The organism is Rhizobium leguminosarum, assembly GCF_002953715.1.
Lineage (GTDB): Bacteria > Pseudomonadota > Alphaproteobacteria > Rhizobiales > Rhizobiaceae > Rhizobium > Rhizobium leguminosarum_V.
On sequence record NZ_CP025014.1, the window covers coordinates 455770 to 512600 of the forward strand.

Genomic DNA, 56831 nt, shown 5'->3' on the forward strand with positions numbered 1-56831 from the left:
GGGATCAGCCCGAGGATCGAGCTCAGGTTGATGATCCGGCCGCTACGCTGCCTCCGCATCACCGGCAGCACTGCATTGGTCATGCGCATCGTGCCGAAGACGTTGACGTCGAACACGGCTTTGGCCTGCGCCGTCGTCGATTCCTCGGCGCCGCCGAGCAGGCCGATCCCGGCATTGTTGACCAGAAGATCGATCCGTCCCGTGCGTTTCAGAATCTCGTCGACGACGCTCTGCACGGATTGATCGTCGATGACGTCGCAGACCAGCATGGTGATGCCGTCGGCGGTGTCGGCCATCGGCTTTCGGCTGGTGCCGAACACCCGGTAACCGTCGCGCCGCAGCGCCTTCGCCGTCACCAGCCCGATGCCGGAGGAAGCCCCGGTGACCAGGGCAATGCCGCGTTCTTTCTTGCTCATTGACGTCTGCCTTCGTTTTTGTCGTGGAACATCCATGCGCATTCTGTTACTATCAAATCGATAGCAAGTCACTACTAAAAAGATATCGACATGAAGAATCTTTCCAAACAGCCTTGTCTGATCGCCCGCAGCCTGGCACTCGTCGGCGATGCGTGGAGCATGCTGATCATGCGCGACGCCCATGCGGGGCTGACCCGCTTCGATGAATTTCGCAAAAGCCTCGGCATCGTCCCGACAATGCTGACGGGGCGGCTGTCATCGCTGACCGAGGAAGGATTGCTGGAAAAGCGTCGCTATTCCGAGCGTCCGCCGCGCGACGAATATGTGCTGACGGAAGCCGGCCGCGACTTTCTGCCGGTGCTGTTTGCAATCGGCGCCTGGGGCCGCAAGCACCGCGCCGGCGGTGCAGTCACCCGCTTCTTCGACGCTGAGACCGGTACGGAGATCGATCCCGTCACCATCGACCGCGCGACCGGCGCGCCGATTGGAACACGTCCTATTCGTATCGCAGCACCCGAATGTCAGCTGCCCGCGGCAGATGAAGCGGCACCTGACAACGCCCTTTGAAAGCAATGTCAGTATCCCCCGCCATCACCGCCTCCGGTGATGGCAAGGGTGATCCTCAAAGCAAAACCCGTGACCCGATCTGAGCACTACGACTGCTGCAGCCCGTAGAGCAGCGGCATCAGTCCTGCGAGCGCCCTGAAACGCTCCCACGACTTTGACGAAGGCTTCGTCCAGCCCGTTTCGGCAAGTGCGGAAAGGCGGGGGAAGACGAGGCGGTCGAAAACGGCGCGATCCGTCATCGGCTCGGACCAGATGCAGGCCTGGATGCCGAGGAGTTTCTGTTTCTGGCTCGCCGTCCAGCCGCCGATGGGGTCGAAATTGTAGAGCTTCTCGGCATCCGAGGTGCCTGCCCAGCTGGCGCCGGGCTCGTCCCAGTCCGGCCTGAGCGCCATGTCGAGGTAGTAGACCTGTCCCGGGCAGACGACGATTTCGTAGCCGCGCTCGGCAAGTTCGGCCGAGACCTCGACATTGCGCCAGCTGCAGAGATAGCTCTTCGATTTGTCGATGACATCGCCGTGGGCCGCCTCTTCCCAGCCGCCGGTGATGCAGCCCTTGCTCGCAAGGAAGCGCTGGACGCGGCTCAGGAACTCCGCCTGCAGGATGGCGGCACCCGAGCCGTGGATGTCATCGGCGCCATGGGTATTGGTCACAACGTTCAGCCGCTTGGCATGCGCATCGGCAACCTCGTCGCCTGCTACCGTGCGCAGGCGCTCCAGCGCTTCTGGCGAGCCGGACCACGCGCCAAGCGGAACTTCGTCGGCGCCGAGATGGATGACCTTGAACGGAAAGAGCTCGATGAGTTCTAAGAGGATCGTCTCGATGATCTCATAGGTCTTCTCGCGGGCCGGATTGATGCAATTATCGGGAAAGCCCTGAACCGAATAATAGCTGCCGACCTCGGCCGGATCGCGCAGTTCCGGTATCGCCTGCAGCATGGCGTAGCAATGGCCGGGGACATCGATCTCCGGCACGATCTCCACGCCGAAGCTCTTGGCATGGGCGACGATCTCGCGGATGGCCGCCTTGGTGTAATAGCCGCCGGTGCGGGCCGGGCTAGAACCGAGCAGCGGCGGAACGGCCAGACCGTGGCCGCGCCAGGCACCGACCGCGGTCAAATCAGGATAGGCGTCGATCTCGACGCGCCATGCTTCGTCGTCGGATAGGTGCCAGTGGAAGCGGTTGAGCTTGTTCCAGGCAAGCACCGCCACCAGCTTCTTGACCTCGGCGGCACCGTAGAACTGACGGGCGACGTCGAGATGCAGGCCGCGCCAGCCCATCGACGGCTCGTCGACGATCTCGCCGGAAGCCGGAAACTGGAAGGCCTCGGGATACAGCCTTGCACCGCGCCAGATCTGGCCGAGCGTGACGAGGCCGTAGAGGAAGCCGGTCTGGCTGCTTGCCTCGATCGTGATCGCCTCATCCTCGAAGCTCAGCCGATAGGCCTCTGGCCCGAACCCGGCGGCATCCTTCAGGGCAACCGGAACCGCGCCTTCCGCCTCGCTCCGCACGATGCCTTCGACGGCGAAGAGATGCTCGACCAGCGCTGCGAAACTGCGTGCTGCCGCCTCCCCTTCAGCACTCTGCGCCTGCGGCGCAAAACCGGCCGGAAGCGGCCGGCGCGAGGCGACCGCCACATGGTTCGGCCAGGGGATGATCGACACCTGAACGGGCGCATTGACCGGAACCGGATAGATCTCGGCGCCACGCTTCAAGGGCGCGTTGCTGACCGAAGATCGCGTCGGCTCGATGGTGAGCACGATCGTGCTGCCATCGGCCAAGGCGAGATAACCGCTCGTCGCACCGTCCGTCCAGTGGCGGAACTGCCAGCTCAGCGCGTAGACCGATATCGTCCACGTCTCGCCGGCGCCGAGAACGAAATTGGCCGGCGGCTGGAATTCGGTGAAATTCGAGAGCCGCTGCGAAACCGTGGCGCCTTCGACACGACCGGCCGGATCGACACGACCCGGGCCGCTGACGCAGAGGGAGAAATTCGAAAGCGGCTCGGTGCCGAGGTTTTTGAGGCGCAGGACGTAGGAAAACTCCTTGCCGTCTGCAGGCGGGTTCCAAAGGGTTTCAAGCCGCAGGGTTCTCGGTCGTGATGTGGACATGGTCACTCTTTCCTTTTGAAGATCTGGCCTTTTTGACGATCTGGCCTTTTGAAAATCAGCTCTTGAGCATCCCGGCGTAAATGCCGGGAGCGGAATTGGGGATCGGCACGGCCCCGACGGCCTTTTCGTAAAAGGCAGAAGGGCCGACGTCGCCGATGATCGCATAGGCATAGCCCATCGCTTTCAGGTCGTTCAGGCTGGCAAAAAGCAATGCCCGGCCGATGCCGAGCCCGCGAAGGCCTTCGTCGACGCCGGTCGGTCCGAAGAAACCGCGCGCCGTGGCTTCGTGGCAGGAAAAGCCGACGAGCTTCTGCTCGCGCGTGGCGATGAAGCAGGTCGGCGGCTGGCGGGTCATCGCGACGGATGCCTCGCTCGCCCATCCCTCACCGAATTGTTCTGCGATCCAACCAGTGATCAGCCGGAATTCCGGCGGCAGAGCCCGGCGGATCGTCACACCCTTGCGCGCCATTCGTCCGGGCGACTGCGTGTCTGGCGACAGGGTGGAGAGGTTGACGAGATAGTCCACTTTGCCATCCTTCAGCTGGAAACGCCGAGCGCGCGTATGAAATGGTTGGAGCCGACCTGCTCGATAACAGTCGATTCAGGACGGCTGAGCGAGCGTACCTTTTCCGCCTGTTCGAGGAAACGCGCGCTTCCGCCCGTCACGAACGGCCGGCTGCCATCCGGAACGGCTGACAGCAGCAATTTTGTATAGGGATGGCGCGGATCGGACAGAACCGTATCGGTGTCGCCCCATTCGACCATCTGGCCGGCGAACATGACGACGATCTCCTCGGCCACATGTGCGGCCGTTGCGATGTCGTGGGTGATATAGAGCATGGCCAGGTCATTTTCCCGTTTCACCGTCGCGAGCAGATCGAGAATGTCCTTGCGGATGGAGACATCGAGCATCGAGGTCGGCTCATCGGCGACCAGCACGCTCGGCGCGACGGCTAGCGCCCGGGCGATATTCACCCGCTGCCGCTGGCCGCCCGAGAGTTCATGCGGGAATTTCTGCCTGGTCAAATCGGGTTCCAGCCCGACGCTTGTCAGCAGGCGGCCAATCTCTTCGGCAAGATCCGCCCTGGAGCCGCTCTGCCGATGCAATTGCAGCGGCCGCGCCAGATGATGGCTGACCGTAAAGGCCGGATTGAGCGATGAGAACGGATCCTGAAAGACCATCTGCACCTCCCTGCGGTACTGATGCTCGTCCTTCGCCTCGCCGCGGGCGGTCAGATCCTGCCCGCGGAAAAACAGCCTGCCGCCCGTCGGCTTGTCCAAGCGCGCGATGATGCGGGCGCAAGTCGTCTTGCCGCAGCCGGATTCTCCGACCAGCGCCAGGGCCCGACCGGGAAAGAGCGAGAAGGACACACCTTTCAATGCCTGTACCGGGCCGAAATTACGCTTGAGATCTTCGAGCCGGATCACGGCTTCAGCGACCACAGGATTTGCCTCCGCCTTCATGCCAAGACTCCCGATAGGTGCGGATTGCCTGGAAGCTGCGGAATGGCATTCCAAAGCTTGCGGGTATAATCGTGCAGTGGCGCCTGGGCGACCTGGCGCACGTCGCCCACTTCGACGAGTTCGCCCTTCAGCATGACGCCGATGCGCTGGCAGAGCTGCGCCATCAGATGCAGGTCATGGGTGATGAAGAGCACAGAGAAACCATAGGTCCGCTGAAGATCGACGACCTGCTCGAGGATCTCCCGCTGCACGACCACATCGAGGGCCGTCGTCGGCTCGTCCATGATGATAAGCTCGGGTCTGAGCGCCAGGCAGATGGCGATGACGATGCGCTGACGCATGCCGCCGGAGAACTGGTGCGGGTAATCGCCGATGCGATGCGTGGGAATGCCGACGAGACGGAACATCTCCTCAGCCCGAGCCCTTGATTCCTCATGCGAGCAACCGGTGTGCCGGCGCAGAACGTCATGGAACTGCGCCTCGACCCGCATCAGCGGATTGAGCGAATTCATCGCGCTCTGAAAGACCATGCCGATGCGCTTCCAGCGGATTCTCTGCAACTCGCGTTCCGGCAGCCTCAAAAGATCCTGTCCATCGAGCTTTATGCTGCCGCCGCTGATCCAGGCAGGCGCCTTGGAAAGACGGGTGATGGCATAGGCGATCGTGCTCTTGCCGCAACCGGATTCACCGGCGAGCCCGAAGATCTCGCCGCGGCCGATATTGAAGGAGACCTCCTTCACGGCACGGAATTCTCCCTTGTCGACGAGATAGTCGACATTGAGCTTTTCGATTTCCAGAAGATTGTCGCTCATCGGCCAAGCTCCAGTTCCCTGTTGCGAGCACGGTTGAGGCGGAACCAGCGCGTCAGCGCCGGGCCGGAGCGCAACTGCGGATTGGCGATCTCGTCGAAGGTGAAATTCAAAAGAGCAAGGCCTAGCCCAGTCAGCGCGATGCCGAGCGCCGGCACCCCGATGTCCCACCATGCACCGACCATGATCGCCGAGGAATTCTGGGCATTGTAGAGCATCGTGCCCCAGGAGACCTTCAGCGGATCGCCGAAACCCAGATATTCGAGCGTCGTCTGGGCAACGATGGCGTAGATGATGCTGCCGACGAGGTTGATGCCGATCAGCGTCGTCAGGTTCGGCAGGATTTCCACGAAGATGATGCGCCAGGCCGGCTCTCCGATCATCTTGGAGGCCGTGACGAAGTCGCGATTGCGAAGCGCCATCGTCTGCGAGCGTGTCATGCGAGCACCCCAGGGCCAGGAGGTCAGCGCGATAATCGCCATGATCGTCATCGGCCCGACCGTGCCGGCGAAGGAGGCGAGCAGGATCAGAAGCGGCATATTCGGCACGACAAGCACGGCATTGGTCGCAAGATCGAGCACCGCATCGGTCCTGCCGCCGGCATAACCGGCGATGAGGCCGATGGCCGTGCCGAGAACGGTGATGGCAATGCCCGTGGCAAAGCCGACGGAGAGAGAGCTGCGGGCACCCCAGACGAACTGGCGATAGACATCCCGTCCCATCTTCGTGGTGCCCATGACGTGTTCGATCGACGGCGGCTGATGCGAGCGCCCGACACGTGCTCCGGGCTCGCCGGGCGCAACGATCGGCGCAAACAGCGCCATCAGCCACAGAGACACGATGATGACGAGGCCGGCCAGCGCTTTCTTCTGCCTGAGGATAGGCCGCAGCGTAAAGCCCATCATACGGCCTCCCGCAATCTGGGATCGACGAGCCCGTAGATGATGTCGACGAGGAAGTTGGCGCCCAGCGTCGCGAGCGTCATCAGCAGCAACTGCCCCTGGATGACAGGGTAATCGCGGGCGATGCTCGCAGTATAGAGCGTCAGTCCCAACCCCGGATAGTTGAAGACGATCTCGGTGACGATCGAGCCGCCGAAGACGGCGCCGAGCATCAGCGCCAGGTTGGTCAGAACAGGAAGCATGGCATTGCGTGCGCCGTAGCCGAACATGACGGTGAGGTGGTTGAGCCCTTTGGCACGCGCCATGGTTACATAGTCCTCGCCAAGTACCGAGATCATCGACGAGCGCATCGTCGTCTGGAACTCGCCGATCAGAAACGGCGAAAGCGTCAGGACCGGCAGGATGGCATGCATGAATACACTGCCAATGAAGGTGAAATCGAAGGCGGGATCGAGGTTCGGATCATAGGCGTATCCCACCGGAAACCAGCGCAGCGAGACCGCGAAGACGAAAAGCGTCGTCAGCGCCACGATGACCGGCGGCACCGAAATCATGATCACGGAGAGCGGCGAGACGATCGTGTCGAAGCGTCCGCCACGGCGCCAAGCCGAGATCGCGCCGAGCACGACACCAACGCAGAGCGAAAAGATGATCGCGGTGGTGACGAGGAAGACCGTCCAGAGCGTCGAACGGCCAAGAACCTGGACGACGGTCTGGGGGTAATATTTGACCGAGACGCCGAGATCGAGGGTCGCCAACCCCTTCACGTAATCGACGAACTGCCAGAGCATCGGCTGGTCGACCGCGCCGAAGCGTGCCTTGATCGCCTCGACGGCGGCAGGTGTTGCCCGCGCGCCGAGCTGGGCGACCATGGCATCGACCGGGCTCCCCGGCATCAGCCGGGGAAGAATGAAGTTCATGACGATGGCGAACGCCAGGGCGACCGCATAGACGCCGAGGCGCCGGCTCGAAACGCGCATTTCCGCTCCCTCGCGAGGCTTATTGGACCGGCTTGAGGCGCAGCAGATGCATCAGGCGCATGCGGTTGTTGTCATGATCTTCCGGGTTCATGACGGGATCCTTGTCGGTGACCCAGCCGGTGAAACGCTTGCTGGAGAACTGGTACCAGGTCGGCCCGTTGAATACCGGCACGACAGGGAAGTCGTCGGCGATCAGCAGCTGGATGTCGTTGAAGATCTTTTTGTGATCGTCCTCCGACGTCGCCTTCAGATACTGATCGAAAAGGGCGTCCAGCTTCGGGTTCGAATAGCGCGAGGGCGCGCCGGTGATGCGGCCGCCATAAGCGGTCGACAGGCTCTGGTAATAGCCGCGGAACGGTGTTGCGCCATCGGCGCGGGAGTTCATGACGACCTCGAAGCTGCCATCGATGATCTGCTTGCGCCATTGTTCATATTCCGGCGTGGCAACGGATGCGTTGATGCCGGCAGCACGCAGTCCTTCGACCGCGATCTGGACGGCGTCGATCCAGTCCGTCCAGCCGTTCGGAACGATGATCGGGAAGACGATGGGCTTGCCGCTCGGCGTGGTGCGGAAGCCGTCAGCACCCTTCTTGTAGCCGGCATCGTCGAGAATCGTGTTGGCCTTCTCGGTATCGAAGCCCATGAAGGCGTCCTCGTCGCCTTCGGCGTCCTTGTTGCGCCAGGTCTCGAAGCGCGGCGGCAGGCCGGTCGCATGCTCGTTGACGACGGGATAGCCGAAGCCGGCAATATCGACCATCGACGCGCGGTCCATGGCGAGGCTGAAGGCGTGGCGGAAGTCCAGGTCCTTGTAGGCCTCGAGATTGCCTTCATTGCCGCTCTTGAAGTTCATCTGGAAGGCGACGGTCTCGGCCGGCGGCTGCCAGTAGCCGTTATGGTCGGGATCGAGCGCCACGAAGGTCTTGTCGATCTGCGGAATGAAGGAGCCGATCCAGTCCATATTGCCTTCCGGCAGGATGGCAAGCATCTGGTCGTTGCCCGAGATCTGCGGCAGCCTGAGGCAATCGACATGCAGCGAGGCGGCATCCCAGTAGTTCGGGTTGCGGCATTGCTCGTAGACCTGCGGCGTGAAACGGCGCAGCTCCGTCATCGGTCCGGACCCGACCGGCTTCTCGTTCTTGAAGGCGACCGGATCGGAAACGTCCTTCCAGATATGCTCGGGAACGACGGCGAGGTCTGCAAGCGTTTCCGGGAAATCGGAGTTGACGGCCTTGAGATTGATCCTGACCTCGGTCGCCGACGGCGCCTCGACGGAGGCAACGGTCTCGCCGACGCCGACGGTATCGAGCGCGGCGTTCTTCAGCATGAGATCGATCGTGTATTTCACGTCGGCCGAGGTCAGCGGCTGCCCGTCGGACCATTTCGCGCCGGGCCGCAGCGTATAGGTGACCGATTTCATGTCCTCGGAGAATTTATAGTCGGTCGCCAGGCGAAACACCGGCTTGCCGCCATCCTCGGCATTGAAGATGGCCAGGGGCTCGTAGATGAAATCCATCGTGCTCTGCCGACGGCCGGCAAGGTCGAACGGATTGAAGTTCTGAACCCAGCTGCTCTGCTCCTCGATATGCATCGTCAGCACCGACTCTGCGGCTGCACCACCCGTCCCAAAAACGACGAGCGCCGTCAGAGCGGTTGCCGCCGCAAAGCCGGCGCGCATGGAATTGTTGCGGATTGCACTCTTTCTCAAGCTCATTCCATCGTTCCCCTTGTTGCTTATTTTTGAAGTCAATCAAATTGATTTAATATTGATAGTCAGTTTCCTGCCGACACGTCAATTGCCGATCTCAAACTTTTTGCAACGAACTCCGAGGCGGTTCACTGCGTTGTTTTATAAGGGTAATTCCGGCGTTAATAATTAATGTACCTTTAAGTACCATAATTGTTTCAACGATGGCGAATCGACCTGCTCGAACATTGGTCGATAAGCATGAGGCTGCTCGCCACGGCCGGGATGTTCCCCGGGATGCAACACATTCAACTTCTAAGAGCGGGTCGAATTTCCCATGACGAGCATCAATACGAACAATTCAGCGATGTCTGCCCTTCAGACGCTGCGCAACATCAACTCCAGCCTCGAAACGACACAGAACAGTGTTTCCACCGGCTATCGGGTCGACACCGCATCCGACAATGCCGCCTACTGGTCGATCGCAACCACGATGCGGTCCGACAACAAGGCGCTCTCCGCCGTTTCCGACGCGCTTGGCCTCGGCGCAGCAAAGGTCGATACCGCCTATACGGCCATGGACAATGCGATCGACGTCGTCGACGAGATCAAATCCAAGCTTGTCGCGGCAACCGAGGACGGTGTCGACAAGTCCAAGGTCCAGGAAGAAATCAGTCAGCTTCAGGAACAGCTGCTGAGCATTGCCCAGTCGGCGTCGTTCTCCGGTGAGAACTGGGTCGCGGGCGCGGATGGCACAAAAAGTGTCGTATCGTCCTTCGTTCGCGACGGCTCCGGCGCCGTTTCCGTTAAAATGACGGAATACGCTCTGGATACCAGCTCCACGGGCAATGTGTTGTTCGGCATGAGCAGCGGGACGATCGATACCGCGTCCGGCATCCTCGGAACCGTGGACGCAAACGGCGATTCCGTCTATTCGCTTGATATCACCGACTTCACCACTGGTCAGATCCAGTCGGCGCTGTCGACCATCGAATCCGCACTGTCGGCAATGACCTCTGCCGGTGCGCAGTTGGGTTCGATCTCGACGCGCATCGATCTGCAGGAAGACTTCGTCAGTGCGCTTTCCGATTCGATCGACTCGGGCGTGGGCCGGCTGGTCGACGCCGACATGGAGGAGGAGTCGAGCAAACTGTCTGCCTTGCAAACACAACAGCAGCTTGCGATCCAGTCGCTATCGATCGCGAATTCGTCGTCGCAGAATATCCTGTCGCTCTTCCGCAGCTAAGCGCCGGATATATAGGACGCTCGGAGCAAATCCGTTGATGATACTATCGAGCCTGGCCCACCCGGTCAGGCTCGATCGCGTTCAACTCACTCGTGCAAATTTGTGCCGGCGGGTCCCTATCCCTCCTGTCCTCATCCGAACTATGGTGTCGCGATCGGCGAAATCGCGGTTCACTTCCGAGCCATGCTGTCCGTCGTCTCGATCGCAACCACGATCGGCCTTAGTCTTCGCACCCCAGGGCGGAGAACGCAGCGCACGGGATCATCGCATGTCGGAACGACTTGAATCTGCCCGTTCTGATGAAACGCCCGCCATCGTCTGGCTCGGCTTCCTGGCGATGTGCGTCGGCATGTTCATGGCGATCCTCGACGTCCAGGTGGTGGCAACATCGTTGCCGACCATCCAGTCGGCGCTCGGTATCGATCCGGATCAGATGAGCTGGATACAGACGGCCTATCTCATCGCCGAAGTGGTGGCGATCCCGCTCACCGGCTTCTTGACCCGGCTTCTGACGATGCGGTGGCTGTTCGTTACCGCCATCAGCCTGTTCGTCGCCGCCTCCGCCGGCTGCGCGGCCAGCGGCAGCTTCGGTGAGCTGGTCGCCTGGCGGGTGCTTCAAGGTTTTTCCGGCGGAACTCTGATCCCCTCGGTGTTTTCAGCCGTGTTCATCCTCTTTCCGAACGAGCGGCAGGCGCTGGCGACGACGATCGCCGGCGTGCTTGCGGTGCTGGCGCCGACCGTCGGGCCGATCGTCGGCGGATGGCTGACGCAGACCTATTCCTGGCACTGGCTGTTCCTGATCAACATCATCCCCGGTATCGTCTCGGCAATCCTGGCGGCACGGTCCTTGCCGCGGAAGGCGACTGATCCGTCCGAACTCAGACATCTCGACGGTCTGTCGCTCCTGCTGATGGCAACCGCGCTGACGAGCCTGGAACTCAGCCTGAAGGAGGCGCCGACGAGCGGCTGGATCTCGGCCTATGTGCTCAGCCTGCTGACGGTCTGCCTCGCATCGGGAGGCGTCTTCGTCTGGCGCACGCTGCGCCAAGACAGGCCGATCGTCGATCTCGGCAATTTCGGTGACCGGAACTTTCTCGTCGGCTCCGTCTTGAGCTTCGTGCTCGGCATCGGCCTCTTCGGTTCGGTCTATCTCATGCCGGTCTTTCTCGCTTTCATCAGGGGGCATGACGCGCTCGAAATCGGCATGACGATGCTGGTCACCGGCATCGCGCAACTGGTGACCGCGCCGATCGCGGTCGCGCTGGAGAAGCGCATGGATGCGCGGCTGCTGTCGGCGGCCGGTTTCGCGCTCTTTGCGATCGGCGTCGGGATGAGCGCCTTTCAGGATCCTCGCACGGATTACGACGCGATGTTCTGGCCGCAGGTCGTGCGTGGCGTCGCCATCATGTTCTGCCTGCTGCCGCCGACGCGGCTGGCGCTCGGCACACTTCCGCCAGATCGCATTCCCGATGCCAGTGGACTTTTCAACCTGATGCGCAATCTCGGCGGGGCCATCGGTATCGCGCTGATCGACACCATCATCTACACGCGCTCGGAACCGCTGGGACAAGGCCTGTGGACCCGCCTTCAAGCCGGCGACATCGAGGCTGCGACATTCGTCGGCGCGCCTCTCCAGACCATATCGGGACATAGCGGCAGTTTCGATGCCGACACCACGGCGCTGCTCGATCCGCTGGTCCAGACGGCGGCAAGCGTCCAGGCGATCAACGAAGCCTGGATGGTCATCGCCGCCCTGACCAGCTGCGCCCTGCTCTCAGTGCCCTTCGCCAGGCGGCCGGCGTCAACGTGAAAACCATGGTGATAGGTTGCCGATCTTCCGGTCGCCGGTAAGATTTCTCTCAATCATTTTGCGTCATCCTCCAGTTCCCCTCTGAAGCCAATCGACGAGATCTCAATGGCCCCGGTCCTCACACGCAGTTTTCAAATGCCCCGACGCGAGGAGCTTGGCCTCTTCACGATCAGCAACGGGTCCGGCCTGTCGATAGAGGCCCTGCCGAACGGCACGCTGTTTGCCATCGAATTTGCCGACGACAAGGGATCGGTGCAGATCAACCAGATCCAGGGCTCGCCGCTCACCGGCGGCATCGGCCGACTTTATCTGCGCATCGGCGGTGCGGCACCTGATGTCGTCGAGATTGTCGGGCCTCGCGCTGATGGCAGGTTCGGGCACGATGCAACGAGCTTCTCCTGGAGCGGCAAGAGAGGCGATATCAGCTACACCGTCCGCCTCGAGCTCCATCCCTCCGAAACGGCCTGGTTCTGGCGTGCCTCCATCCGCCATCTGAAGGATGGAACGCTGCCGGTCGATCTGGTGCTGGTCCAGGACGTCGGTCTCGGCGATCGCGGCTTCCTGATGAACAGCGAAGCCTATGCCTCGCAATATGTCGATCACCACATCGCCGATCACGAGACATTCGGCCCTGTGGTGATGAACCGGCAAAATCTCAAGCAGTCCGGTGCCCGCAACCCCTGGCTCGTGCAAGGCTGCCGCGATGGGGCGGCTGCCTATGCCACGGATGCGATCCAGTTGGTGCAGGCGAATGACCGGCTCGACGACCTGCTGGTCGGTCCCTTCGGCACCAGCCTGCCGCGCAAACGGCGCCAGCAGGAGACGGCATGTCCCGCCATCCAGTCAAAATCGCTCCCCGTGCCGGCAAGCGGTGTGACCGCGACCTTCTTTGCTATGTTTGCCGCCGACCATCCCGAGGCGTCGAGCGATGCCGACCTTTCACGGCTTGACGAGCTCGCGGCGACCGACAGTGCGGCTGTCGATATTGCGGAGGCAGCGCCGGTCCGCAGCCTGGTGCAGGATGCTGCCCTGCTGAAGGCCGAGGCGCTGGATAAAATGGCGATCAGCAGGCTCTATCCGGAGCGGAGCCTGGAAGAGCGCGTCGACGGAAAGCTTCTTTCGTTTTTCGTATCGGACGGCGTTTTAAACCGCCATGTGGTCCTGCGCGACAAGGAGCTCATGGTGGCGCGCCGTCACGGCGCGATCGTCAGAAGCGGTGAGAATATGCTGCTCGACGATGCGACGCTTGCCGCGACCTGCTGGATGCAGGGCATTTTCGCGGCCCAGCTGACGATCGGCAATACGTCCTTTCACAAGCTCTTTTCCGTCTCCCGCGACCCCTACAATCTGACGCGCGCCAGCGGGCTGCGCATCATGGCGGATGTCGGCGCCGGCTGGCAGCTTCTGGCGGTGCCGTCCGCTTTCGAAATGGGGCTCAGTGATTGCCGCTGGATCTATCGCCTCTCCGAATGCACGATCATCGTGTCGGCGGTCGCCTCCGGCGAGGATGCGGCGATGCAGTGGACCGTCTCCGTCGAAGGCGAGCCGTGCCGCTTCCTGGTGTTTGGTCATGTCGTGCTCGGCGAGCGCGAATATGACGCGGGCGGGCAGATCGAATTCGATACGGCAGGCAAACGCATTCTTTTCCGGCCGGACCCGGGCTGGCTCTGGGGCGAGCGTTATCCCGATGCCGGCTATTGGCTGGTGAGTTCGACGCCCGGTGCGATCGAGGAGATCGGTGGCGACGAACTGCTCTACAGTGATGGGATAACACGCAACGGCGCTTTCGTGGCGCTCCGATCCCGGCCGACACAGGGGCTCTCTTTCGCCGTCGTCGGTTCGATGACCGATGCCGCGCAAGCCGAGCGCCTGGCGCAGCGTTATGAGGCCGGCGTCACCGATGAAGCCATGCTTGCACCAGCATCAAAATTCTGGCGGAACGCGGTGCGCGGCATAACGATCGGCAGCACCTCGCCCGACCTTGCCGCACAGACGACGCTGCTGCCCTGGCTTGCGCATGATGCCATTGTGCATTTGAGCGTACCGCACGGCCTCGAGCAATATACCGGCGCTGCCTGGGGCACACGCGACGCCTGCCAGGGCCCGATCGAATTCCTGCTTGCCTATGAGCATGACCGCGAAGCCAAAGAGGTGCTGAAGACCGTCTTCAGTGAACAATACCTTGACAAAGGCGACTGGCCGCAATGGTTCATGCTGGAGCCCTATGCCAACATCCGGGCGGGCGATAGTCACGGCGACATCGTCGTCTGGCCGCTGAAGGCGCTCTGCGACTATATCGAAGCGACCGGCGATCTCGCCATCCTCGACGAGAAAGTCTCCTGGCGCGACGAAAAGACGATGGCCAGGGCGCCGGAGCCCGACACCATTGCGATCCATGTCGAGAAGCTGCTCGAGACCGTCCGCGAAGCTTTCATCCCGGGAACGCATCTGATCCGCTATGGCGAGGGAGACTGGAACGATTCCCTGCAGCCGGCCGATCCGCATCTGCGCGACTGGATGGTCAGCAGTTGGACCGTTGCTTTGCTCTATGAGCAGATCGTCCGTTATTCCGCAATCCTGCGCCGCCTCGGTCATGGCGACAAGGCCAGGGGCTTGCGGAAGATCGCAACGGCGATGCGCCGGGATTTCAACCGCCATCTCGTGCGCGACGGCATCGTTGCCGGCTATGGGATCTTCGATCCCAGCCATGATGGCGTCGAATTGCTGCTGCACCCGAGCGACCGGCGCACCGGCCTGCATTACTCGCTGATCTCGATGACGCAGGCGATGCTCGGCGGCCTCTTCACGCCGGTTCAAAGACGCGCCCATATGAAGCTGATCGAAGAGCATCTGCTCTTCCCCGACGGCGTGCGGCTGATGGAAAAGCCCGCGACCTATGCCGGCGGGCCTGAGACGCTGTTTCGCCGCGCCGAATCCGCCTCCTTCTTCGGCCGCGAGATCGGGCTGATGTATGTGCATGCGCATCTGCGCTACTGCGAGACGCTGGCGCTCGAGGCCGAGGCGGACGAACTCTGGAAGGCGATCGCCGTCGTCAATCCGATTTCAGTTACATCAGCGCTGCCGCATGCGTCGCTCCGCCAGCGCAATACCTATTTCAGCAGCAGCGATGCGGCTTTCCATGATCGCTATCAGGCGACGGCCGAATGGGAGCGCGTCAAGGCGGGAGAGATCGCCGTCGACGGCGGATGGCGCATCTATTCAAGCGGCCCCGGGCTCTACACCAGAAGCTTCGTCGAAAATATCCTCGGCTTCAAACGCCGCTTCGGCCGGCGCAAACGCAAACCGCTTCTGCCGGCGATCCACGCCTCTGCCGATCTGCACACCGACCACGCCGCCTGGCGGCGGCTGATGAAGCCGAAGCCTGAGGTGTGAAGCGGCGGACGCCATTCACTGCGGCATCATGCGGTAGCGTCGCGCAGCTCTTCGAAGCGCGCGGCACTCTTCGACAGGTGGCTTCGGATGGCGCGGCGCGCGGCGGGCTCGTCGCGGTCGCGGATCGCCGCGAATATGGCATGGTGTTCCCTGCGCATGCGCGCCGCATGGCGCTTGCGCTCGGCTGTTGTCATTTTGTCCAAGCGCGCCCATTGCCGCGGTACCATGATGTTGCCGAACGTATCGAAGAGGCGGCCGTAATAGGAATTCTGCGTCGCGACCAGAATGGATCTGTGGAAGGCGTAATCCTCTTGCGCACCATATCCGCCCTCCTCGAGCGCCTTGTCGAGGGCATCGAGACGATCCTGCATGCGGTCGATGTCCTCCTGGGTGCGCCGTAGCGCGGCAAGACCGGCGGCTTCGTATTCGATCCCCATGCGCAGCTCCAGCACGCGCAGAACCTCGTCGATCGACTGCAGGTCGTTCGGAATAATCGAGAAGGATCTCGGCGTCGGATCGTTCGAGACGAAAGCCCCAAGGCCTTGCCGCGTGGTGATCAACCCCTTTGCACGCAGAGCGGCGAGCGCTTCGCGAACGATCGTCCGGCTGACGCCGGTCGCCGTCATGATCGCCTGTTCGGTCGGCAGGCGCTGGCCGGGCTTCAGGTCGCCGGACTCGATTTGCGCCGTCAACATATCGGCAAGATTGCTGCGCAGGTTCGGCGCCTGCTGAATGGTATTGAAGACCGCGTTGTCCTTATCTGCCATCCTGTTTCGAAATCCTGGTGTCGAGGCGGCTGCGCCGACCCCGTTTCCTGTTCTACATTATATAGTTAGAGCATGATGTCGTCCGAAAACCGCTCACACTTTTCGGCATCATGCTCTAGCGCATAACCCCGAAAACCGGAATCGATTTTCGGGGTTATGCTGAAAATCAAAGCGATAGAGCGTCCTTAGCGCGTCTGAAAAGGCGCTCTAGGCCTGATCGGTTGGTGAGACCGATCAGCGCGCCAGCCAACCGCCATCGACGGGCAGCACCGTTCCATGCACGTAGTCGGACGCCGACGATGCCAGGAATACGGCCGCACCGCCGAGTTCGGACGGCGTTCCCCAGCGCCCGGCCGGGATGCGGGCAAGGATGGCGGCATTGCGGTCGGCATCCTCGCGCAGCGCCGTGGTGTTGTTGGTCACGAAGTAACCGGGGGCGATGGCGTTGACGTTGACGCCCTTGCCGGCCCATTCGCAGGCCAGCAGCTTGGTCAGTCCGGCGAGGCCACTTTTCGAGGCGGTATAAGACGGAATCCGGATGCCGCCCTGGAAGGAGAGCAGCGAGGCGATGTTGATGATCTTGCCCCTGCCCTTGTCGACCATGTGGCGGCCGGCTGCCTGCGACAGGAAGAAGGCGGTCTTCAGGTTGACGTCGATCACCGCGTCCCAGTCTTCTTCCGTGAAATCGAGCGCATCGGCGCGGCGGATGATGCCGGCATTGTTGACGAGGATGTCGAGGCCGCCGAAGGCCTGGATGGTCTCAGTGACGATCCCCTTTACCGGTTCGATGCTGGCAAGATCGGCCTTGACGACATGAAAGCGGCTTCCCGCTTCCTTCACCAGCGCCTCGGTTTCGTCCATTGAGGAGCGTCCGACGGCGACGATCGACGCACCGGCCTCTGCCAGTGCGGCCGCGATGGCCTGGCCGAGCCCTGTATTGGCGCCGGTGACGACGGCAACCCGGCCGGAAAGGTCGAAGGGATTTGCCACGACGCTCACCTCAGATCCGCGATGGCGATATGGTCCATGTCGGTGAAGCTCTTATTGTCGCCGGCCATCGCCCAGATGAAGCTGTAGTTCTTGGTGCCGGCGCCCGAATGGATCGACCAGGGCGGCGAGATGACCGCCTGTTCGTTGGCGACAAGCATATGCCGGGTCTGCTGCGGCTCGCCCATGAAGTGGAACACACGCTGCTCCGCTTCGAGATCGAAATAGAGATAGGCTTCCATGCGGCGGTCATGCGTATGGGCTGGCATTGTGTTCCAGACGCTGCCCGGCTCGATCATGGTGAAGCCCAGGGTGAGTTGGCAGGACTGGCAGACTTCCGGGTGGATGAACTGATAGATCGACCGCTTGTTGGCTGTTGCGGCTTCGCCCGGCGTCAGGTGACGGGCCTTTTCGCGGGTGAGCAACACGGTCGGGTGCGCTTGATGCGCTGGCGTCGAGACCAGATAGAACTTTGCCGGATTGGCAGCATCCGCGCTCTCGAACCTGATGTCCTTGGCACCCTTGCCGACATAGAGGCAATCGTATTTGGCAAGATCGTAATTCGTGCCGTCGACGATGATACGGCCGGCACCACCGATATTCAGGGCGCCGAGTTCACGCTCGGCAAGGAAGGTTTCCTGTCCGATCGCCGTCGGCGCCGTCAGCGTCAGCCCGGGGCCGAGCGGCGTCGCGCCGCCGATGACCATCCGGTCGTAATGCGAATATGTCAGCCGGATCTCGCCGCTCGCGAAGACGGTTTCCACCAGAAAGTGACGCCGCAGCGTCTCCGTGTCGAAATCGCGCACGGCCTCGGGATGGGAGGCGTGCCTCACGTCGATCTGCATGTCAATTTTCCTTCCGCTTCATTATCGCCAGGGGTCGTCGCTATTGCGGAAGCCGGTCTTGTCCGGCCTGTTCCGCTGCGGCGGTATCCATCCGGTTACATAGTTGTACGACAAGTTTGGTGTCAACAGGTTTGTCGGTGCGCGCATGAGGAGACGCAGGGCCCGCAAGAGCACGACAGAAAATTTGGGAATAGAGAGGGGAATTTGCGAAGATGATGAGGCCATCTTCAAGCGATGATCGCAATCGGCCGCTTCGGCGCCGTCCGGTATTTCCTTGGGCCAAAACAAAAAAGCCTGCCGCGGGAGGAGGTGCGGCAGGCTTTCGAAAAAAACCGAACGACAGCTGGGAGGAGGAGTGCTGTCATTCCACAGACGACCCTGGGAGGAGGATGGGGCGCCTGTATATCGAAGGGACGCGGGAGGAGGTGCATCGCTTCGATAGAAATAATCATACTTATTTCTTGCTCAGTTGATAGGCATTTCTTTGCAATGCAGCTATGCGTTATGCGAAAAGCGGGCGGCTTGATCACCCTGCTCCATCCGCCGGACGCACAAAAGCAAAGCGCCCGCTCGGGAGGAAGCAGGCGCTGGCATAGTCTCGAAGATGCTTGGTGCAAGTTGCCGTTAGCGGGCGATGGCCGCGCGGGCGACGTTGCGGATTTCGCTGCGTCCGATGCCGAGGTCGTCCAGTTCGCGTGCGGACATGCGACCCAGTTCAGCGACCGTCTGACGATACTTGCGCCAGTTATTGAAAGAGCGTGCTACGTTCATGATGATCCCCTTTCGTGGGCTTTCGAAGCTCAGCTGCCAGTCCTTGGCGCTTCGTTCGCTTCGATGAGTTGTATATAGTATGAGACCCTTGATTATTGCAGCGCCAATGCATCACTGCACCTATGCAGCAATTGCATGGATCGTCATATCGGGTAGCGACTTCCCGATCAGGATCCGAACCGCTTCGCGGTCAGAGTTTGAAACGATCGAAGGCCGTCAGCCGCACGATCGGCGGCTCCGCTTCTTTCCACCGGTAAATTTCCGAACGCAAATAGGAAAGCTCGTCGCCGAGATCCTCTTCGCCCACTTCTATCCACCAGGACTTCAGGCGACCGTCGCTGCCGTCCGACCAGCGATAACCCCTCGCCTTCAGATGATCCTTCATCTCGAACGGGCTGTGTTCGGCAAAGATGCGGATGCGCGAGCGCTGGCTGGCCCGGTAAAGCTCGGTGAACGGGCTTTCACCGTCGCGCTGCTCTCGATCGAGGATTTCCAGGAGCGCGTGGCAGTCGTCCACGGCGCGATGGCCTTCGTGAAAATACCCGGCCTGGCCGACGAGATAACCGAGCTTCGTACCCTCGAAGCCGCGGGCGCTCCAATCGATCTCCGAAACCGAGCATGCCCAGGCCTTGCCGGTGAAAATCTTCGAGAAGGCCTCGCAGAACGGCCGGTCGAACCCGGCATTGTGGGCAATGATCAGATCCGCAGGTTCGATCAGCACTCTCAGAGATTGGATATCGATGAGCTGTCCTTCGACCATCGCATCGGTGATACCCGTCAGCCGGGTGATCTCGGGCGGGACCGGTCGGGACGGCTGTTGCAGGCCGCCATAAATGCCGACGATATCGCCGATCGTCCCATCATCGTTGAACGTGAAGGCGACGGCGCCGATTTCGATGATCTCGTCGCTGCGGTGGTTGAGACCGGTGGTCTCCGTATCGAGAATGACGCCCAGCCGCGAAAACTCCGGCCGTCTGACTGACGCAACCGGCCGGGCGGCCAGCTTTCTCAAGATACGATAGTTGCCGCTTTCTTCGAGCGTCCGCGCCATGTCTTCATCAGAGTAGGCGGTCGGTTGGGAAGGTAGCCGGCGCGCTGGACCGCGCACCTTGGCAATCGCGGGCGATGCCTTGGCAAACATGTCGAGTTGCGAATCTCTGTGCACGCTCATCGAATCTATATGTCACGGAGACGCGATTTAATCCATCGCACGACAACGCCGCGCGTCTTTTCGAGAGCCGCAAAGGACGCTCTAAAGCATGTCGCGCAAAAGTGTGCAGCGGTTTTGCGATGACGACATGCGCAAAACCAAAGACCTAAAGCATGGCAAGCGAATCTGAAAGTTCGCGACGCGCTTTAGAACTTTGAATTATGCAGTCGCCAGGCGCGGCGGCGTGTGAAGGCCTGCCGTTTTGTCCGGTGGGAAGCTCAGCCGGCAGACCGCGCCGGGATTGCGGTTGTCGATCGTCACCTCGCCGCCGTGCATGCGCAGGATGTCGCGGACGAGATTGAGGCCGAGACCGGCGCCGCGTCCGTCGTGATGGCGCTTGAAGAACGGCTCGAATATCCGATCCCGCATATCGGCGGGAATACCCGGTCCCTCGTCGCTGACCTCGATCCAGTTGCAGCCGGCGGTCAGTGCGATGATGCCTTTCCTGCCGCCGTGGTTGATCGCGTTCTGCAGGATGTTCATCAGGGCGCGTTGCAGCGCCAGAGGATCGCCCTCAATCTCGCCGGCGCCATCGACATCGAACTGCACCGTATAACCGGCGGCAAAGGCCAGCGGCGCCATCTCGATGATGACCTTCCTCGCCAGTTGGCCGAGATCGACCTTGCTGAACTGGACCTTGCCCTGTTTCAGCCGCTGAAGATCGAGCATCTGCTCGGTGAGAACGGCAAGCCTTGCGGCATCTTCCAAGAGGTCGGTCTTGATCGAACTGTGCGGCAGGGATCCAATTCTCGTATTCAGAATGGCGATCGGCGTGCGCAGCTCATGGGCGGCGTCGGTCAGAAACCGTTCCTGCCGCTCGTAACCCTCGTCGAGACGGCCGAGCGCACGGTTGACGGCGCGTACCAGTGGCGCGATCTCTTCGGGAATATCCTTTGCCGAGAGCCGACCGCCGCGCTGGTCGATATCGATCGTATCGGCCTGGAGCGCGGCCTGGTCGATCCCGACCAGCGACCTTCGCACGACGAGCGGCGTTGCGATCAGCGCGCCCAACGCCATTACTGCGACGATGGGGATAACAACTTTCACAAGGATCAATGAAACGCGGAACAGGATGAAGGCGAGCGAGTTCGGGCCGTCGGTGCCCGTCAGAAACTGCGCCTGTCCCCAATCCATCGCTATCCACATCATCCGGGCAGCCGGACGGTCGTGGTCGCCGAGATCCGAGCCGAACCTTGCCTGGCCGACATGATCGAGCGTATTGCCGATGGTGGCATATTCTTCCGGAATCCGGCCCTCTGTCAAAACATGTCCCTGCATGTCGCGAATGGTGTACCAGAGATCGGGCGCATCTTTCCGCAGCTGTCGCAGGTCCTGCGTTTCCCTCAGGCTCAACTCTCCGGTGGGCTGGCGGAAGACGGCCTGGCGCAGGATCTCGATCGTGCCCTCCGTCGATCTGTAATCGGTTATCTTGCCCACCGAAATCAGCACGATCATCACCAGGATGAGCACGACCGACTGTACGGCAAGAAGCCGCCAGAGCAGGCGCTTGCGCAGCGAATAGGAGCATCGTTTGCTCATGATGCTTCACGCAGGAGATAACCCACGCCCCGGATAACGTTGATGACTACGCCCGCATGCGACGCTGCCAGCTTGCGCCGCAGCCGCGATATATGGGAATCGAGCGCATTCGACTGGATCTCGTCGTCGAAGCCGAAAACCGCTTCCATCAAAGCCGGCCGCGGCACCATGCGACCAGCCCGGCGCATGAGGCATTCGAGCACCAGCGCCTCCCGGCGCGGCATTTCCAGACGCAAGCCGGAAACGATGATGTCGCAATAGGTCGGATCGAACGAAAGACGGCCGATCGAGATCAGCGCCGGGCGCAAGGTTTCGGAGCGGCGCATCACGGCGCGCAGCCGCGCCAGAAGTTCGTCGAAGACGAACGGCTTGGCGAGGTAATCGTCGGCACCGGTCTCAAGGCCAGTGATCCTGTCTGGAACCTCTCCCTTGGCGGTGATGACGATGATTGGCAGCGTCAGCCCTTTTTTGCGGATCTTCGGAATGAGTTCAAGGCCGTCGCCGTCGGGCAGTTGCCGATCCAGGAGGACGGCGTCGTAGGCGCCGTCGCCGATCACCAGCTCGGCGTCGCATAGGGTCGAAACATGGTCCATCACCATGTCGTGCCGGGTCAGGGCGCCCCGGAGCGCCACGGCCATTTGAGGTTCGTCCTCGATCAGTAATATGCGCATCTCACATTCCTATCGGGGGCCGGAGCGGTCGGTCCATAGGTGGAACCATATCACCCTCAAGCAAGTCTGCGGTGCCTGCAGCGCATCGAATGCAAGATCGTCGCCTCGTAGCAAAGGATCCTATCCATCATCATGCGCGGCGCTGCTCGATCAGGGCCATCGGCTGGTACCTGCGGCTGATGCGGTAGACGGCGGCCGGCGGGATATTGCGCAAGGTCCAGCCGATCCTCTTTGAGACGAGACCGAGGGAGTCGAGGATTTCGATGGGCACCGGGCATTTTGGGCCGTAGGTGAATTGATAGAAGGCACCATGCGGTCTGAGGTTGGAAAAGCAGCCCTCGAGCAGCGCCTGCACATCGTCCGGCCGCATGACGAGAAGCGGAAGCCCGCTCACGACGCCGCCGAAGAAGCTTCCGGAAAGCGCCGTCTTCCACATCTCCCGCACGTCCAGCTGCAGAACCCTGGAATCCGGAAAGCGGCCCTGCAGCAGCATGGCGAAATCCCGTTCGTATTCGATCAGCGTCAGATCCCGCTCGGCAATGCCGCGTTCCAAAAGGGCGGTAGTGAAAACGCCGGTGCCCGGGCCGAGTTCGAGAACCGGCCCGGTTAGCGCAGAAATTTCCTTGGTCATCAGGCCCGCAAGGCGGGGGCCTGATGGCGTGATCGAAGCGATGCGCAGCGGCGCGCGAAGCCAGGCAAGAAGAAAGCGTCGTCGATCGAAACGTGGCATTGGACCTTCACAGTGGCTGATTGATCCCACCCATGAACCGGCTCAACATTGCAACAGTCTGTCATGTCGCAGTCACGGCGACGCAGACGCAGATTTTTATGCCTGAGAGGCGACCTTCCGCTGTGCTATTCTGAGACCCCTCCTGTCGATCCAGCTTTTGATTTCGGCGGCAATCGCCTCGGGCTGGTCCTCGGGGGCAATGTGGCGCGCCGGCCCGCAACCCCTGATCTCGAGGCCGGCGATGTTGTCGCGGCACCACGAAATCATCTCGCTGCCGATCAACAGCGTTTCGGAGGGACCGTCGAAGGTCAGCAGCAGCTTGGGAATCTGAGGACTAGCAGAAAGCCAGCGGTCATAGCTCTGGATCCTGGCGACTACATCGGCCGGCTCGCCGTTGATCGGCATGGCGCGCGGCCATTCCAGCAGCGGGCGCCGGCTGTCGCGGTCCGGATAGGGTGCGCGATAGACATCCCAGTCGACATCGCTGAGCCCTTTCAGCGTGGTCGCGCGCAAGGCCTGTTCGATGAAGAAATTTTCCTCAAGGACCTTGGCCTCGCCGGTTCCCGCACCCCGCAACAGTTCATAACGCGCCTTTCCTCCACCTGGCAGATCCTCCCAGCTCATCGGCCGCAGGATGGTTTCCATGACGGCGATGCCGCGCACCCGCTCGGCGTGGCGCGAGGCCCAGTCGAATGCCAGCGCGCCGCCCCAGTCGTGGCCGACGAGCACGACGTCGTCGAGGTCAAGCGCATCGAACCAGGCGTCGAGATAGGCGATGTGATCGCCATAGCGATAGCCGATATCGGGTTTGCCGGATCGTCCCATGCCGATCAGATCGGGCGCCAGGCAGCGGCCGGGCCCGATACCGGGCATGATGTTCCGCCAGAGATGCGATGAGGTGGGATTGCCGTGAAGGAAGACGATCGGGTCGCCCTCCCCCAGTTCCTCGTAGGAGATGAACGAGGTGAGGATATCGATGGTCGGCATATGGAGCTCCGCGCTTTTGTGTTATATAGGCAGGCGACTGTCCATTTATCATATAGACAGGTAACTGTCTATATTGTTGCGCGGGGTTTCATGTCGTCGTCTTCCCTTGGCCTGTTGTTGCGTCTGGTCCATCAGCATTGGACGCAGGCCGTCGACGCGGCACTCGATGAGGCCGGCTATGGCGATATCCGCCCGCCGCATGCCAACGTTTTCACCTTCGCGCGGCCCGAGGGCATTCAGGTCAGCGAGCTGACCAAGCTCGCCCGGGTTCGCAAGCAGACGATGACGCAGGCCGTGGAAGAACTCGAGCGCTTGGGTTATGTCGAGCGCCGGCCCGATCCGAACGATCGGCGCGGCCGGCTGGTGTTTCTGACGGAAAAAGGCCAGGGGGTCAGGCCGATTGCGATGGCGGCGGGCCGGCGCGTCGATGAAAGCTGGGCGGCTTTGACCAGCCACCAGCAGATGGACGATCTGCGGACAGCACTGCGGCGGCTGCTGGAGCAACTACAATAGCGAAGCGGGGCTTGCTTGAGACGACCCTTTCCACGTAACCGTCGCACGACCGAAGGAAAATACATGCCGGGTGACAACAGCAAGGGCGCCGAAGAGAATGTCGTCATCATCGGCGCTGGTGCTGCCGGCATCGCCGCCGCCCGCCGGCTGCAGGCAATCCGCCCGCATCTTTCCATCCTCCTGCTTGAAGCCGGCGACCGCCTCGGCGGGCGCGCCTGGACGGTCGGACTGCCTGACGCCGATATCGGGCTCGATCTCGGCTGCGGCTGGCTGCATGGCGCACGGACCAACGCCTGGACTGCGATCGCCGGCGAGGTCGGACTGACGGTCGACCGCACGCCGGCGCCCTGGAACGATGGCGGACGGCGGCTTCAGCGGGATGACGCGGAGGCGCATGCCGCAAGGGAGGCGATCGGCGCCTATTTCGAGCGCCTCGAGAGCCACGAGGGGAATGACGCAGCCATGGCCGATATGCTCGAGCCCGGCAATCCCTGGAACGGCCAGATCCGGGCGATCGGCACCTATATCACCGGTGCCGAACTGGAGCGGTCGTCGGTCGTCGATTACAACAGATATGATCCTGGCCCTGGCCCTGACTGGCGGGTGCGCGAGGGCTATGGAACGCTGGTCTCGCTTTACGGCAAGCCGGTTCGGGCAAAGCTCGGCACCGAGGTGACGCGCATCGACCATCGTCACGCCGGCCGTATCGGCATCGAGACGAACCAGGGTGGGCTCAACGCCCGTGCGGTGCTGGTGACCGTGTCGACGAATGTGCTTGCCGCCGGCAAGATCGCCTTCGACCCGCCCTTGCCGGAGAAGATCGAGGCGGCGGCCCGTTTGCCGCTCGGGCTCGCCGACAAGCTCTTCTTGAGGCTCGCAAATCAGGAGGCGCTGCCGGCGGACACCCATATGCTCGGCTCTGCCAGTCGCGGCGCGACCGGCACCTATCAGCTCCGGCCGTTCGACGCGCCCGTCGTCGAGGCCTATTTCGCCGGTGACCTCGCGCATGATCTGGAGGGGCAAGGCAGAGAGGCTGCCTTCTCCTTCGCTGCGGATGAACTGGCCGCACATTTCGGCGCGGATATCCGCAAGGAATTGTCGGTGGCGGCAATGTCGGCCTGGGCTGCAGCGCCCCATATCGGCGGCTCCTATTCCTATGCCGAACCCGGCGCCTCCGATCTGCGCGGCCGTCTCGCCGCGCCGCATGACGAGCGGATCTTCTTTGCCGGCGAGGCCTGTTCGATGGCGCGTTATTCGACGGCGCACGGCGCCTACGAGACCGGTGTCGCCGCAGCCGATCTGATCGCCGGCTCGTTTTCGCAAAATCCGTGATCCTCGCCGGCCGCGACGGCAGGAATATTTTTTTCTCACTTGTCGCGCGGGCGGGATTGGTTATGCTCCCCCCAGCCCCCTGTGCTCCCAGCCCGGGGCGCTATACGTCATCCGGCGGCAAGCGGCCGCCTCAAGCACAATATTGTCATTGATTGCAGGAGCCCCGGCTTCTACCCCGACCGTTTGCGTGTCGGCTGCGGGTATCCGCATGAGGAGGAAGAAATGGACTATCGCAAGCTCGGTCCCAGCGGGACCGTCGTTACCGCCTATTGCCTCGGCACCATGACCTTCGGCGCGGAGGCTGACGAGGCCGCCTCGCACAAGCTGCTCGACGATTATTTCGCCTGGGGCGGCAATTTCATCGATACCGCCGATGTCTACAGCGCCGGCAAGTCGGAAGAGATCATCGGACGCTGGCTGAAGGCGCGCCCGACCGAGGCCCGCCAGGCGATCGTCGCCACCAAGGGGCGCTTTCCGATGGGCAACGGACCTAACGATATCGGCCTGTCGCGCCGGCATCTCGGCCAGGCGCTCGACGATTCGCTCCGCCGCCTCGGCCTCGAACAGATTGACCTCTACCAGATGCATGCCTGGGACGCGCTGACGCCGATCGAGGAAACGCTGCGCTTCCTCGACGATGCGGTTTCCTCCGGCAAGATCGGCTATTACGGCTTCTCCAATTATGTCGGCTGGCACATCGCCAAGGCCTCGGAGATCGCCAAGGCGCGGGGTTATACGCGGCCCGTGACGCTGCAGCCGCAATATAACCTGCTGGTGCGCGACATCGAGCTCGAGATTGTCGCGGCCTGCCAGGATGCCGGCATGGGCCTGCTGCCGTGGTCGCCGCTCGGCGGCGGCTGGCTGACCGGCAAATACAAGCGCGACGAGATGCCGACGGGCGCCACCCGCCTCGGTGAAAACCCCAATCGCGGCGGTGAATCCTATGCGCCGCGTAATGCGCTGGAACGAACCTGGGCGATCATCGGCGTCGTCGAGGAGATCGCCAAGGCGCATGGCGTCAGCATGGCGCAGGTGGCGCTCGCCTGGACGGCGGCGCGGCCGGCGATCACGTCAGTCATCCTCGGCGCCCGTACGCCGGAGCAGCTCGCCGACAATCTCGGCGCCATGAAGCTCAAGCTTTCCGACGACGAGATGGCGAGACTGAACGATGTGAGCGCCCCTCAGCCACTCGACTATCCCTATGGCAAGGGCGGCATCAACCAGCGCCACCGCAAGATCGAGGGCGGCCGCTGAGCTTCCGTCTATAACCGGATGAGCCGTCTCGCCCGGTCTTCAACCACCAATGAAAAAAGCCGCCATGTTTCCATGGCGGCTTTTCGGCCTTTCTGCTTGGGAGGCGATTTTAGGCCGGAAGCTGGAAGATCACGTTGGCGATCAGGACGATCGCGAGGCCCGCGGCGAGTGCGAGATAGGGCAGGATGCCGGCTTTCTTGACGCCGAGATCCTGGCCGACGAGACCGAGATCCTCCATCGCGCCGGCCGGGAATTTGCCGCCGTCGCGCACATAGTGGCGATAGGCGAAGACCGGCAGGATCAGGGCGGCGAAGATGAAACCGACCCAGAGCGCATTGGAATAACCCCAGACCTTGGCGCCAGCGCCGAGGAAGAGCGCGTTGACGAAGGCCAGCACGGTATTGAGGCCGATCAGCCAGGTCGGCGCCTTCCAGGGGCGTTCGATATGGCCGGAATCCATCCGGTGGATCCAGCCGGAATTGAGGTTGAGGAAGTTGAAGATGATGTAGCCGACATTCGAAACGGCGAGCACGAAGAAGTAGCCGCCGACATCCGAGGCGATCGCCAGCAGGAAGAGATTGAAGGCGAAATCCGTCCACATCGCCCGCGTCGGCGCGCCGTGTTCGTTGACGTGGTCGAGATATTTCGGCAGCCAGCCGTCCTTCGAGCCCTGGTAGAGCGTGCGCGAAGAGCCGGCCATCGCCGTCATGATGGCGAGGAAGAGTGCCATGATCATCAGTACGACGAGCAACTGGGTGACGACGCGGCCGGCGCCGATCAGGCCGCCGAGCGCTTCGGCAACACCGGTGCCATCGACGATGCCGGGGGCCAGCATGCCTGCATGGCCGAGAACGCCCTGGAAGGCGAAGGGCACGAGGAAGAAGAACAGGCAGCAGGCAAGGCCGGAATAGAAGATCGCCTTGAAGGTGTCGGTCTTCGGGTTCTTGAGTTCGCGGGTGTAGCAGACGGCCGTCTCGAAGCCGTAGGTCGACCAGGCCGCGATATAGAGGCCGCCGAGGAAGAGCGTCCAGCCGCCGTTGCTCCAGGTGCCGTCGACAGCGGCATAGGCGGCTGTCGGCGGCACGAGACCGGTGACGTTGGTGGCAAGGATCTGGCCGCTGACGATCGGATAGAGGCCGATGATGAGCAGCGGCACCAGGACGATGATTGCCAGCCACTTCTGCACGCTTGCCGTTTCCGAAATGCCGCGATGCTGGATCGCGAAGATGATCAGCATCAGGATGCCGCCGATGAAGAAGGTGGCGTTGATATTGGCGGTGGCAAGGAAGGGAATGCTGAAGCTGAAGAGCGACCAGCTGCGGATCGCCGGCGTCAGGGCGGCGATACCGTCGGTGCCGAGCAATGCCTTGACGGCGTCATCCGGCGTGGTGCCGGCATGGGCTGCGATATATTCGGCGACGCGGGGGCTGTCGGCCGTGATGGAAGCGGCATGCGCTGAGATCCAGTCGAGGACCATTTGCGAATCCGCCGCCGGAATCGGGTAGAATGCGTTGAGGATGTAACCGGCGGCGATAGCGCAGCCGAGCGACAGCACCGGCGACCAGGCAAACCAGTTGCACCAGACGGACAGCGGCGCGATGAATTTCGAATAGCGCAGCCAGGCGGTGGCGCCATAGACCGAAGCGCCGCCGGATTTGTTGGCGAACATGCCGGCGATCTCGGCATAGGTGAAGGATTGCAGGAAACCCATCACCATCGAGATGATCCAGACGACGAAGGCGAGCTTGCCCGTCGTGCCTGCGATGCCGCCAATGGAGAAAAGAACGAGCGGCGGCACGCCCGCAGCCACCCAGAATGCGCCCTTCCAGTCGAGCGCGCGTACAAGCTTACCTTCGGTGCCGGATGCAATCCCGGCCTCCACAACGTCTGTCATCGGTGAAATTCCCCATTCTATTTGTTCCGGACGTATCTTTGTACGTCTCCCTGAACGTGTCTCCCTGACAGTCTCAAGCCCGCCCGGATGATTTTTGCGATCCGCGTTCCCGACGGATTCCCCGAGTCTCAACTCTTGATGCATAGTGAAGATTTTTTCTTTTTAGTCAACTCGACTTTACTTTCGTGGCGCATTTTGTAACCTGTATGGGTGGGTGTCCGAGGACGCCCGATCCTCCCACGAGGGCAGCATGCGAGAACTTCACCCTGCTATGACGGGCCTGCGGCCGGCCGCTCCGAGCCTCGTGCACTATCCCGGCATTCCCACACTGCCGGAGGGAACCGAGCGCTACAGGGCAAAGGGCGGCGGATCGGTCGTTATGCGCGTCGAGCCGGGCGACCGCGTCAGCGTTATCGACAGCGAGGGCGGACAGGTCTGCGAGATCTCTTTCCTCGATGAGAAAGGGCGCTTCCTGGCGGCCGGTCTCGGAGCGGCATTCAGCAATTCAGCCGAGGGTTTGAAGGCCATTCTTCAGGCAGAGGATGAGAGTGCTGCCCGCACGCGTACAGCACTTCAGCGTCGCGGCGCCGATTTGGCAAAGGTCGGCGCGCGCAGCATCTTCGGGGCCGGATCGACGCCGGGCAGCCGGGCGGAATTCACGATTTCCCTGAAGGGCCTGCTGATGGTTGCAGCACCCGCTAGCGCCATGTCGCCGGAGACGCAGGATACGGCGACTCCAATCGAAATCAGGATCAAGCGCAGCCTGCTGATCCGCGATTATGCCTCCGCCCTGCCGGAACCGGCCGCCGATCCCGTCGAGGATATCCGCATTCGGGCGGCGACCGCCGCAGCCTATTTCGTGCGCGCCGGCGAATTCATCCAGATCATCGACGTCTATGGACGCCAGTGCACGGATTTCCAGGCTTTTGCCGCCCGCAAGGTGGACAAGGGTCTCGACCTCGCGCTTGATTCCACCGTCACCCGTACGCTGCTCGGCCGCAGCTATCCGATGCCGGGCCTGCCCTCCAAGGCCTTCGACCGCGACTTCGAGCCGCTGGTCGAGATCGTTCAGGATACGGTCGGCCGTCATGACGCTTTCGCGACCGCCTGCAACTCGCGCTATTACGACGACATGGGTTATCCCGGCCACGTCAACTGCACGGATAATTTCAACGCGGTTCTGGCGCCTTACGGCATTGCCGGCCGCAAGGGCTGGGAAGCGCTGAACTATTTCTACAACACCAATATCGACCACAACAACCAGCTCTATCTCGACGAGCCCTGGTCGCGCCCTGGTGATTACGTGCTGATGCGGGCGCTGACCGACCTCGTCTGCGTCTCCTCGTCCTGCCCTGACGATATCGACGCAGCGAACGGCTGGGATCCGACGGATATCCACGTCCGCACCTTTTCCGGAAAAGAGAAATTCTCACGAGCGGTAGCCTATCGCATGACCCCAGATGCCGACGCCGAACTGACGCGCGAAACCGCCTTCCATCCCCGCCTCTCCGCGTTGACGCGGGACTACACCGAATATCGCGGCTACTGGCTGCCGAACCGCTTTTCCAGCGAAGGGCCGGTCGAGGAATACTGGGCCTGCCGCGAGCGCGCCGCCGTCATCGACCTCTCGCCCTTGCGGAAATTCGAGGTGACGGGGCCGGATGCCGAGGAGCTGCTGCAATATTGCCTGACGCGCGACGTGCGCAAACTGTCGACCGGCCAGGTCGTCTATTCCGCCATGTGCTACGAAAACGGCGGCATGATCGATGATGGGACGCTCTTCCGGCTCGGCGACAAGAACTTCCGCTGGATTGGCGGCGATGATTTCAGCGGCATCTGGCTGCGCCAGCAGGCCGAGAAGAAGGGCTTCAAGGCCTGGGTCCGCTCCTCGACCGATCAGATGCACAATATCGCCCTACAGGGTCCGAAGAGCCGCGATATCCTCAAGGAGATCATCTGGACGGCGCCGCGCCAGCCGACGATCGGCGAGCTCGAATGGTTCCGCTTCGCCGTCGGCCGCATCGGCGGCTTCGAGGGTGTTCCAATCGTCGTTTCACGCACCGGTTATACCGGCGAACTCGGCTACGAGATCTTCTGTCATCCGAAGGATGCGCTGACCGTGTTCGACGCCGTCTGGGAGGCAGGGCAGCCGCACGGCTTGAAGCCGATGGGGCTGGAGGCGCTCGACATGGTCCGCATCGAGGCGGGCCTGATCTTCGCCCATCACGAATTCACCGACCAGACGGACCCGTTCGAGGCCGGGATCGGTTTCACGGTGCCTCTGAAATCCAAGCAGGACGATTTCATCGGCCGCGAGGCGCTGATCCGGCGCAAGGAGCATCCGCGCCATTTGCTCGTCGGCCTCGACATCAAGGCCAATGAGGCCGTCGGCCATGGCGATTGCATCCATATCGGTCGCGCCGAGGTCGGCGTTATCACCAGTGCCACGCGCTCGCCGATCCTCGGCAAGACGATCGCCCTCGCCCGCATCGACGTGATGCATGCAAGCCCCGGCACCGAGGTCGAGATCGGCAAGCTCGACGGCCACCAGAAGCGCCTGCCGGCGACGATCGTGCCGCTTTCGCATTACGACCCGCAGAAGACGCGACCGCGCTCGTAATGCCTGCTTTTGAGGTCGGAGCCAGCGATCGGCTTCTTGCGGTGTTGATGAAGCCGCACGTTTTAGCGGCCGCATGCAAGACGACCGAGATACAACTTTATATTGAGTGCGCGGCCCTGAAAAACTAAAAGTTGACAAATTTGGGTTGAATGACTATATCTCGGTAGTCGATATTGCTTGTTTGACTTTTGTTATCGCACGCTGGCAACGTGCCCTGGACGAACTTCCCTCTTCAAAATCGAGACCATCATCCGTCGTGCTTCCGCACGTGCGGTCGTTCAATTGCTATGAAAGGGTTTGTTATGACCACTGGCACAGTTAAATGGTTCAATTCCACCAAGGGCTTCGGCTTCATTCAGCCTGACGACGGCGGCGCTGACGCCTTCGTCCACATCTCTGCCGTCGAACGCGCCGGAATGCGCGAAATCGTCGAAGGCCAGAAGATCGGCTACGAGCTTGAGCGCGATAACAAGTCGGGTAAAATGTCCGCTTGCAATCTCCAAGCTGCCTGAACTGACATCTGCTTTCCTTTGACCGCGGATGTACCGGCACTGTCGAAAGCATGATACTATCGAGGTCAGGCACGTTGCCTGGCCTTTTTTGCTGAGTCGGCCAGCGGGCTGCTGCATAATTCCTTAAGCGCGGAATCGATTTAAGGAATTATGCAGTAATTCAAAGCGTTACAGCATCCTTTGCGCGTCTGAAAGACGCGCGGCGCTGTAATAAAATCCGGGAAGAATATGACAGAGACACACAGCAAATCACGCAAGCAGGCGGAGATTGCCTTCGGAAACGTGCAATCGCAGTTCTTGGAGCGAAGCCGCGCGGTCGAAGAGATCGACTCGACAGTGCGGGCCCGCGAGGAAAAAACCTTGCGGTTACGCGAGGCCCGTGAGGCCAAGGAATTGCAGGATCGTTTGACAGCGACGACTGCGCCTGCCGCGAAGCGGAAAAAGAAAATCTGACCCTGCTGCATAATTCCTTAAATCGGCTTCGATTTCAGGATAAATTACGCAGCAGTTCAAAATATTGCAGTGTCCTTTGCGCGTCTAGAAGACGCGCGGCGCCGTAGGTCGAAATTAAACAGTCAGGAAACAGATTTGAAAAACGCCAGAAACAACGAGCTTTCCGATCGCCGCAGCGCAGCTGCCGAAGCCAAGGCCGCTCTCCTCAATGCGTATCGTAACGCCATGGATACAGCCGAACCCACAAGGCTGGCAAAGCAGGCGGAGCGTCAAGCCATTGCCGCGGCCAGGGAAGAGCGTCGCGCTGCGCGAGAACGTGTCAAGCTCGAGGAGCTGGAGCGGGCTCAGGCCGCGGAAGCAGAACGTCAGGCTGCCGCCGAGGCGGCGGCACGCGCTGAAGTCGATGCGCGCGAAGCGGCTGACAAAGACCGGATCGCTCGTGTGATTGCGGACGAAGCCGCTCGAAAGGCCGAACGCGACCTGCGTTACGCCAATCGCAAAGCCAGAAAGTCCTGACTGTCAACGCTGCCTGTTGTCGCAACAGGCAGCGCGCTGTCTATCAAGCGGCCTGCACGGCTGCATTCAGCGGGATTTCGACGTCGATCTCGAGCGTCGAGACGTACTCGTTGCGATCGATCGTCACCTGCACCTTGTCGTGGTCGAGCTGCACGTGCTTTGCGATCACCGCAAGGATTTCCTCGCGCAGCAGGGAGACCAGGTCCGACCCCGCCGAGGAACGTTCATGGGCGAGAAGGACCTGCAGCCGTTCGCGGGCGGCCGGTGCTGTTCTCTGCTTGTTGAAAAGACGGAAAATATTCATGCCGCCCTCCGTCCGAAGATCTTGCCGAAAATATTCCTCTTTTCCTCTGGGATCGCGATCGGCACCGTCTCACCGGCGAGCCGGCGAGCGGCATCGAAATAGGCCATAGCAGCCGCGCTGCGACTATCTGCCAGCGTCACCGGCGCACCGATGTTGGATGCCCGCAGAACATCCATGCTTTCGGGTATGATGCCGAGGAGCGGGATGGACAGGATTTCCAGGACGTCGTCGACCTTGAGCATGTCGCCGCGTTCGGCGCGGTTGGCGTCGTAGCGGGTGAGCAGCAGGTGCTTTTCCATCCGCTCGCCGCGTTCGGCCTTGGCGGTCTTGGCATCCAGCAGGCCGATGATGCGATCGGAATCGCGCACCGACGAGACCTCGGGATTGGTGACGACCACGGCAACATCGGCGTGACGCATGGCAAGCGTTGCGCCGCGCTCGATCCCGGCGGGGCTGTCGCAGATGATCCAGTCGAAATAGCGCTTCAGGTCGTTGATGACGCGCTCGACGCCCTCGGCCGTCAGATTGTCCTTATCGCGCGTCTGCGAGGCCGGCAGCAGGAACAGCGTCTCCAGCCGCTTGTCGCGGATCAGCGCCTGGGTAAGCTTGGCGTCGCCCTGGATGACATTGATCAGGTCGTAGACGACCCTGCGCTCGGCGCCCATGACGAGGTCGAGATTGCGTAAGCCCACGTCGAAATCGACGACGACGACTTTTTCATTGCGTTGCGCCAGCGCCGCTCCCAATGCGGCGGTCGAGGTCGTTTTGCCAACCCCGCCCTTGCCTGACGTGACGACGATCACTTTCCCCATCTCTGTCTCTCCTTTGCCGTGGCCCCAGTAATTCAAAGTGTTAGAGCGTCCTTTGCGGCTCTCGAAGAGACGCGCGGCGCTGCCGTCAGATCAGTTTCTCTGCCATGATCGCGTCGTCTTCGAGCCAGAGCTGAACAGCCTGTCCGCGAAGATTGGGGGCCATGTCTTCCGCCATTTTGTAGATGCCGTCGATTGCAACCAGCTCGGCCTCGAGCTTGCGGCAGAAGATCCGCGCCGATGCGTTTCCGATGGACCCTGCCATGGCTCGGCCACGCAAGGTGCCATAGATATGGACGGACCCGCCGGCGATGACCTCGGCACCCGAGGCGACCGAACCGATGACGGTGACGTCGCCTTCCGGAAAGATCACCGATTGCCCCGAGCGCACAGGCTCCCTGATGACGATCGATTGCGTTGCCGGACGAGCCTCTGCCACTGCCGGTTTGCCGGGCGGATCGACAGGCTCCTTTGACTGAACCTCGATATCGGAAACCGACCGACCGCCTTTGAGTGCGGGCGGCATGCCGGATCCGAGAATCGAAGGCCGCGCGCCCTCGATGCCCATGATGCTGACATTGCGCTTGGCAAGTTCGGCAATCAGGTCCTTCAGCTGCGGCCGGTCGATTTGCAGGTCCGTCAGGTCGAGCACGACAGGCCGTCCGAGGAAGAAGCCGGCCGAACGCGCGGCCAGATCGTCCAGCCGGATCAACCAATCATCGATCGGAAGATCCGGGGACAGCATGACCGCGAGGAAAGAGCGGCCCTTGATGCGGATAGAGCGAGCGTCTGTTAGCACTTTGGTCATCTATGTGAAGAAATCGTTGACCATGTCTACCGCTGCTATGGTTAACAAAAAGTTAACGCGGCCTTAACATTACCCACAATCACAGCAGATTCTTCAAGCACAGGATTACCGCAAGTCATTGGAAAAGCGGTGCAATCTCTGGAAGCACCGAACGGTTAATAATGCGGCTTCAAACGTGAGCCGCAAATCTGCCGCTGCTTGGGTAACGCTCAGCCTTCCGCCTTGCGTTGTGCGTTGGAAATGGCGCGTGCGGCCTCTTCCGAGGAGTTGGCGAGCGTGCGCATCTCGGCGGCCAGCACGGCAAAGCCCGATCCGGCCGTGCCGGCGCGGGCGGCCTCGATGCCGGCATTGACGGCGAGCAGCTTCAGGTAGCGCAGCGATTGCAGGATCTCATTGGTCTTCGAAGCGGTGACGCGCATGTCGGCGGTCTGGTCATCGATTCGCTGGTAGAGCGATTCGATGTTGATGATGCTGCCTTCGAGATAGAGAAGCTCGCCCTTCTCGTCCCAGATGCCGCCGCCCGTCTCGGTGACCCAGATGAGATGGCCCATGGCGTGACGGATGCGGTATTCCATCGTCCAGTCTGTGCGCCTCTCCAGCGCCCGTCCGACGATCTCGTCCATCAGCGGCACGTCTTCCTCGTACATGATCGAGGTGAAGGTCCGCGTGCGGTTGCCGATGATCTCGTCGGCCGGATAACCGAAGATGCGCTCGATGCCGTTGGTCATCTCCAGCATCGTATAGTTTTCGTCGGCGCGGCAGCGATAGAGAAACCCGCTCATGCGCCCGAGAATGCTCGTTTGAAAATCCATGAAGGCCACATCCGAAGAGAAGAGTTGCAGATGGATTTATGTCGTCTCATTTAAAAAGGCGCACGTCACAATGCCGGAAGAGAGCACGAACACCCTCCTCCGGCAATACAGGTCCGCCTCATCAGTTGCGCAGATATTCCTCCATGGAATCATCGAGCGCCTCGACCCAGGGCGTGTGATGCGTCGGCGACATGTTGCCGGTTATCAGCGACCGGTAGGCATGATCGCGAAAGCCCATGATGTTGTGGGCCTTGTGATGTTCCCACTCCATGAAGGTCTGGTTGGTGCCCTCGATGTCGAAGGAGGGATAGTCGGTTTCGGCAAGCAGTTCCTTCACATAGTCGCCCTGATACCAGATCATCTGCTCGGCATCCTCGAGCGTTTCCTCGCGGGCGCGCCACATGTCGAAATTGGCTTTCAGCTCCTCTTCCGGCGGCAGGGTAATGCGGCCCATCATGACGTCGCGCGCCCACCAGGCCTGCACGTCGAACATGTTGAAGGTGTAGAACTGGTCCTGCATGCCGATATAGAAAAGCTGCGGGTTCTTGTCGAAGATCACGCCCTTGTAGAGGCTGTCGGCCCAGAGGCGGTTGGCGGTCTTCAGCCTGAGATCGTCAGGCAGGAAGGGGAAATGGTGCTGGTATCCGGTGCAGAGGATCACGGCATCGACCTCCTTGGTCGAGCCGTCGAGGAAGTGCGCCGTGCGGTTTTCGAGCTTCGTCAGCAGCGGCCGCTCCTCGAAATTATCAGGCCACTTGAAGCCCATCGGCTTCGAGCGGTAGCTCGTCGTCACCGATTTCGCACCGTATTTCCAGCATTGCGAGCCGATGTCCTCGGCCGAATAGCTGCGGCCGACGAGCAGAATATCCTTGCCCTTGAACTCCAGCGCGTCGCGGAAATCATGGGCATGCAGCACGCGGCCGTTGAAGGTCTTCACGCCCTCGAAATAGGGCACGTTCGGCGTCGAGAAATGACCTGATGCTACGACGACATAGTCGAATTCCTCGTCATACATCCGGTCCTCGATGCGGTTATGCGCCGTCACCGTGAATTTCTTCGTCTGATCGTCGAAGCGAACCATGCGCACCGGCGTGCTGAAACGTACCCAGTGGCGGACGTTCGCCTTCTCGACGCGGCCCTTGATGTAATCCCAGAGCACGGCGCGCGGCGGATAGGAGGCGATCGGCTTGCCGAAATGCTCCTCGAAGGAATAATCGGCGAATTCGAGGCATTCCTTCGGGCCGTTCGACCAGAGGTAGCGATACATGCTGCCATGGACCGGCTCGCCATATTCGTCGAGGCCGGTGCGCCAGGTATAGTTCCAGAGGCCCCCCCAATCCGACTGCTTTTCGAAGCAGACGATCTCCGGGATTTCGGCGCCCTTCTGGGCGGCCGATTGAAAGGCGCGCAGCTGCGCCAGCCCGGAAGGACCGGCACCGATGACGGCTACTCTTGTCATGAAGCATTCCCCTCTTGATTATATGTCATTGCCTGGCACATTCGCTGCGCCTCAGTCCGGATAGATGCCGGGGCTGGTCGGCGCCCCGTCGTCGTATTTGGAAAGCCAGTCGATCGTCGTCTCGCGGAAGCGGGTGAGGCCCTTGTAGTCGATGAGCTCGGGCGGCAGCGTCTTCAGTACGCGCGGAAAGCGGCGCGCCCATTTCGGCACGGTGACGAGCTCTTCCATGTTCATCAGGTAGCAGCGGATGACGAAGAGGATGGCGTTCGAGCGCGGCAGGCGCCAGAGGCTCTGCAATTCGACGCGCAGATGCACCTTCTCGCCGACATTCTCCGGCCTCACCGTGGTCCGGTCAGGACCCCACTTGTGATAATTCTCCGGGCTGGTGTCGAGCCGCGGATTGATCGTCATCGTCCAGTTGAAGCGTCGTGTCGGCTTGCCCTGCTGCAGGTTCAGGAGGAATTTCAGCGCCCTGTCGAAGACGCCGATCTGGTGGGCGAGCGGCACCGGTCCATGCCATTCCATGAAGTTCATGCCGATATCGAAATCGAGCGACCAGTCGGCCTGAGTCGTCACCATGCCGGCATCCATCCAGAGATTGCTGTCGCGCTGGTCGACGATGCAGAAATCGCCCTGGGCCTGGCGGGTGATATATTCGAAGGGCTCATAGGGCAGCGTCGAGGCGTCGCCGAAGGTGAAGCTGTCGTCGATGCCGAGCGGGCGGTTGATCCAGCGCCATTGGTCGCCGTTGCGGATCAGCGTGAAATGATCGGGGTACCCTGCCGCCTGCTCTTCCATCAAAAGTTCGAGCGTGTCCCACTGGGCGCTCATCATGTGCGGCAGAGCCTGATAGCGTAGCGGATCTTCCTTCAGGACCAGCGCCCGGTCGTGCATCTCGGCGACGTAATGCTCGTCGACGTCGATCAGGCTTTCGTAGACGGTTCCCGCCCGGCCGTGCACATGCGGCTCCATATTGACCGAATACATGTATTCGTCGCGGTCGAAGGGAAACGGGAAACGCCGGATGTTCTCGGGACTGTTCCGATAGCTGAAATCGTTCCGGAAGGTTTCCTGCTTGAAGACGATTGCCATGTCCGGTCTCCTTGTTCCGCTTCCGATGCCGCTAGAGATCAAGATGCAGCGTGTTTCCCTCGAAGCGGGAAACGCAGATCATCACCTTGCGGCCGGATGCCTTTTCTTCGCTCGTCAAATAGACGTCATGGTGCAGCAGCTTGCCGTCGCAAGTGACGACCCCTGTCTCGCATTGACCGCAGGCGCCGCCGCGACAGAGGAAGGGCGCATCGACGCCCGCCGCCTCGATGGCCTCCAGCATGCTTTCGTGATGGCCGACCTTCACGGTCTTGCCGGACCGCAGGAGCTCGATCGCGAAGGGCTTGCCGGGCAGCGACGACAGGAACCGTTCCGAATGCAGGTTCTGCTCCGGCCAGCCGGCGTCCAGTCCCGCCTTCAGCACGCCGTCGATCATGCCGGATGGGCCGCAGACATAAAGATGCGTGCCGAGCGGCTGGGTGTCGAGCAGGCGCGTCAGGGGGATGGCGCCGCCTTCGGCGTCGCAATAGATCTTGATACGATGTCCGCCATAGCGCTCGACGAGTTGCTGCCAATAGGCACCGCGGTCGCGCGTGCGGATGGCATAATGCAGCTCGAAATTGGCGCCCTCGCGGGAAAACTGCTCCATCATCGCGATGAAGGGGGTAATGCCGATGCCGCCGGCGATCAGAAGGTGCTTGCGCCCGCGCCAGTCCGGCTGGAAGAGGTTGACGGGATAGCTGACCTTCAGCTCGTCGCCTTCGCTGAGCTTCTCATGCATGAAGGTGGAGCCGCCGCGTGAATCCTCGACGTGCAGCACGCTGATCTCATAGGCTGCGCAATCATGCGGCGGCGACATCAGCGAATAAGCGTTGCGGCGCATATGGCCGCCATCGTTCATCAAAACGATGACGTGGGCGCCGCCGGAGAAATAAGGCATCGGCTTGCCGTCAAGGCGCTCGAAACGGAAGCGCTTGACGCGCTCGGCGATCGGCGTGATCCGCGTCACGCGGACAGGAATTTCAGTGCCACCGCTCAAAGGAACAACTCCTCCGGATCAGGCGCGCTGCCCGGTTCTTCCGCATCGATATTGACGCCCTGGAAGGCGGCGAGCCGGCGCGAATAATGGTCGCGCACCAAAAGCGTCAGCCCGCAATGGCTGCAGGCAAAGGGACTGGTGGTGACGTCGTCGGTGATGCCCTTGCAATGGACGCATTGCACACGCCGGGCCAGCGAGCCGCGATGCTCGGTGATGACGGAGGCATGGTCCATGCCGTAATCGAGCGCCACGAGCATTGCCTGGCCGATGAAGCCTTCCGTGCCCGATAGATAAAGCCGCGTGCCCATATGGGCGGTGGCGAGCGAACCTTTCAATCGGAAGAGCAGCGTTGCGATGGTCGGGGCCGTGAAGAACATGTCGGCGCCGAGGCGGCGCAACGCCTCGTCCAGGCCGGTACCCTGCGAGCCGCGGGCGACATAGAGGATTTCGCTGCGGGAAAGCGCCGTTTCGTCGAGCGCCGGCTGCTGATCGAGGAGAGCCTTGGCGCCCTCCCCTTCGAGCGCGAAAATGTGCCGCCGGGCGCGCGGCTGGATGGTCAGGCCCGTATAGACTGGTCGGCTTTTGATGCCTGCAACGAGCATTCGCGTGCTCCTTAACCTACAGCGGTCCTCTTCTTCTTCTCCGGATCGTCGAAAGGAAGCGTGTGGGCGGTGGCGCCTGCCTTCACGGTCTTGCCGCGGACTTCGAGTTTCGTCCCATGCACCGCCTTGTCAACGTCCAGACGGGCAATCGCCATGGATTTCTGCGTCAGCGACGAATAGCTCGGGCAGGTAATGACGCCGACCTTTTTGCCGTCGGCAAAGACTTCGTCGCCGAGATCGGCCGGTCCGTCGGCATCGATCAGCATGCCGAAGATCTTGAAGCGTTCCTTGCCCTTGAGGCGAGCATGTTCCTCGGCGCCGCGGAAGCCCGTCTTGCCGGGGCTGACGGTGAAGTCGAGGCCGAGTTCCCAGAGGCTGTCGCCGGGCGGCTGATCGGCGAAGGGATACATCTGCGAATTGTCGTAGGGGTAGAAGAGCAGGTAGCTTTCGACCCGCAGCATGTCGAGAACGGAGAAGCAGCAGGGGATGATGCCCATCTCCTTGCCTTCCTCGACGATCCGGTCCCAGACCATGACGGCGTCCTGGCCGCGCACGAAGATCTCGTAGCCGCGTTCGCCGGTATAGCCGGTACGCGAGATCATCACCGGTGCGCCGAACAGCGTTGTCTGCATGTGGTGGAAATATTTGAGGTCGCGGATGCCAGGCACATATTTGGCGAGATAGTCGACCGCGATCGGACCCTGCAGCGACAGGTCGTGCAGGTCGTCGTCGAAGAGCACGGCGCAATTGCGGCCCGCAGCCTGCTTGACGAGTTCCTCGTGGCCGGAGCCGGAGCCATGCACGAGCATCCAGGAATTCGGGCCGGTGCGATAGACGATGCAGTCGTCGGTGAAATGGCCGCGGTCGTTCAGCATGGTCGCGTAGACCGACCGACCGGGGTAGATCTTCGTCAGGTCGCGGGTGGTGATGGAGTCGAGCACGGCGATGGCGTGCGGGCCGACCAGGTGCACCTTCTTCAGGCCTGAGACATCCATGATGCCGGCCTTGGTGCGGACGGCGACATGCTCTTCAGACATGTCCTTGTCGTAGGTCCAGGCGGTGCCCATGCCGCTCCAGTCCTCGAGCTTCGATCCCAGAGCGCGATGCCGATCCGCCAAGACGGAGAAACGCCATGATAAAGCCATTGTCCGTTCCCTTTTGTTTCCTCTACGGAATATTTATTTCCTGACTATATAAGTCTTTCGCGCCGTGGCAACCCCGCCCGACATGCATTTCCCAAACTTTTGACGGTGCTTGCTGCAACCTTGACCATCTGAGCAACGCATGCGGCGACGCTTTTGCCGTCCCCCAACCCCGTCTCTAACCCATGCGTTCGGAGGCGTAGCTGCCGGGGCTCGCCGGGAAGACCACGGTGCGATTGCCGTTGATGAAGGTGCGGTGATGGATATGGGCATGGATGGCACGCGCCAGCACCTGGCTTTCGACGTCGCGGCCGATCGAGACATAGTCGTCGGGCGACTGCGCATGGGTGATGCGCGCCGTGTCCTGCTCGATGATCGGGCCTTCGTCGAGATCGGCGGTGACGTAATGCGCAGTCGCCCCGATCAGCTTCACGCCGCGGCCGTAGGCCTGTTTGTAAGGGTTGGCGCCCTTGAAACTCGGCAGGAAGGAATGGTGGATGTTGATGATCCGGCCGGACATTTTCTGGCACATCTCGTCCGACAGGATCTGCATGTAGCGGGCGAGTACGATCAGCTCGGTGCCGGTCTGCTCGGCCACTTCCATGATATGGGCCTCGGCCTGCGCCTTGTTGGCCTTGGTGACCGGAATATGGTGGAAGGGAATGTCGTGGTTGACCACGACCTTCTGGTAGTCGAAATGGTTGGAGACGACGCCGACGATATCGATCGGCAGCGCGCCGATCTTCCAGCGGTAAAGCAGGTCGTTGAGGCAATGGCCGAAGCGCGACACCATCAGCAGCACCTTCATGCGCTTCTCGCTGTCGTGAAAATCGTAATCCATTTCGAAAGGAGCGGCGACGGCTGCAAAACCGGTGTCGATATCGGCGCCCGAAAGACCCTCTTCCGAAATGAAGCTGACGCGCATGAAGAACTTGCCGGTATCGAGATCGTCGAACTGCGAGCTGTCGATGATGTTGCAGCCCTTGTCGGCCAGATAGCTCGAAATCGCCGCGACGATGCCGCGCGTCGATTTGCAGGATACGGTGAGTACGAAGTTCTTCATGCTGTCACTTTCTTCGCCATATCAAGTGCAGAAGGTCCGATCACGTCGGAGCCTGTTCGCCCCGGCGCGTCAGCGTGTCAATAGAGCGCCGCGTCTTTTCAGACGCGCCAAGGACGCTCTATCACTTTGAATCTGCGCATAATCCTTTCCGAAAATCGATTCCGATTTTCGGGGTTATGCGCCAGAGGCGTCCAGCCACTCAGATGTCGAGCGTACTGTCGCGTTCCCACTGGGTGAAATGCGAGCAGTAGGCATTCCATTCCTGATGCTTGAGCTTGAGATAGGCGGCGGAAAACTCGGCCCCGATCGCCTGCTTCAATCCCTCGTCGGCATCGTAGGCGCGCAGCGCGTCGAGCAGATTGAGCGGCAGGCGCGGCGCGTCCTTCACCAGATACCCCTCGGCATACATGTCGATATCGTAGTGCCGGCCGGGATCGGCCTGGCTGCGGATGCCGTCGAGGCCGGCCGCGATGATGATCGCCTGCAGCAGATACGGGTTGACCGCACCATCAGGCAGACGCAGCTCGAAGCGGCCCGGTCCCGGCACGCGCACCATGTGGGTGCGGTTGTTGCCCGTCCAGGTCACGGTGTTCGGCGCCCAGGTCGCGCCCGATGTCGTGCGCGGCGCGTTGATGCGCTTATAGGAATTGACCGTCGGATTGGTGATTGCGGCAAGCGCGGAGGCGTGCTTCATGATGCCGCCGAGGAAGGTTTTACCCTGAGCGGAGAGCCCAAATGGCATTTCCTTGTCCGCGAAGGCGTTGACCTTGCCATCGATGTCCCAGACCGAGATGTGGGCATGGCAGCCGTTTCCGGTCAGGCCTTTGAAGGGCTTCGGCATGAAGGTGGCGCGAAGGCCGTGTTTTTCGGCGACCGACTTCACCATGAACTTGAAGAAGGAGTGCTTGTCTGCCGTCTGAAGAGCGTCGTCATATTCCCAGTTCATCTCGAACTGGCCATTCGCGTCCTCGTGGTCGTTCTGGTAGGGCTTCCAGCCAAGCTCGAGCATGTAGTCGCAAATCTCGGCGATGACATCATACCGACGCATCACGGCCTGCTGATCGTAGCAAGGCTTCTCGGCTGTATCGAACTGGTCTGAAATCACCGAGCCGTCGGCGGAGATGAGAAAGAACTCGGGCTCCACGCCGGTTTTCACCCGGAGCCCCTCCTTCGCAGCTTCAGCGACCAGTCTTTTCAGCAGCACACGCGGTGCCTGTTCGACAGGCTGATCGTCCATGACGCAGTCGGCGGCAACCCATGCGACGTCTTTCTTCCAGGGCAGCTGGATGACGGAGGAAGCATCGGGAAGCGCGAACAGGTCGGGATGGGCAGGCGTCAAATCGAGCCAGGTTGCAAAGCCCGCGAAGCCGGCGCCATCTTTCTGCATATCGGCGATGGCTTCGGCGGGGACCAGCTTGGCGCGTTGGCCGCCGAACAGGTCGGTATAGCTGATCATGAAATATTTGATGCCTTTGTCTCTGGCAAAAGCAGCAAGGTCCAGTGTCATTCTCGTTCCCCTTTGGATTTCTTGGAGACACTTTGGTTATGGATGCGAGACGGCCGGGACGTTTGCCCGGCCGGTAGAAATCAGTAGCCTCCCTTGCCGGGATACCAGTTTGTGCCGGCGAGCGGGATCTGGGCCATGGCGGCCGCCTCCATCGTCAGGGCGCAAAGATCTTCCGGTTCCAGGTTGTGCAGGTGGTTCTTGCCGCAGGCGCGCGCGATGGTCTGGGCTTCCAGCGTCATAACCTTCAGATAGTTGGCGAGACGGCGGCCGGCGGCGACCGGATCAAGGCGCTTCATCAGCTCGGGATCCTGCGTCGTGATGCCAGCCGGGTCTTTGCCTTCGTGCCAGTCGTCATAGGCGCCGGCCGTGGTGCCGAGCTTTTGGTATTCTTCTTCCCAATGCGGATCGTTGTCGCCGATCGCAACGAGCGCTGCCGTGCCGATGGCAACGGCATCGGCACCCAGCGCCAGTGCCTTGGCCACGTCGGCGCCCGAACGGATGCCGCCCGAGATGATCAGTTGCACCTTGCGATGCATGCCGAGGTCCTGCAGCGCCTGGACCGCGGGGCGGATGCAGGCGAGCGTCGGCATGCCGACATTCTCGATGAAGACATCCTGCGTTGCCGCGGTTCCGCCCTGCATGCCATCGAGCACCACCACGTCAGCACCCGCCTTCACGGCAAGCGCTGTGTCGTAATAGGGCCGCGCGCCGCCGACCTTCACATAGATCGGTTTTTCCCAGTCGGTAATCTCGCGCAGTTCCAGGATCTTGATTTCGAGGTCATCCGGGCCAGTCCAATCCGGATGGCGGCAGGCCGAGCGCTGATCGATGCCCTTCGGCAGATTGCGCATGTTGGCGACCCGATCGGAGATCTTCTGGCCGAGCAGCATGCCACCGCCGCCGGGCTTGGCACCTTGACCGACAACCACTTCGATTGCATCTGCGCGACGCAGGTCCTTGGGATTCATGCCGTATCGCGACGGCAGATACTGGTAGACCAACGTCTGCGAATGGCCGCGCTCTTCGTCGGTCATCCCGCCGTCGCCTGTCGTGGTGGAGGTTCCGGCGATCGTCGCGCCGCGTCCGAGCGCTTCCTTGGCATTGCCGGACAGGGCGCCGAAGCTCATGCCGGCAATGGTGATCGGCGTCTTCAGGTGGATGGGCTTCTTGGCGAAGCGCGCGCCGAGGACGACCGACGTGTCGCACTTCTCGCGGTAACCTTCGAGCGGATAGCGCGAGATCGATGCGCCGAGAAACAGCAGGTCATCGAAATGCGGGACCTTCCGTTTGGTGCCGGCGCCACGGATGTCGTAAATGCCGGTCGCCGCCGCACGGCGGATTTCCGCCAGCGTGTAATCATCGAAGGTCGCGGATTTGCGCGGCGGGGTATAGGGGTTGTGATAGCTCATGATGGTCCCTCGCCTTAATATGCGTCAGCGTTGTCGATATTGAAATTGTAAAGCTTGCGGGCGGAACCGTAACGCTTGAATTCCTCGGGCCTCACTTCGGTCACACCCGCTTTTTCGAGAAGTTCGGCCAGCTTCGTCAGATGCTCGGGACGCAGCTCCTTTTCGATGCAATCGGCACCCAGGCTCTTGACCGAACCGCGCACGAAGAGCTTCGCCTCGTAGAGCGAATCCCCAAGCGCATCGCCGGCATCGCCGAGCACCACGAGGTGGCCGGACTGCCCCATGAAGGCGGACATGTGGCCGATATTGCCATGAACGACGATGTCGATGCCCTTCATCGAGATGCCGCAGCGTGACGCCGCATTGCCCTTGATGACAAGGAGGCCGCCGCGGCCGGTTGCGCCGGCATACTGGCTGGCATCGCCCTCGATGACGACTGTTCCAGACATCATGTTTTCCGCAACACCTGGACCTGCCGAACCGTGTACGGTGACGGTCCCGCCGTCGTTCATGCCGGCGCAATAATAGCCGACGGACCCCTTCACGTCGACCGTGACGGGCGCATCGATGCCGACGGCAACCGAATGGCTGCCACGCGGATTGACGACTTCGTAGGAAAGATCGTTCGAACCGTTCTGGATGTTGTGCAGGGCGCTGTTGAGTTCACGCAACGGCGTAGTGGCAAGATCAATGACAGGCATGTTTCGATAACCCTTGGAGAATGCGCATGAGGTGCCGGTCAATCGACCTTCTGGTGATCCCAGAAATAGACGGTTGCAGGCTCCGGCTCCCAGACCCGGGCATTCTCGATGCCGGGCAGATTGACGAGCGCCCGGTATTCCGAACCGAATGCGACATACTGGTCCGTTTCGGCCATGACAGCGGGCTTGCAGGCGATCGCATCGCGCACGACGCCGAAGCCGGACTTCGTGCCGACGACGAAGGTGAAGAAGCCGTCGAGGTCATCCACCGCGCCTTCCAGCGCCTGGCCGAGATTCTTGCCCTTGGCCATCTCTGCCGTCAGATAGGCGGCGGCGACCTCGGTATCGTTTTCCGTTTCGAAGGTCATGCCTTCGCGCTTCAGCTCGCGGCGCAGATTGTTGTGGTTCGAGAGCGAGCCATTATGCACCAGGCATTGGTCGGAGCCGGTGGAAAAAGGATGAGCGCCGAGCGTCGTGACGGCCGATTCCGTCGCCATGCGGGTATGGCCGATGCCGTGGGTGCCGGCCATTGAATTGACCGCGAAGCGGGAAACGACATCCTTCGGCAGGCCGGTTTCCTTATAGATCTCGATGGCGTCGCCGCTGCTCATGATGCGAACGTTCGGACGCAGTTCGGCAACGGCTGCCTTGCCCGCGTCGAGCAGATCCTTCGCAAGCGTGATGACGGCATGCGTGCTCTTCACCTGGATGGCGACCCGTGCGCCAACCGCCTGGCCGAGTTCGGCCTCGAGGCCCGCGAAATCCTTCTTCGGATTGGCAGACTGGATGGTGATCTTGGCATTGCTGCCGCTGGCGTCGCCATAGATCGCGATACCGGCGCTGTCCGGCCCCCGATCCGTCATCGTCACCAGCATGGACGACAGGAGCGCGCCGAGCTCCGGTTCGAGACTTTTATCCTTGAGGAAGAGACCCACAATTCCGCACATGACCAGACCTCCGTTCGTGTTGAGAAAGGACTAGCAGGTCTGTTTTGAGATTTCAACTCGGAAGAAAGATTTTTTCTTTTAAAGCAAGTCAGCCTTTCGAGCTGCGCTGAGGATAGGTGATGATCGAAAGGTACTTGCTCGGGAGTTTCACCAACTGCTCCGGCCCATGCGGTGCATCGGCATCGAAGAACAGGCTGTCGCCCGGCTCCATCTGGAAAAGCTGGTCGCCATGGCGGTAAACGACCACGCCTTCGAGCATGTAGAGAAATTCCATGCCCTCGTGCTGAAAGGTCGGGAAGGTGTCGGAATCGGCCGTCAATGTGATGAGATAGGGCTCGACGATGACGCCGCTGGTATTGTTGTCGATATGGCCGAGCAGATTATATTGATGGCCGGCGCGCGTGCCGCGCCGTTCGAGTTCGATGCCCTGGCCTGCCTTGACGAAGACGGCATTGCGCGGTTCCTCATAGCGGCGAAAAAAGGCGGTCAGCGGTACGCCGAGCGCCCGCGACAGCGATTGCAGCGTCGTCAGCGACGGCGAGATGTTGCCATTCTCTATCTTCGACAGCATGCCGAGTGAAATGCCGGTCGCGGCCGCCAGATCGGTGACTGTGATGCCGAGTTTCTTGCGGTAGGCGCGCACCTCATGGCCGATCGCCATTTCGAGGTTGTTTTCCTTCGGCTCGCGGACGGCGTGCGGGTCCTGGGAAAAGGGAGCGCGTCCACTATGCGCCTGTTCCGGTTGCTCTGCCGCTTCACGCTTGGATTTCATGGGTTTTCCACTGCCGCCTTCTCTTTTGTCTGAAGGCAACCCTATCGTCATAGTGAAAATTCCTCAACCGTGAAGAAAACCTATTCCCGCCGAGCCTCGCGCGGAGCGATGCCATAGAGGGTACGGAACATCCGGGAAAAATGGCTCAGACTGGAAAAACCGGTGGCCACCGCGATTTCCGAGACGGAAAGTGGGCTCTGTTTCAGCAGACGATGGGCATGCTGCAGCCTGATCCTGCGGTATTGATCGAGGAAGGTGGTATTGAGCTGGGCCGCAAAGAGCCGGTCGAGATGGCGGGTGGTGACGCCGGCGATGCGCGCCATGGCGGCACGCTCGAGCGGCATCTCGATCGTCTCCTCCATCCGTTCGAGAACGCTGAGCAGGCCGGGATGATAGACGCCGTAACGCTGCGCCAGCGAAGCGCGCTGCGGCGCTGCAGGTTCGTTGACCTCCGTATGAAGATACCAGTCGCTGACGCGGCGGGCGAAATCCGGCCCCATGCGCTCGGCGATCAGCACATGCATCATGTCGAGCGGTGCGATGCCGCCGCCGCAGGTAATCCGGTTGCCGTCGATCAGGAAGCGCGCCTGGCGCGGCGTGAGGTCCGGGAAGGCTTCGAGAAGGGCTGCGGCATGCTCCCAGTGGATGGTGAAGTCGCGGCCGCCAAGCAGTCCGGCAGCGGCCATCAGATAGGGCCCGCCCGAGATGCCGCCGATCCTCACCCCTTCGCGCGACAGCTGCCGCAAGCAGGCAAGCACGCCGGGATACCGCCAGTCGCGGGGCAATCCGCCGGCGCAGACGAAGGCCGTTCCGAGCCCCGCACCCCTGACGGGCAGAGGTTCGGCGGGGACGCTGACGCCCGAGGAGGAAAGCGCCGGGGCGCCATCGGGCGAGAAGATCTGCAGCCGATAGATCTCACGTCCGGCCAAGAGATTTGCCGCCCGCAGCGGCTCGGTCGCCGAGGCATAGGACATCAGCGCAAATCCCGGGATAAGGATGAAGCCGATCGTCTGGGCATTTCTGCTATCAAGTGAGGACATGTCTCTTTCTTAGCGATTCATGTCTCTATTGTACAAGTCAGCGCTCCGCTTTCTGGCATCATCGACTTGTTCTTTCCGGGGTGACCCATGCGCTATTCCGCTCTTTCGATTTTCCTGAACGGCCTTCGCGGCAACAAAAGCTGGGCGCCTGCCTGGCGCGACCCGGCGCCGAAGCCGCATTACGACGTCATCATCGTCGGCGGCGGCGGCCATGGTCTTGCCACCGCCTATTATCTTGCCAAGGAATTCGGCGTCACCAATGTCGCCGTCCTCGAAAAGGGCTATCTCGGCTCGGGCAATATCGGCAGGAACACGACGATCATCCGCTCGAACTACCTGCTGCCCGGCAACAATCCCTTCTACGAACTGTCGATGAAACTCTGGGAGGGGCTGGAGCAGGACTTCAACTTCAACGCCATGGTCTCGCAGCGCGGTGTGCTCAACCTTTTCCATTCCGACGCCCAGCGCGACGCCTATACGCGCCGCGGCAACGCCATGCGGCTGCACGGCGTCGACGCCGAGCTTCTCGACCGGCAGGCGGTGCGCCAGAAATTGCCCTTCCTCGATTTCGACAATGCCCGTTTCCCGGTGATGGGCGGCCTGTTCCACCCGCGCGGCGGCACGGTGCGCCACGATGCGGTCGCCTGGGGTTATGCGCGCGGCGCCGATCAGCGCGGCGTCGACATCATCACCCAGTGCGAGGTGACGGGAATCCGCAGCGAAAACGGCCAGGTGACCGGCGTCGAGACCAGCAAGGGCTTTATCGGCTGCGGCAAGCTGGCGCTTGCGGCCGCCGGCAACTCCACCGTCGTCGGCGATATGGCCGGCCTTCGCCTGCCGATCGAAAGCCTTGTGCTGCAGGCCTTCGTTTCGGAAGGGCTGAAGCCGTTCATCGACACGGTCGTCACCTTCGGCGCCGGGCACTTCTACGTGTCCCAGTCGGACAAGGGCGGCCTCGTCTTCGGCGGCGATATCGACGGCTATAATTCCTATGCCCAGCGCGGCAATCTTGCTTCGGTCGAGCATGTCGCCGAAGCCGGGCTGGCGATGATCCCTTCCTTGTCGCGGGTGCGGTATCTGCGCTCCTGGGGTGGCGTCATGGATATGAGCATGGATGGCTCGCCGATCATCGACCGCACCCATATCGACAATCTCTATCTCAACACCGGCTGGTGTTACGGCGGCTTCAAGGCCACACCCGCCTCCGGCTTCTGCTACGCCCATCTGATTGCCCGCAATGCGCCGCATCAGACCGCCCGCGCCTTCCGGCTCGACCGCTTCGCGCGCGGCTACCCGATCGACGAAAAGGGCGTCGGCGCCCAGCCCAATCTGCACTGAGGACATTCGACGATGGCAAGCCTGATTTCCTGTCCTCATTGCGGCGCCCGACCGAAGGAGGAATTTTCGATCCGCGGCGATGCCGGCCTTGTCAGGCCGGCGCCGGATGCCGGTGCGGAGGCCTGGTTCGACTATGTCTATCTGCGTGACAATCCGCGCGGCCGGCACAGCGAATACTGGCACCACTCCTCCGGATGCCGCCGCTGGCTGATCGTCGAACGCGATACCGTCACCCATGCGGTTCACGGTGTCAGGGATGCCGCCCTTTCCAAGCTCGGCGGAGAACCGGCATGACGAGCTTCCGTCTTTCTTCCGGCGGCCGCATCGACCGCGCCACGACGCTCGGCTTTACTTTCGACGGCAGGCCGCTCGAAGGCCATCCGGGCGACACGCTCGCCTCGGCGTTGCTTGCCAACGGCGTCCAGCTCGTCGGCCGCAGCTTCAAATATCACCGCCCGCGCGGTATCCTGACGGCGGGGGCTGCCGAACCGAACGCGTTGATGACGACAGGCAGCGGCGGGCGCACCGAACCGAATACGCGCGCGACGATGATCGAGCTTTACCAGGGGCTGGCGGCAAGGAGCCAGAACCGCTGGCCTTCGCTCGGCTTCGATGTCGGCGCGGTCAACGGGCTGCTGTCGCCCTTCCTCAGCGCCGGTTTCTACTACAAGACCTTCATGTGGCCGGCGGCCCTCTGGGAAAAGCTCTATGAGCCGGTGATCCGCAAGGCGGCAGGCCTCGGCAGAGCCTCCTACGAGGCCGATCCCGATTCCTACGAGAAATGCTGGGCGCATTGCGATCTGCTGGTGATCGGCGCCGGCCCTGCCGGTCTTGCCGCGGCGCTGACCGCCGGCCGCGCCGGCGCGCGCGTCATCCTCGCCGATGAGGGAGCCGAACTCGGCGGCAGCCTGCTTTCCGACAGCGGTTCTGTTGACGGCAAACCGGCGGACGCGCTTCTCGGCGAGCTGCTTACCGAGCTGGAGGGCCTCGCGAATGTGCGCCGCCTGCCGCGCATGACGGTGTTCGGCTGGTACGACGACAATGTCTTCGGTGCGGTTGAACGGGTGCAGAAACATGTGGCGACGCCTGATCCGGATCGTCCTGTCGAACGGTTGTGGCGCATCGTCGCCCGCCAAGCGATCCTTGCGACCGGCGCCGAAGAGCGTCCGCTCGTCTTCGGCGGCAACGATATTCCCGGTGTGATGATGGCAGGCGCCATGCGCAGCTATCTCAACCGGCAGGCGGTCGCACCCGGCAGAAGCACTGTCATCTTCACCACCAACGACGCCGGATATCGCACCGCTGCCGATCTTGAAGCCGCCGGCCTCGCGGTCGCGGCGATCGTCGACAGCCGCGGGGATGCGGCCGAGAGCTGGCAGGGCCGCGCCGAGGTGCTGAAGGGCGCCAGGGTCATCGATGCGTTTGGCGGCAAGCGCCTGCGCGGCGTCAGCGTCGAGGCGGCAGGCGGCACCCGTCGGATCGAAGCGGATGCGCTTGCCATGTCGGGCGGCTGGAGCCCGATCATCCACCTTGCCTGCCATCGCGGTGCAAAACCGCAATGGTCGGACGAGGCCTCGGCGTTTCTGGCGCCTGTCCAGCAGGAAGGTCTGACCGTCGCCGGCTCGGCCGCCGGCATGGCGCAAACCGCGACCTGCCTCGGGGATGGCGCCGCAAAGGCAGCTGCTGCGTTGAAGGCGATCGGTTTCGCAGCGGCGGAGCCGGCCTTTGCACCGGCTTCCGAGACGGCTGCACAGGCAAAGCCGCTCTGGTCGATCAAGGGCTCGAAGGGCAAGGCTTTCGTCGATTATCAGAACGACGTGCATCTCAAGGATCTGGGTCTCGCCGTCCGCGAAGGCTACGGCCATGTCGAGCTCGCCAAGCGTTACACCACAAGCGGCATGGCGACCGACCAGGGCAAGCTTTCCAACATCAACGCCATCGGCATTCTTGCCGAGGCGCGCGGCGTGTCTCCCGCCGAGGTGGGAACGACGACCTTCCGGCCCTTCTATACGCCGGTTTCCTTCGGCGCCTTGACCGGGGCGTCGCGCGGCAAACATTTCCAGCCGGCGCGCAAATCGCCGCTGCATGGCTGGGCTGAGAAGAATGGCGCGGTCTTCGTCGAAACCGGCCTGTGGTACCGTTCGTCCTGGTTCCCGCGCCCCGGCGAGACGACATGGCGCGAAAGCGTCGACCGCGAGGTGCTGAACATCCGGAAGAATGCCGGCCTCTGCGACGTCTCGACCCTCGGCAAGATCGAGATTTTCGGGAAGGATGCCGCGACCTTCCTTGATCGCATCTATTGCAACGGCTTCGCCAAGCTTGCTCTGGGCAAGGCGCGTTACGGCATCATGCTGCGTGAGGACGGCTTCATCTATGATGACGGCACCACCAGCCGGTTCAGCGACGACCATTTCTTCATGACGACGACGACCGCACTTGCCGCCGGTGTGCTGACCCATCTCGAATTCTGCGCCCAGACGCTCTGGCCGGAACTCGACGTCTGCTTTGCCTCCTCGACCGATCAATGGGCGCAAATGGCCGTCGCCGGGCCGAAGTCGCGTTCCATTCTCCAGGAGATTGTCGACGAGGACTTGTCGGATGCGGCCTTCCCGTTCATGAGTGCCCGCAAGGTCTCCCTCTTCGGCGGCCGCCTCGAAGGCCGGCTCTTCCGGATCTCCTTCTCCGGCGAACTCGCCTACGAGCTCGCAGTACCGGCAGGCTATGGCGAAGGGGTTGCCGATGCGATCATGTCGGCGGGCGAGAAACATGGCATCTGCGCCTATGGCGCCGAAGCGCTCGGCGTCATGCGCATCGAAAAGGGTCATGTCACCCATGCCGAAATCAACGGCACGGTAACGCCAGGCGATCTCGGCTTCGGCCGCATGGTTTCATCGACCAAGCCGGATTTCATCGGCAAGGCAATGCTTGCCCGGGAAGGGCTGCAGGACCCCGAGCGGCCGCGCCTTGTCGGCGTCAAGCCGCTCGATCCGGCAAGCGGTTTCCGCACCGGCTCGCATATTCTTGCCGACGGCGTTGCGGCGACGCTCGAAAACGACCAGGGCTACGTGACATCAAGCGCCTTTTCGCCGGGGCTCGGCCATACGATCGGCCTGGCGCTCGTCAGGCGTGGGCCGGAGCGCATCGGTGAAAAGGTGACGGTCTGGAACGGCCTGCGCAACGAATTCACCGATGCCGTGCTCTGCCATCCCGTCTTCATCGATCCCGAAAACGAGAAGCTCCATGCGTGATCTTCCGCAACATAAACCGGTTCTTGCCGGGGCAACATATAACGGCATCTCAGGGGCGGGCATCCGGCTGGAAGCCTTGCCGGAGGGCCATCTTCTGCATGTGCTGGGTGCGATCGAGCCAACCGCGCTCGCCGCGGAATTGGTGAAAGCAGGCTTTGCGAAAAGTTCGATCCGCCAGGCAGGCTTCCGGCAATGGTTCGTCGCCGGCGATGATCCGCTTGTCCCGGCCAGCCTCGATGCTCTCGTTGCAGCGCTTGCGGGAAAGGCCTTCGTCATGGACCAGAGCCACGGGCGCGTGCGTATCGGCGTTTCCGGCCGTTCTTCGCGGGCGCTTCTCTCAAGGGGGACCGCCGTCGATCTCGATCCTTCCGTCTTTCCGGAAGGCCATTCGGCCATGACGATGGTCGGTCATCTCTCCGTGCAGATCGTCCGCACCGGCGATGACAGCTTCGAGCTTACGGTCCTGCGCAGCTTTGCCGAAAGCCTGTGGGACGATCTCACCCATATGGCGGCGAGCGCCGAAAAGGACGGCGTCTGATAAAGCCGGGTTTCGATCGTTTTCAAGCTGTATGCAGCGCGGCGGCACCGACCCACTCGGGGCGCTCCGCGCCTTGCAGCTCTTCCACTGCATCGGCGGCAAAGCTCGGCACGACACCGGTCCACAGCAGTGCGCCATCGGGATTGGAATGACCGTCGCCCTCGAGCTTGTAGATGCTTTCGACGATATACTGGCCGTCATTGTTCAGGCCCTTGATCTCGGAGATCTCGATTACCCGGCGCCGGCCGGTGCGCTTGAAGCGGGCGATCTGCACGACGACGTCGACCGCCGAGGCGATCTGGGCCCGCAGCGGCCGAAGCGGCATGTCGATGTCCGACATCAGCGCCAGCGTTTCCAGCCGGTGCAGGGAGTCATAGGGCGTGTTCGCGTGCACCGTCGAAAGGCTGCCGCTGTGACCTGACGTCATCGCCTGGATCATATCGAGCGCCTCGCCGCCGCGGCACTCGCCGACGATGATCCGGTCAGGCCGCATGCGCAGCGACGAGCGGAACAGGTCGCGGATGCTGGCGCCGCCGCGACCGAAACGGTCGGGCTTCGTCACTTCGAGATAGACCACGTGTTCCTTGCGGATCTGCAGTTCGGACGTGTCCTCGATGACGATGATGCGCTCGTGGTCGGCAAAGGCTTCCGACAGCGCGTTCAGCATCGTCGTCTTGCCGGTGCCGGTGCCGCCGGAGATTATGACGTTCTTCTGCAGCCCGACGGCCGCCTGCAGCAGTGACAGCGATTGCTCGGTCAGGCTGCCCTGGGTGACGAGATCGTGGATGCTGCGATGTTCTTTCAGGAAGCGGCGGATGGAGATGCAAAGCCCGGTGCGGGACGCGGGCGGCTGGATCATCTGCACGCGCGAACCATCCGGTAGCCGCGCCTCGACGCTCGGTTCCTCCGGCGTCAGCCGCTTGCCTGAGAACTGCGCGATGCTGCGCGCGGCCGATTCCAGGTCCTCACGACTGGCGAAACGCGTATCGGCGCGTTCGAGCTTGCCTCGCCTTTCGACGAAGATGTCGGATGTCCCATTGATCAGGATTTCGGACACGCTCGGATCATCGAGGAGAAAACGGATCGGCCCGAGCAGCTTGTCCAGCGCCCGGGTCAGGACCTGGAAGGTCGCCTGTTCGGCAGCGTCGTCGGAAACGGCCTTCATCAGAGCGGCATCCCGACCAGGACCGTGCTCATGCCGAACAGCGTCGCCATCATCTGAACCGCGGTCGGAAAGAACATCATCAATGGAATGAGGACCAATCCAAGTATTAAGATGCTGCTCATCGTTTCCATCGTTCTCTCTCCGGATCGACTGGCGGGCGATACCCACCATTTGACGAAAGCTTAATCCAGATCGCCAAACAACGCCATGGCCGGGCCCCGCCGAGGCAGTCATTATCGGCGCCACACGCCGTTTCTTCTATCACTTTGAAAGAATTGACCAATTATGGAGCAGTAGACGAGGACAAGGAAGGTTGGAAAAAACTTCGCTCATGCAGGTAAAACTGCAGCTTGTTCAAGCGGTTAGTTCAAAAAATGTGACGTCAACTGCGATTGTGCCGGCGATGCCTCCAAGACAATTGGAACCCTTCGTTTCGTTTGCTTGACGGAGGGCTGGCCTTGGGCGCACTCTTGGGTCTTAATGGTGTTGCTCAACAAGCGTTGGCCGCCGGGGAAGATAAGCTGAAGCAGAAAATATCATTGGAACGAGCAACGTGCTGGTTCGGATCGATAGCGTATGCTTGCTTCATCTTCACCAAGGTCTTCGATCCGAAACAAACCTAGGAACGAGGAATACGCAGATGTTTGGAAAACTCAAGACTCTCGCAATTGCACTTCACAAGGACGAGCGCGGCGACATGGCCCAGATCGTCCTGGCCGTCGCTCTGATCGTCATTCCGCTGATGCTGCTTCTGCTCGCATTCGGCAAACAGATCGGCGAATGGTTCAACGAAAAGAACACGGCGCTCTCGGATGCCGAGAGAATTCCTGAGCCGGGTCAATAAGCGGATCAGTGTCATGGACATGACCTACGATCTGACCCTGATGCCTGCAGCGGCGGCTCTTGCCGTCGCCTGCACCATGACTGCGGCGGTGCTCGACCATCGCCACGGTCATATCCCGAACGCCGTCACCTATCCCTGCCTGCTTGGCGGGTTGGCGCTGGCAGCGATCGGAAGCGGTCCGGCGGGGATCGGCCTGGCTTTTGCCGGGCTCCTTGCAGCCGGTCTGATCTTTTTCATCGCCTTCGCAGCCGGAAGCTGCGGCGGCGGCGACGTCAAACTGATGGCGGCGCTCGGCGCCATTCTCGGCCTCTGGCCCGCCATCGACGTCACCCTTGCATCGCTCATGGTCGGCGGCGTGATCGCTGTTTTCTCCATGGCGCGGCGTGTTCAGTGGAGCGTGCTGGCTCGAACGGTCGGACTGTTCGCATTGCTTCTGCCCGCCGGTTTTCGCGATGCCGCTTCGGTGCTGAAGCCGCGCGAGACACATCATACCGTCCGCTTCGGCGTTGCCGCTGCTCTCGGCCTTCTCTGGTGCCTTTTTATGCCTGATTTCACCCCTCTTTCACTCGTGAGGTAACGGCAATGCGCGCGGAACTCGAACGCCCCATCTTCGACGGTGCCTTCTGGAGTTCGATCCTGCACTCGCGGACCTTCTGGATCCCTGAGGATCACGGCGCGCTCCTCGGTACCTTTGCGATCGCCATGATGCTGCTTGCCTCGATGCTGCTGCTGCCGCGGCTTTCCGCCCGCCGGCGCCGGATCTCGGAGCTTCACGGCGATATCTCCGGCAGCACGACGATGATGGATTTCGTGCTTGTCACGCCGGTCTTCGTCTTCTTCATGTTCGTGGTCTTCCAGTTCACCATCCTGGCCAAGAACCACCTCTTCACTCACTACGCCGCCTATGCGGCGGCCCGCAGCGCCCGCGTCTATTTCTGTCCGGCCCTGCCGATCACCATCCGGAGCTTAATCGACGCCAAGACCTGCGATGACGATGCTGCCGCCGGCAAGGCCGATCTTGCGGCCCGCCTGGCGCTGATCCCGGCCGCACCCTACGACCAGCTGAAATGCGTCGGCGCCTGCCAGCCGCCCGAAGAGGCGCTGAAAAGCCTTGCCGATGCCTCGGGCCTTTCGAAGAACTGGCGCGCGATGCGCAACCAGGCCCGCTACATGTTCGATCCGCAGAACGTCACCGTGACCGTCGATCGCGCGCCGATGGCGCTCTATGCCGCCATCAACCGTTCGCCGCATGTG

The 56831-nt window shown here is 61.7% G+C and carries 54 protein-coding genes (2 of these 54 only partly in view); 18 read left to right on the top strand and 36 right to left on the bottom strand.

Translation table 11 applies throughout. From position 1 onward, the window contains the following. Window positions 1–416 carry the 5' portion of an oxidoreductase gene (locus tag CUJ84_RS31705; RefSeq protein ID WP_105009545.1) on the bottom strand. It extends 400 nt beyond the left edge of the window, so 416 of the gene's 816 nt are visible here — the first part of the coding sequence; it begins with the start codon at window positions 414–416; its stop codon lies beyond the left edge, outside the window. 90 nt (window positions 417–506) lie between these two features. Here CUJ84_RS31705 and CUJ84_RS31710 point away from each other — a divergent pair, with 90 nt between their 5' ends. Further along, window positions 507–983, top strand: coding sequence for a winged helix-turn-helix transcriptional regulator (locus CUJ84_RS31710; protein WP_105009546.1), 477 nt, complete (start codon window positions 507–509; stop codon window positions 981–983). A gap of 86 nt (window positions 984–1069) precedes the next feature. Here CUJ84_RS31710 and CUJ84_RS31715 read toward each other — a convergent pair whose 3' ends face one another. From CUJ84_RS31715 to CUJ84_RS31745, 7 genes are read right to left on the bottom strand one after another with little or no spacing between them, the layout of a single operon-like run. Continuing rightward, entirely contained in the window at window positions 1070–3091 is a 2022-nt protein-coding gene (locus CUJ84_RS31715; RefSeq protein WP_105009547.1) for a beta-N-acetylhexosaminidase, read from the bottom strand. 55 nt (window positions 3092–3146) lie between these two features. Next, window positions 3147–3617 (bottom strand): GNAT family N-acetyltransferase, encoded by a 471-nt coding sequence (locus CUJ84_RS31720; RefSeq protein ID WP_105009548.1) that lies wholly within the window; start codon window positions 3615–3617, stop codon window positions 3147–3149. An 11-nt stretch (window positions 3618–3628) separates the two neighbouring features. Next, window positions 3629–4555 (bottom strand): ABC transporter ATP-binding protein, encoded by a 927-nt coding sequence (locus CUJ84_RS31725; protein WP_105009549.1) that lies wholly within the window; start codon window positions 4553–4555, stop codon window positions 3629–3631. Beyond that, window positions 4552–5367: an ABC transporter ATP-binding protein gene (locus CUJ84_RS31730; protein WP_105009550.1), complete on the bottom strand. Its 816-nt coding sequence runs from the start codon at window positions 5365–5367 to the stop codon at window positions 4552–4554. Before CUJ84_RS31730 ends, CUJ84_RS31725 begins: the two co-directional genes overlap by 4 nt. Then, window positions 5364–6266 carry an ABC transporter permease gene (locus CUJ84_RS31735; RefSeq protein ID WP_105009551.1) on the bottom strand — a complete coding sequence of 301 codons (903 nt, stop codon included), beginning with the start codon at window positions 6264–6266 and terminating at the stop codon, window positions 5364–5366. The genes CUJ84_RS31730 and CUJ84_RS31735 overlap by 4 nt, the downstream gene beginning before the upstream one ends. Beyond that, window positions 6266–7246: an ABC transporter permease gene (locus CUJ84_RS31740; RefSeq protein WP_105009552.1), complete on the bottom strand. Its 981-nt coding sequence runs from the start codon at window positions 7244–7246 to the stop codon at window positions 6266–6268. The genes CUJ84_RS31735 and CUJ84_RS31740 overlap by 1 nt, the downstream gene beginning before the upstream one ends. A gap of 19 nt (window positions 7247–7265) precedes the next feature. Next, window positions 7266–8957 (bottom strand): ABC transporter substrate-binding protein, encoded by a 1692-nt coding sequence (locus CUJ84_RS31745; RefSeq protein WP_105009553.1) that lies wholly within the window; start codon window positions 8955–8957, stop codon window positions 7266–7268. Between the two features lie 310 nt (window positions 8958–9267). Here CUJ84_RS31745 and CUJ84_RS31750 point away from each other — a divergent pair, with 310 nt between their 5' ends. The 3 genes from CUJ84_RS31750 (at window position 9268) to CUJ84_RS31760 (ending at window position 15379) form a co-directional block, all read left to right on the top strand. After that, on the top strand, window positions 9268–10176 hold the full coding sequence (locus tag CUJ84_RS31750) for a flagellin (protein WP_105009554.1): 909 nt from the start codon (window positions 9268–9270) through the stop codon (window positions 10174–10176). A gap of 268 nt (window positions 10177–10444) precedes the next feature. Beyond that, window positions 10445–11986 (top strand): DHA2 family efflux MFS transporter permease subunit, encoded by a 1542-nt coding sequence (locus CUJ84_RS31755; protein ID WP_105009555.1) that lies wholly within the window; start codon window positions 10445–10447, stop codon window positions 11984–11986. A 105-nt stretch (window positions 11987–12091) separates the two neighbouring features. Then, window positions 12092–15379 carry a GH36-type glycosyl hydrolase domain-containing protein gene (locus tag CUJ84_RS31760; protein ID WP_105009556.1) on the top strand — a complete coding sequence of 1096 codons (3288 nt, stop codon included), beginning with the start codon at window positions 12092–12094 and terminating at the stop codon, window positions 15377–15379. Window positions 15380–15405: 26 nt separating this feature from the next. Here the strand turns inward: CUJ84_RS31760 and CUJ84_RS31765 are convergent, their stop codons facing one another. The 9 genes from CUJ84_RS31765 to CUJ84_RS31805 all read right to left on the bottom strand — a co-directional run bounded on the left by CUJ84_RS31765 (window position 15406) and on the right by CUJ84_RS31805 (window position 23886). Beyond that, on the bottom strand, window positions 15406–16146 hold the full coding sequence (locus CUJ84_RS31765) for a FadR/GntR family transcriptional regulator (protein WP_105009557.1): 741 nt from the start codon (window positions 16144–16146) through the stop codon (window positions 15406–15408). Between the two features lie 234 nt (window positions 16147–16380). Then, the gene (kduD, locus tag CUJ84_RS31770; protein ID WP_281069967.1) at window positions 16381–17145 is read right to left on the bottom strand and encodes a 2-dehydro-3-deoxy-D-gluconate 5-dehydrogenase KduD; all 765 of its coding nucleotides are present in this window, start codon (window positions 17143–17145) and stop codon (window positions 16381–16383) included. Beyond that, window positions 17142–17978, bottom strand: a complete 837-nt coding sequence (gene kduI, locus CUJ84_RS31775; RefSeq protein WP_105009558.1) for a 5-dehydro-4-deoxy-D-glucuronate isomerase — start codon at window positions 17976–17978, stop codon at window positions 17142–17144. Before kduI ends, kduD begins: the two co-directional genes overlap by 4 nt. 624 nt (window positions 17979–18602) lie before the next feature. Next, the gene (locus CUJ84_RS31780; protein ID WP_003548073.1) at window positions 18603–18749 is read right to left on the bottom strand and encodes a DUF1127 domain-containing protein; all 147 of its coding nucleotides are present in this window, start codon (window positions 18747–18749) and stop codon (window positions 18603–18605) included. Window positions 18750–18939: 190 nt separating this feature from the next. Continuing rightward, entirely contained in the window at window positions 18940–19920 is a 981-nt protein-coding gene (locus tag CUJ84_RS31785) for a 3'-5' exonuclease (RefSeq protein ID WP_105009559.1), read from the bottom strand. 198 nt (window positions 19921–20118) lie between these two features. Beyond that, entirely contained in the window at window positions 20119–21498 is a 1380-nt protein-coding gene (locus tag CUJ84_RS31790) for a sensor histidine kinase (protein WP_105009560.1), read from the bottom strand. Continuing rightward, window positions 21495–22169 carry a response regulator transcription factor gene (locus CUJ84_RS31795; protein WP_105009561.1) on the bottom strand — a complete coding sequence of 225 codons (675 nt, stop codon included), beginning with the start codon at window positions 22167–22169 and terminating at the stop codon, window positions 21495–21497. The genes CUJ84_RS31790 and CUJ84_RS31795 overlap by 4 nt, the downstream gene beginning before the upstream one ends. 130 nt (window positions 22170–22299) lie before the next feature. Then, window positions 22300–22899 carry a class I SAM-dependent methyltransferase gene (locus tag CUJ84_RS31800; RefSeq protein ID WP_105009562.1) on the bottom strand — a complete coding sequence of 200 codons (600 nt, stop codon included), beginning with the start codon at window positions 22897–22899 and terminating at the stop codon, window positions 22300–22302. Between the two features lie 96 nt (window positions 22900–22995). Continuing rightward, complete coding sequence (locus CUJ84_RS31805; protein WP_105009563.1) at window positions 22996–23886, bottom strand: haloalkane dehalogenase; 891 nt, start codon at window positions 23884–23886, stop codon at window positions 22996–22998. Here CUJ84_RS31805 and CUJ84_RS31810 point away from each other — a divergent pair, their 5' ends adjacent. The 3 genes from CUJ84_RS31810 (at window position 23887) to CUJ84_RS31820 (ending at window position 26985) form a co-directional block, all read left to right on the top strand. After that, window positions 23887–24399, top strand: a complete 513-nt coding sequence (locus CUJ84_RS31810; protein WP_105009564.1) for a MarR family winged helix-turn-helix transcriptional regulator — start codon at window positions 23887–23889, stop codon at window positions 24397–24399. 63 nt (window positions 24400–24462) lie between these two features. Further along, a complete protein-coding gene (locus CUJ84_RS31815) occupies window positions 24463–25731 on the top strand; it encodes a flavin monoamine oxidase family protein (protein ID WP_105009565.1) in 1269 nt (422 codons plus the stop codon). Window positions 25732–25953: 222 nt separating this feature from the next. Beyond that, on the top strand, window positions 25954–26985 hold the full coding sequence (locus CUJ84_RS31820) for an aldo/keto reductase (RefSeq protein ID WP_027687564.1): 1032 nt from the start codon (window positions 25954–25956) through the stop codon (window positions 26983–26985). Window positions 26986–27094: 109 nt separating this feature from the next. Here CUJ84_RS31820 and CUJ84_RS31825 read toward each other — a convergent pair whose 3' ends face one another. Next, a complete protein-coding gene (locus tag CUJ84_RS31825) occupies window positions 27095–28879 on the bottom strand; it encodes an APC family permease (RefSeq protein WP_105009566.1) in 1785 nt (594 codons plus the stop codon). 250 nt (window positions 28880–29129) lie between these two features. On the opposite strand from CUJ84_RS31825, the gene CUJ84_RS31830 reads away from it, so the two are divergent. The 4 genes from CUJ84_RS31830 to CUJ84_RS31845 all read left to right on the top strand — a co-directional run bounded on the left by CUJ84_RS31830 (window position 29130) and on the right by CUJ84_RS31845 (window position 32980). Then, complete coding sequence (locus CUJ84_RS31830) at window positions 29130–31499, top strand: DUF1989 domain-containing protein (RefSeq protein WP_105009567.1); 2370 nt, start codon at window positions 29130–29132, stop codon at window positions 31497–31499. Between the two features lie 302 nt (window positions 31500–31801). Then, window positions 31802–32011: a cold-shock protein gene (locus tag CUJ84_RS31835; RefSeq protein WP_003548109.1), complete on the top strand. Its 210-nt coding sequence runs from the start codon at window positions 31802–31804 to the stop codon at window positions 32009–32011. A 228-nt stretch (window positions 32012–32239) separates the two neighbouring features. Continuing rightward, window positions 32240–32464 (top strand): hypothetical protein, encoded by a 225-nt coding sequence (locus CUJ84_RS31840; RefSeq protein ID WP_027687567.1) that lies wholly within the window; start codon window positions 32240–32242, stop codon window positions 32462–32464. Window positions 32465–32599: 135 nt separating this feature from the next. Next, window positions 32600–32980, top strand: a complete 381-nt coding sequence (locus CUJ84_RS31845; protein ID WP_105009568.1) for a DUF6481 family protein — start codon at window positions 32600–32602, stop codon at window positions 32978–32980. 43 nt (window positions 32981–33023) lie between these two features. Here CUJ84_RS31845 and minE read toward each other — a convergent pair whose 3' ends face one another. The 16 genes from minE to CUJ84_RS31925 form a co-directional block, all read right to left on the bottom strand. Beyond that, window positions 33024–33284, bottom strand: a complete 261-nt coding sequence (minE, locus tag CUJ84_RS31850) for a cell division topological specificity factor MinE (RefSeq protein ID WP_003574994.1) — start codon at window positions 33282–33284, stop codon at window positions 33024–33026. Then, window positions 33281–34096, bottom strand: a complete 816-nt coding sequence (gene minD, locus CUJ84_RS31855) for a septum site-determining protein MinD (RefSeq protein WP_018448670.1) — start codon at window positions 34094–34096, stop codon at window positions 33281–33283. The genes minE and minD overlap by 4 nt, the downstream gene beginning before the upstream one ends. Window positions 34097–34181: 85 nt before the next feature. Next, window positions 34182–34901 carry a septum site-determining protein MinC gene (minC, locus tag CUJ84_RS31860; protein WP_105009569.1) on the bottom strand — a complete coding sequence of 240 codons (720 nt, stop codon included), beginning with the start codon at window positions 34899–34901 and terminating at the stop codon, window positions 34182–34184. Between the two features lie 209 nt (window positions 34902–35110). After that, entirely contained in the window at window positions 35111–35713 is a 603-nt protein-coding gene (locus tag CUJ84_RS39210; RefSeq protein WP_018448673.1) for a methyl-accepting chemotaxis protein, read from the bottom strand. 121 nt (window positions 35714–35834) lie between these two features. Beyond that, window positions 35835–37172: an NAD(P)-binding domain-containing protein gene (locus CUJ84_RS31870; protein ID WP_105009570.1), complete on the bottom strand. Its 1338-nt coding sequence runs from the start codon at window positions 37170–37172 to the stop codon at window positions 35835–35837. Between the two features lie 51 nt (window positions 37173–37223). Then, complete coding sequence (locus tag CUJ84_RS31875; protein WP_105009571.1) at window positions 37224–38264, bottom strand: heme-dependent oxidative N-demethylase family protein; 1041 nt, start codon at window positions 38262–38264, stop codon at window positions 37224–37226. A gap of 31 nt (window positions 38265–38295) precedes the next feature. Beyond that, window positions 38296–39261, bottom strand: a complete 966-nt coding sequence (locus tag CUJ84_RS31880) for a PDR/VanB family oxidoreductase (RefSeq protein ID WP_105009572.1) — start codon at window positions 39259–39261, stop codon at window positions 38296–38298. Beyond that, entirely contained in the window at window positions 39258–39863 is a 606-nt protein-coding gene (locus CUJ84_RS31885) for a dimethylamine monooxygenase subunit DmmA family protein (protein ID WP_105009573.1), read from the bottom strand. Before CUJ84_RS31885 ends, CUJ84_RS31880 begins: the two co-directional genes overlap by 4 nt. A gap of 11 nt (window positions 39864–39874) precedes the next feature. Further along, the gene (locus CUJ84_RS31890) at window positions 39875–41008 is read right to left on the bottom strand and encodes an aminomethyltransferase family protein (protein WP_105009574.1); all 1134 of its coding nucleotides are present in this window, start codon (window positions 41006–41008) and stop codon (window positions 39875–39877) included. A gap of 175 nt (window positions 41009–41183) precedes the next feature. Further along, window positions 41184–42068: a formyltetrahydrofolate deformylase gene (purU, locus tag CUJ84_RS31895; RefSeq protein WP_105009575.1), complete on the bottom strand. Its 885-nt coding sequence runs from the start codon at window positions 42066–42068 to the stop codon at window positions 41184–41186. A 199-nt stretch (window positions 42069–42267) separates the two neighbouring features. Beyond that, window positions 42268–43575, bottom strand: a complete 1308-nt coding sequence (gene glnT / locus CUJ84_RS31900; RefSeq protein ID WP_105009576.1) for a type III glutamate--ammonia ligase — start codon at window positions 43573–43575, stop codon at window positions 42268–42270. Between the two features lie 80 nt (window positions 43576–43655). Next, window positions 43656–44984 (bottom strand): FMN-binding glutamate synthase family protein, encoded by a 1329-nt coding sequence (locus CUJ84_RS31905; protein WP_027690125.1) that lies wholly within the window; start codon window positions 44982–44984, stop codon window positions 43656–43658. A 14-nt stretch (window positions 44985–44998) separates the two neighbouring features. Beyond that, window positions 44999–45685, bottom strand: a complete 687-nt coding sequence (locus CUJ84_RS31910; RefSeq protein ID WP_105009577.1) for a GXGXG domain-containing protein — start codon at window positions 45683–45685, stop codon at window positions 44999–45001. Window positions 45686–45723: 38 nt separating this feature from the next. After that, window positions 45724–46632: a class II glutamine amidotransferase gene (locus tag CUJ84_RS31915; protein WP_105009578.1), complete on the bottom strand. Its 909-nt coding sequence runs from the start codon at window positions 46630–46632 to the stop codon at window positions 45724–45726. A gap of 88 nt (window positions 46633–46720) precedes the next feature. Beyond that, entirely contained in the window at window positions 46721–47404 is a 684-nt protein-coding gene (locus CUJ84_RS31920; RefSeq protein WP_105009579.1) for a helix-turn-helix domain-containing protein, read from the bottom strand. An 80-nt stretch (window positions 47405–47484) separates the two neighbouring features. Then, window positions 47485–48444 (bottom strand): GlxA family transcriptional regulator, encoded by a 960-nt coding sequence (locus CUJ84_RS31925; protein ID WP_105009580.1) that lies wholly within the window; start codon window positions 48442–48444, stop codon window positions 47485–47487. An 87-nt stretch (window positions 48445–48531) separates the two neighbouring features. Here CUJ84_RS31925 and CUJ84_RS31930 point away from each other — a divergent pair, with 87 nt between their 5' ends. Genes CUJ84_RS31930 through CUJ84_RS31945 form a run of 4 tightly spaced genes read left to right on the top strand, consistent with a single transcriptional unit; the run spans window position 48532 to window position 53568 of the window. Further along, complete coding sequence (locus tag CUJ84_RS31930; protein WP_105009581.1) at window positions 48532–49782, top strand: sarcosine oxidase subunit beta family protein; 1251 nt, start codon at window positions 48532–48534, stop codon at window positions 49780–49782. Window positions 49783–49794: 12 nt separating this feature from the next. Beyond that, window positions 49795–50076: a sarcosine oxidase subunit delta gene (locus CUJ84_RS31935; RefSeq protein WP_017957716.1), complete on the top strand. Its 282-nt coding sequence runs from the start codon at window positions 49795–49797 to the stop codon at window positions 50074–50076. Next, window positions 50073–53030 carry a sarcosine oxidase subunit alpha family protein gene (locus CUJ84_RS31940; RefSeq protein ID WP_105009582.1) on the top strand — a complete coding sequence of 986 codons (2958 nt, stop codon included), beginning with the start codon at window positions 50073–50075 and terminating at the stop codon, window positions 53028–53030. Before CUJ84_RS31935 ends, CUJ84_RS31940 begins: the two co-directional genes overlap by 4 nt. Further along, entirely contained in the window at window positions 53023–53568 is a 546-nt protein-coding gene (locus tag CUJ84_RS31945; RefSeq protein ID WP_105009583.1) for a sarcosine oxidase subunit gamma, read from the top strand. The genes CUJ84_RS31940 and CUJ84_RS31945 overlap by 8 nt, the downstream gene beginning before the upstream one ends. A 22-nt stretch (window positions 53569–53590) precedes the next feature. On the opposite strand, the gene CUJ84_RS31950 is transcribed toward CUJ84_RS31945, so the two are convergent. Together CUJ84_RS31950 and CUJ84_RS39215 are read right to left on the bottom strand one after the other, a co-directional pair. After that, window positions 53591–54733, bottom strand: a complete 1143-nt coding sequence (locus CUJ84_RS31950) for a CpaF family protein (protein ID WP_033183517.1) — start codon at window positions 54731–54733, stop codon at window positions 53591–53593. After that, window positions 54733–54855, bottom strand: coding sequence for a hypothetical protein (locus CUJ84_RS39215; protein ID WP_260060310.1), 123 nt, complete (start codon window positions 54853–54855; stop codon window positions 54733–54735). Before CUJ84_RS39215 ends, CUJ84_RS31950 begins: the two co-directional genes overlap by 1 nt. A 518-nt stretch (window positions 54856–55373) precedes the next feature. Here CUJ84_RS39215 and CUJ84_RS31960 point away from each other — a divergent pair. The 3 genes in view from CUJ84_RS31960 to CUJ84_RS31970 are tightly spaced (at most 13 nt apart) and all read left to right on the top strand, a layout consistent with a single transcriptional unit that may run on beyond the window. Then, the gene (locus CUJ84_RS31960) at window positions 55374–55577 is read left to right on the top strand and encodes a hypothetical protein (RefSeq protein WP_018246152.1); all 204 of its coding nucleotides are present in this window, start codon (window positions 55374–55376) and stop codon (window positions 55575–55577) included. 13 nt (window positions 55578–55590) lie between these two features. Beyond that, entirely contained in the window at window positions 55591–56154 is a 564-nt protein-coding gene (locus tag CUJ84_RS31965) for an A24 family peptidase (RefSeq protein WP_018246153.1), read from the top strand. A gap of 5 nt (window positions 56155–56159) precedes the next feature. Further along, on the top strand, window positions 56160–56831 hold the 5' portion of the coding sequence (locus CUJ84_RS31970; RefSeq protein ID WP_105009585.1) for a TadE/TadG family type IV pilus assembly protein. Its footprint extends 126 nt past the window's final position; the window shows 672 of its 798 coding nt (coding positions 1–672); the start codon lies at window positions 56160–56162; its stop codon lies beyond the right edge, outside the window.

Bases quoted from the DNA above. Each gene is read 5' to 3' on its own strand.
- purU (WP_105009575.1), bottom strand. From the start codon at position 42,068: ATGAAGAACTTCGTACTCACCGTATCCTGCAAATCGACGCGCGGCATC.
- CUJ84_RS31875 (WP_105009571.1), bottom strand. From the start codon at position 38,264: ATGGCAATCGTCTTCAAGCAGGAAACCTTCCGGAACGATTTCAGCTAT.
- minC (WP_105009569.1), bottom strand. From the start codon at position 34,901: ATGACCAAAGTGCTAACAGACGCTCGCTCTATCCGCATCAAGGGCCGC.
- CUJ84_RS31730 (WP_105009550.1), bottom strand. From the start codon at position 5,367: ATGAGCGACAATCTTCTGGAAATCGAAAAGCTCAATGTCGACTATCTC.
- CUJ84_RS31935 (WP_017957716.1), top strand. From the start codon at position 49,795: ATGGCAAGCCTGATTTCCTGTCCTCATTGCGGCGCCCGACCGAAGGAG.
- CUJ84_RS31960 (WP_018246152.1), top strand. From the start codon at position 55,374: ATGTTTGGAAAACTCAAGACTCTCGCAATTGCACTTCACAAGGACGAG.
- CUJ84_RS31780 (WP_003548073.1), bottom strand. From the start codon at position 18,749: ATGAACGTAGCACGCTCTTTCAATAACTGGCGCAAGTATCGTCAGACG.
- CUJ84_RS31965 (WP_018246153.1), top strand. From the start codon at position 55,591: ATGGACATGACCTACGATCTGACCCTGATGCCTGCAGCGGCGGCTCTT.
- CUJ84_RS31740 (WP_105009552.1), bottom strand. From the start codon at position 7,246: ATGCGCGTTTCGAGCCGGCGCCTCGGCGTCTATGCGGTCGCCCTGGCG.
- CUJ84_RS31885 (WP_105009573.1), bottom strand. From the start codon at position 39,863: ATGCTCGTTGCAGGCATCAAAAGCCGACCAGTCTATACGGGCCTGACC.
- CUJ84_RS31910 (WP_105009577.1), bottom strand. From the start codon at position 45,685: ATGCCTGTCATTGATCTTGCCACTACGCCGTTGCGTGAACTCAACAGC.
- CUJ84_RS31940 (WP_105009582.1), top strand. From the start codon at position 50,073: ATGACGAGCTTCCGTCTTTCTTCCGGCGGCCGCATCGACCGCGCCACG.
- CUJ84_RS31825 (WP_105009566.1), bottom strand. From the start codon at position 28,879: ATGACAGACGTTGTGGAGGCCGGGATTGCATCCGGCACCGAAGGTAAG.
- CUJ84_RS31745 (WP_105009553.1), bottom strand. From the start codon at position 8,957: ATGAGCTTGAGAAAGAGTGCAATCCGCAACAATTCCATGCGCGCCGGC.
- CUJ84_RS31765 (WP_105009557.1), bottom strand. From the start codon at position 16,146: ATGGCAGATAAGGACAACGCGGTCTTCAATACCATTCAGCAGGCGCCG.
- CUJ84_RS31925 (WP_105009580.1), bottom strand. From the start codon at position 48,444: ATGTCCTCACTTGATAGCAGAAATGCCCAGACGATCGGCTTCATCCTT.
- CUJ84_RS31905 (WP_027690125.1), bottom strand. From the start codon at position 44,984: ATGAGCTATCACAACCCCTATACCCCGCCGCGCAAATCCGCGACCTTC.
- minD (WP_018448670.1), bottom strand. From the start codon at position 34,096: ATGGGGAAAGTGATCGTCGTCACGTCAGGCAAGGGCGGGGTTGGCAAA.
- CUJ84_RS31790 (WP_105009560.1), bottom strand. From the start codon at position 21,498: ATGAGCAAACGATGCTCCTATTCGCTGCGCAAGCGCCTGCTCTGGCGG.
- CUJ84_RS31760 (WP_105009556.1), top strand. From the start codon at position 12,092: ATGGCCCCGGTCCTCACACGCAGTTTTCAAATGCCCCGACGCGAGGAG.
- minE (WP_003574994.1), bottom strand. From the start codon at position 33,284: ATGAATATTTTCCGTCTTTTCAACAAGCAGAGAACAGCACCGGCCGCC.
- CUJ84_RS31870 (WP_105009570.1), bottom strand. From the start codon at position 37,172: ATGACAAGAGTAGCCGTCATCGGTGCCGGTCCTTCCGGGCTGGCGCAG.
- CUJ84_RS31800 (WP_105009562.1), bottom strand. From the start codon at position 22,899: ATGCCACGTTTCGATCGACGACGCTTTCTTCTTGCCTGGCTTCGCGCG.
- CUJ84_RS31725 (WP_105009549.1), bottom strand. From the start codon at position 4,555: ATGAAGGCGGAGGCAAATCCTGTGGTCGCTGAAGCCGTGATCCGGCTC.
- CUJ84_RS31920 (WP_105009579.1), bottom strand. From the start codon at position 47,404: ATGAAATCCAAGCGTGAAGCGGCAGAGCAACCGGAACAGGCGCATAGT.
- CUJ84_RS31890 (WP_105009574.1), bottom strand. From the start codon at position 41,008: ATGGCTTTATCATGGCGTTTCTCCGTCTTGGCGGATCGGCATCGCGCT.
- CUJ84_RS31930 (WP_105009581.1), top strand. From the start codon at position 48,532: ATGCGCTATTCCGCTCTTTCGATTTTCCTGAACGGCCTTCGCGGCAAC.
- CUJ84_RS31710 (WP_105009546.1), top strand. From the start codon at position 507: ATGAAGAATCTTTCCAAACAGCCTTGTCTGATCGCCCGCAGCCTGGCA.
- CUJ84_RS39210 (WP_018448673.1), bottom strand. From the start codon at position 35,713: ATGGATTTTCAAACGAGCATTCTCGGGCGCATGAGCGGGTTTCTCTAT.
- CUJ84_RS31915 (WP_105009578.1), bottom strand. From the start codon at position 46,632: ATGTGCGGAATTGTGGGTCTCTTCCTCAAGGATAAAAGTCTCGAACCG.
- CUJ84_RS31830 (WP_105009567.1), top strand. From the start codon at position 29,130: ATGCGAGAACTTCACCCTGCTATGACGGGCCTGCGGCCGGCCGCTCCG.
- CUJ84_RS31755 (WP_105009555.1), top strand. From the start codon at position 10,445: ATGTCGGAACGACTTGAATCTGCCCGTTCTGATGAAACGCCCGCCATC.
- CUJ84_RS39215 (WP_260060310.1), bottom strand. From the start codon at position 54,855: ATGAGCAGCATCTTAATACTTGGATTGGTCCTCATTCCATTGATGATG.
- CUJ84_RS31735 (WP_105009551.1), bottom strand. From the start codon at position 6,266: ATGGGCTTTACGCTGCGGCCTATCCTCAGGCAGAAGAAAGCGCTGGCC.
- CUJ84_RS31820 (WP_027687564.1), top strand. From the start codon at position 25,954: ATGGACTATCGCAAGCTCGGTCCCAGCGGGACCGTCGTTACCGCCTAT.
- CUJ84_RS31715 (WP_105009547.1), bottom strand. From the start codon at position 3,091: ATGTCCACATCACGACCGAGAACCCTGCGGCTTGAAACCCTTTGGAAC.
- CUJ84_RS31815 (WP_105009565.1), top strand. From the start codon at position 24,463: ATGCCGGGTGACAACAGCAAGGGCGCCGAAGAGAATGTCGTCATCATC.
- CUJ84_RS31750 (WP_105009554.1), top strand. From the start codon at position 9,268: ATGACGAGCATCAATACGAACAATTCAGCGATGTCTGCCCTTCAGACG.
- CUJ84_RS31805 (WP_105009563.1), bottom strand. From the start codon at position 23,886: ATGCCGACCATCGATATCCTCACCTCGTTCATCTCCTACGAGGAACTG.
- CUJ84_RS31795 (WP_105009561.1), bottom strand. From the start codon at position 22,169: ATGCGCATATTACTGATCGAGGACGAACCTCAAATGGCCGTGGCGCTC.
- CUJ84_RS31945 (WP_105009583.1), top strand. From the start codon at position 53,023: ATGCGTGATCTTCCGCAACATAAACCGGTTCTTGCCGGGGCAACATAT.
- CUJ84_RS31785 (WP_105009559.1), bottom strand. From the start codon at position 19,920: ATGAGCGTGCACAGAGATTCGCAACTCGACATGTTTGCCAAGGCATCG.
- CUJ84_RS31950 (WP_033183517.1), bottom strand. From the start codon at position 54,733: ATGAAGGCCGTTTCCGACGACGCTGCCGAACAGGCGACCTTCCAGGTC.
- CUJ84_RS31810 (WP_105009564.1), top strand. From the start codon at position 23,887: ATGGAGCTCCGCGCTTTTGTGTTATATAGGCAGGCGACTGTCCATTTA.
- CUJ84_RS31835 (WP_003548109.1), top strand. From the start codon at position 31,802: ATGACCACTGGCACAGTTAAATGGTTCAATTCCACCAAGGGCTTCGGC.
- kduI (WP_105009558.1), bottom strand. From the start codon at position 17,978: ATGCAGATCGACGTGAGGCACGCCTCCCATCCCGAGGCCGTGCGCGAT.
- CUJ84_RS31840 (WP_027687567.1), top strand. From the start codon at position 32,240: ATGACAGAGACACACAGCAAATCACGCAAGCAGGCGGAGATTGCCTTC.
- glnT (WP_105009576.1), bottom strand. From the start codon at position 43,575: ATGACACTGGACCTTGCTGCTTTTGCCAGAGACAAAGGCATCAAATAT.